At 56.9% G+C, this 57671-nt stretch carries 57 protein-coding genes and 3 tRNA genes (1 of these 60 running past the window's edge); 32 read left to right on the forward strand and 28 right to left on the reverse strand.

Annotated features, from left to right (window positions below; all coding sequences use genetic code 11):
• Both Q7U76_07550 and Q7U76_07555 read left to right on the forward strand, forming a co-directional pair.
• Window positions 1-255, forward strand: a 255-nt coding sequence (locus Q7U76_07550) for a hypothetical protein (GenBank protein ID MDO8356228.1), incomplete at its 5' end; no start/stop codon positions are given.
• Window positions 256-490: 235 nt separating this feature from the next.
• Complete coding sequence (locus Q7U76_07555; protein MDO8356229.1) at window positions 491-1054, forward strand: OmpH family outer membrane protein; 564 nt, start codon at window positions 491-493, stop codon at window positions 1052-1054.
• A 58-nt stretch (window positions 1055-1112) separates the two neighbouring features.
• Here the strand turns inward: Q7U76_07555 and Q7U76_07560 are convergent, their stop codons facing one another.
• On the reverse strand, window positions 1113-1481 hold the full coding sequence (locus tag Q7U76_07560) for a rhodanese-like domain-containing protein (GenBank protein ID MDO8356230.1): 369 nt from the start codon (window positions 1479-1481) through the stop codon (window positions 1113-1115).
• Between the two features lie 27 nt (window positions 1482-1508).
• Complete coding sequence (locus Q7U76_07565; protein MDO8356231.1) at window positions 1509-2588, reverse strand: PA0069 family radical SAM protein; 1080 nt, start codon at window positions 2586-2588, stop codon at window positions 1509-1511.
• 68 nt (window positions 2589-2656) lie between these two features.
• Here Q7U76_07565 and serS point away from each other — a divergent pair, with 68 nt between their 5' ends.
• From serS to Q7U76_07595, 6 genes are all read left to right on the forward strand, one after another.
• On the forward strand, window positions 2657-3943 hold the full coding sequence (gene serS / locus Q7U76_07570) for a serine--tRNA ligase (GenBank protein ID MDO8356232.1): 1287 nt from the start codon (window positions 2657-2659) through the stop codon (window positions 3941-3943).
• Between the two features lie 39 nt (window positions 3944-3982).
• Window positions 3983-4072: transfer RNA gene (locus tag Q7U76_07575), tRNA-Ser, on the forward strand.
• 407 nt (window positions 4073-4479) lie between these two features.
• Window positions 4480-4680: a hypothetical protein gene (locus Q7U76_07580; GenBank protein MDO8356233.1), complete on the forward strand. Its 201-nt coding sequence runs from the start codon at window positions 4480-4482 to the stop codon at window positions 4678-4680.
• Window positions 4681-4718: 38 nt separating this feature from the next.
• Window positions 4719-5060 carry a hypothetical protein gene (locus tag Q7U76_07585; protein ID MDO8356234.1) on the forward strand — a complete coding sequence of 114 codons (342 nt, stop codon included), beginning with the start codon at window positions 4719-4721 and terminating at the stop codon, window positions 5058-5060.
• A gap of 160 nt (window positions 5061-5220) precedes the next feature.
• Window positions 5221-5313 (forward strand) — tRNA-Ser (locus Q7U76_07590).
• Window positions 5314-5416: 103 nt separating this feature from the next.
• A tRNA-Phe gene (locus Q7U76_07595) sits at window positions 5417-5492 on the forward strand.
• Between the two features lie 70 nt (window positions 5493-5562).
• On the opposite strand, the gene Q7U76_07600 is transcribed toward Q7U76_07595, so the two are convergent.
• Together Q7U76_07600 and Q7U76_07605 are read right to left on the reverse strand one after the other, a co-directional pair.
• A complete protein-coding gene (locus Q7U76_07600) occupies window positions 5563-6369 on the reverse strand; it encodes an RNA methyltransferase (protein MDO8356235.1) in 807 nt (268 codons plus the stop codon).
• Between the two features lie 29 nt (window positions 6370-6398).
• On the reverse strand, window positions 6399-6740 hold the full coding sequence (locus tag Q7U76_07605) for a hypothetical protein (GenBank protein MDO8356236.1): 342 nt from the start codon (window positions 6738-6740) through the stop codon (window positions 6399-6401).
• 173 nt (window positions 6741-6913) lie between these two features.
• Here Q7U76_07605 and Q7U76_07610 point away from each other — a divergent pair, with 173 nt between their 5' ends.
• Window positions 6914-7375: a helix-turn-helix transcriptional regulator gene (locus Q7U76_07610; protein ID MDO8356237.1), complete on the forward strand. Its 462-nt coding sequence runs from the start codon at window positions 6914-6916 to the stop codon at window positions 7373-7375.
• A 133-nt stretch (window positions 7376-7508) separates the two neighbouring features.
• Here the strand turns inward: Q7U76_07610 and Q7U76_07615 are convergent, their stop codons facing one another.
• A complete protein-coding gene (locus tag Q7U76_07615) occupies window positions 7509-8702 on the reverse strand; it encodes a class I SAM-dependent rRNA methyltransferase (protein ID MDO8356238.1) in 1194 nt (397 codons plus the stop codon).
• 144 nt (window positions 8703-8846) lie between these two features.
• Here Q7U76_07615 and Q7U76_07620 point away from each other — a divergent pair, with 144 nt between their 5' ends.
• The 5 genes from Q7U76_07620 (at window position 8847) to Q7U76_07640 (ending at window position 14876) form a co-directional block, all read left to right on the forward strand.
• A complete protein-coding gene (locus Q7U76_07620; GenBank protein MDO8356239.1) occupies window positions 8847-10502 on the forward strand; it encodes a thiamine pyrophosphate-binding protein in 1656 nt (551 codons plus the stop codon).
• Window positions 10503-10754: 252 nt separating this feature from the next.
• Complete coding sequence (locus Q7U76_07625) at window positions 10755-11999, forward strand: glycosyl transferase (protein ID MDO8356240.1); 1245 nt, start codon at window positions 10755-10757, stop codon at window positions 11997-11999.
• Complete coding sequence (locus tag Q7U76_07630; GenBank protein ID MDO8356241.1) at window positions 11996-13330, forward strand: glycosyltransferase; 1335 nt, start codon at window positions 11996-11998, stop codon at window positions 13328-13330. The genes Q7U76_07625 and Q7U76_07630 overlap by 4 nt, the downstream gene beginning before the upstream one ends.
• Window positions 13323-14030: a hypothetical protein gene (locus Q7U76_07635; protein MDO8356242.1), complete on the forward strand. Its 708-nt coding sequence runs from the start codon at window positions 13323-13325 to the stop codon at window positions 14028-14030. The genes Q7U76_07630 and Q7U76_07635 overlap by 8 nt, the downstream gene beginning before the upstream one ends.
• Window positions 14031-14042: 12 nt before the next feature.
• The gene (locus tag Q7U76_07640; GenBank protein MDO8356243.1) at window positions 14043-14876 is read left to right on the forward strand and encodes an HAD-IIB family hydrolase; all 834 of its coding nucleotides are present in this window, start codon (window positions 14043-14045) and stop codon (window positions 14874-14876) included.
• 36 nt (window positions 14877-14912) lie between these two features.
• Here the strand turns inward: Q7U76_07640 and Q7U76_07645 are convergent, their stop codons facing one another.
• From Q7U76_07645 to Q7U76_07685, 9 genes are all read right to left on the reverse strand, one after another.
• Window positions 14913-15107 (reverse strand): hypothetical protein, encoded by a 195-nt coding sequence (locus tag Q7U76_07645; GenBank protein ID MDO8356244.1) that lies wholly within the window; start codon window positions 15105-15107, stop codon window positions 14913-14915.
• A 350-nt stretch (window positions 15108-15457) separates the two neighbouring features.
• Entirely contained in the window at window positions 15458-16552 is a 1095-nt protein-coding gene (locus Q7U76_07650) for an ABC transporter ATP-binding protein (protein MDO8356245.1), read from the reverse strand.
• Window positions 16537-17211 carry a molybdate ABC transporter permease subunit gene (modB, locus tag Q7U76_07655; GenBank protein MDO8356246.1) on the reverse strand — a complete coding sequence of 225 codons (675 nt, stop codon included), beginning with the start codon at window positions 17209-17211 and terminating at the stop codon, window positions 16537-16539. The genes Q7U76_07650 and modB overlap by 16 nt, the downstream gene beginning before the upstream one ends.
• Before the next feature lie 33 nt (window positions 17212-17244).
• Window positions 17245-17580 carry a hypothetical protein gene (locus tag Q7U76_07660; protein MDO8356247.1) on the reverse strand — a complete coding sequence of 112 codons (336 nt, stop codon included), beginning with the start codon at window positions 17578-17580 and terminating at the stop codon, window positions 17245-17247.
• Window positions 17558-18334 carry a molybdate ABC transporter substrate-binding protein gene (modA, locus tag Q7U76_07665; protein ID MDO8356248.1) on the reverse strand — a complete coding sequence of 259 codons (777 nt, stop codon included), beginning with the start codon at window positions 18332-18334 and terminating at the stop codon, window positions 17558-17560. The genes Q7U76_07660 and modA (Q7U76_07665) overlap by 23 nt, the downstream gene beginning before the upstream one ends.
• A gap of 31 nt (window positions 18335-18365) precedes the next feature.
• Window positions 18366-20147: a porin gene (locus Q7U76_07670; protein MDO8356249.1), complete on the reverse strand. Its 1782-nt coding sequence runs from the start codon at window positions 20145-20147 to the stop codon at window positions 18366-18368.
• A 90-nt stretch (window positions 20148-20237) separates the two neighbouring features.
• Window positions 20238-20879: a hypothetical protein gene (locus Q7U76_07675; GenBank protein ID MDO8356250.1), complete on the reverse strand. Its 642-nt coding sequence runs from the start codon at window positions 20877-20879 to the stop codon at window positions 20238-20240.
• Window positions 20880-20980: 101 nt separating this feature from the next.
• Window positions 20981-21784 carry a molybdate ABC transporter substrate-binding protein gene (gene modA / locus Q7U76_07680; protein MDO8356251.1) on the reverse strand — a complete coding sequence of 268 codons (804 nt, stop codon included), beginning with the start codon at window positions 21782-21784 and terminating at the stop codon, window positions 20981-20983.
• Between the two features lie 26 nt (window positions 21785-21810).
• Complete coding sequence (locus Q7U76_07685; protein MDO8356252.1) at window positions 21811-22986, reverse strand: substrate-binding domain-containing protein; 1176 nt, start codon at window positions 22984-22986, stop codon at window positions 21811-21813.
• 219 nt (window positions 22987-23205) lie between these two features.
• Between Q7U76_07685 and Q7U76_07690 the strand changes: the two genes are divergently transcribed.
• The 12 genes from Q7U76_07690 to Q7U76_07745 all read left to right on the forward strand — a co-directional run bounded on the left by Q7U76_07690 (window position 23206) and on the right by Q7U76_07745 (window position 35055).
• The gene (locus Q7U76_07690) at window positions 23206-24255 is read left to right on the forward strand and encodes a hypothetical protein (GenBank protein MDO8356253.1); all 1050 of its coding nucleotides are present in this window, start codon (window positions 23206-23208) and stop codon (window positions 24253-24255) included.
• 33 nt (window positions 24256-24288) lie between these two features.
• Entirely contained in the window at window positions 24289-24471 is a 183-nt protein-coding gene (locus Q7U76_07695; protein MDO8356254.1) for a DUF2292 domain-containing protein, read from the forward strand.
• Between the two features lie 149 nt (window positions 24472-24620).
• Complete coding sequence (locus Q7U76_07700) at window positions 24621-26261, forward strand: hypothetical protein (protein MDO8356255.1); 1641 nt, start codon at window positions 24621-24623, stop codon at window positions 26259-26261.
• 35 nt (window positions 26262-26296) lie between these two features.
• Complete coding sequence (gene modA / locus Q7U76_07705) at window positions 26297-27112, forward strand: molybdate ABC transporter substrate-binding protein (protein ID MDO8356256.1); 816 nt, start codon at window positions 26297-26299, stop codon at window positions 27110-27112.
• Window positions 27112-27846, forward strand: coding sequence for a hypothetical protein (locus Q7U76_07710; GenBank protein ID MDO8356257.1), 735 nt, complete (start codon window positions 27112-27114; stop codon window positions 27844-27846). The genes modA (Q7U76_07705) and Q7U76_07710 overlap by 1 nt, the downstream gene beginning before the upstream one ends.
• Before the next feature lie 26 nt (window positions 27847-27872).
• A complete protein-coding gene (locus Q7U76_07715) occupies window positions 27873-28841 on the forward strand; it encodes an aliphatic sulfonate ABC transporter substrate-binding protein (GenBank protein ID MDO8356258.1) in 969 nt (322 codons plus the stop codon).
• 7 nt (window positions 28842-28848) lie between these two features.
• Window positions 28849-29649 (forward strand): ABC transporter ATP-binding protein, encoded by an 801-nt coding sequence (locus Q7U76_07720; GenBank protein MDO8356259.1) that lies wholly within the window; start codon window positions 28849-28851, stop codon window positions 29647-29649.
• A complete protein-coding gene (locus Q7U76_07725) occupies window positions 29646-30416 on the forward strand; it encodes an ABC transporter permease (GenBank protein MDO8356260.1) in 771 nt (256 codons plus the stop codon). The genes Q7U76_07720 and Q7U76_07725 overlap by 4 nt, the downstream gene beginning before the upstream one ends.
• A gap of 71 nt (window positions 30417-30487) precedes the next feature.
• A complete protein-coding gene (locus Q7U76_07730; GenBank protein ID MDO8356261.1) occupies window positions 30488-32047 on the forward strand; it encodes an ATP-binding protein in 1560 nt (519 codons plus the stop codon).
• A gap of 45 nt (window positions 32048-32092) precedes the next feature.
• Window positions 32093-33445: a sigma-54 dependent transcriptional regulator gene (locus Q7U76_07735; protein ID MDO8356262.1), complete on the forward strand. Its 1353-nt coding sequence runs from the start codon at window positions 32093-32095 to the stop codon at window positions 33443-33445.
• A gap of 281 nt (window positions 33446-33726) precedes the next feature.
• Entirely contained in the window at window positions 33727-34341 is a 615-nt protein-coding gene (locus Q7U76_07740; GenBank protein ID MDO8356263.1) for a pyridoxamine 5'-phosphate oxidase family protein, read from the forward strand.
• Window positions 34342-34452: 111 nt separating this feature from the next.
• On the forward strand, window positions 34453-35055 hold the full coding sequence (locus Q7U76_07745; GenBank protein ID MDO8356264.1) for an acetate uptake transporter: 603 nt from the start codon (window positions 34453-34455) through the stop codon (window positions 35053-35055).
• 186 nt (window positions 35056-35241) lie between these two features.
• Here the strand turns inward: Q7U76_07745 and Q7U76_07750 are convergent, their stop codons facing one another.
• A complete protein-coding gene (locus Q7U76_07750; protein MDO8356265.1) occupies window positions 35242-37662 on the reverse strand; it encodes a Tex family protein in 2421 nt (806 codons plus the stop codon).
• A 427-nt stretch (window positions 37663-38089) separates the two neighbouring features.
• Here Q7U76_07750 and Q7U76_07755 point away from each other — a divergent pair, with 427 nt between their 5' ends.
• Genes Q7U76_07755 through Q7U76_07765 form a run of 3 tightly spaced genes read left to right on the forward strand, consistent with a single transcriptional unit; the run spans window position 38090 to window position 41623 of the window.
• Entirely contained in the window at window positions 38090-39562 is a 1473-nt protein-coding gene (locus Q7U76_07755; GenBank protein ID MDO8356266.1) for a CUAEP/CCAEP-tail radical SAM protein, read from the forward strand.
• A 36-nt stretch (window positions 39563-39598) separates the two neighbouring features.
• Entirely contained in the window at window positions 39599-40321 is a 723-nt protein-coding gene (locus Q7U76_07760; protein ID MDO8356267.1) for a DUF169 domain-containing protein, read from the forward strand.
• 9 nt (window positions 40322-40330) lie between these two features.
• On the forward strand, window positions 40331-41623 hold the full coding sequence (locus Q7U76_07765; protein ID MDO8356268.1) for an ATP-grasp domain-containing protein: 1293 nt from the start codon (window positions 40331-40333) through the stop codon (window positions 41621-41623).
• A gap of 38 nt (window positions 41624-41661) precedes the next feature.
• Here the strand turns inward: Q7U76_07765 and Q7U76_07770 are convergent, their stop codons facing one another.
• Complete coding sequence (locus Q7U76_07770; GenBank protein ID MDO8356269.1) at window positions 41662-42096, reverse strand: hypothetical protein; 435 nt, start codon at window positions 42094-42096, stop codon at window positions 41662-41664.
• A gap of 147 nt (window positions 42097-42243) precedes the next feature.
• Complete coding sequence (locus tag Q7U76_07775) at window positions 42244-43380, reverse strand: acyltransferase (GenBank protein MDO8356270.1); 1137 nt, start codon at window positions 43378-43380, stop codon at window positions 42244-42246.
• A gap of 107 nt (window positions 43381-43487) precedes the next feature.
• On the opposite strand from Q7U76_07775, the gene Q7U76_07780 reads away from it, so the two are divergent.
• Entirely contained in the window at window positions 43488-44387 is a 900-nt protein-coding gene (locus tag Q7U76_07780) for a DnaJ domain-containing protein (GenBank protein ID MDO8356271.1), read from the forward strand.
• Window positions 44388-44489: 102 nt separating this feature from the next.
• Here Q7U76_07780 and trmL read toward each other — a convergent pair whose 3' ends face one another.
• Window positions 44490-44960 (reverse strand): tRNA (uridine(34)/cytosine(34)/5-carboxymethylaminomethyluridine(34)-2'-O)-methyltransferase TrmL, encoded by a 471-nt coding sequence (gene trmL, locus Q7U76_07785; GenBank protein MDO8356272.1) that lies wholly within the window; start codon window positions 44958-44960, stop codon window positions 44490-44492.
• Window positions 44961-45182: 222 nt separating this feature from the next.
• Here trmL and Q7U76_07790 point away from each other — a divergent pair, with 222 nt between their 5' ends.
• Window positions 45183-46868 (forward strand): tetratricopeptide repeat protein, encoded by a 1686-nt coding sequence (locus Q7U76_07790; GenBank protein ID MDO8356273.1) that lies wholly within the window; start codon window positions 45183-45185, stop codon window positions 46866-46868.
• Window positions 46869-46937: 69 nt separating this feature from the next.
• Here the strand turns inward: Q7U76_07790 and Q7U76_07795 are convergent, their stop codons facing one another.
• From Q7U76_07795 to Q7U76_07820, 6 genes are all read right to left on the reverse strand, one after another.
• The gene (locus tag Q7U76_07795) at window positions 46938-47873 is read right to left on the reverse strand and encodes a tetratricopeptide repeat protein (GenBank protein ID MDO8356274.1); all 936 of its coding nucleotides are present in this window, start codon (window positions 47871-47873) and stop codon (window positions 46938-46940) included.
• Window positions 47874-47877: 4 nt separating this feature from the next.
• A complete protein-coding gene (locus Q7U76_07800) occupies window positions 47878-48561 on the reverse strand; it encodes an OmpA family protein (GenBank protein MDO8356275.1) in 684 nt (227 codons plus the stop codon).
• A gap of 75 nt (window positions 48562-48636) precedes the next feature.
• Window positions 48637-49047, reverse strand: coding sequence for a hypothetical protein (locus tag Q7U76_07805; GenBank protein MDO8356276.1), 411 nt, complete (start codon window positions 49045-49047; stop codon window positions 48637-48639).
• A gap of 177 nt (window positions 49048-49224) precedes the next feature.
• Window positions 49225-50169, reverse strand: a complete 945-nt coding sequence (locus tag Q7U76_07810; protein MDO8356277.1) for a hypothetical protein — start codon at window positions 50167-50169, stop codon at window positions 49225-49227.
• 377 nt (window positions 50170-50546) lie between these two features.
• On the reverse strand, window positions 50547-51824 hold the full coding sequence (locus tag Q7U76_07815) for a CotH kinase family protein (GenBank protein ID MDO8356278.1): 1278 nt from the start codon (window positions 51822-51824) through the stop codon (window positions 50547-50549).
• Between the two features lie 340 nt (window positions 51825-52164).
• A complete protein-coding gene (locus Q7U76_07820; GenBank protein MDO8356279.1) occupies window positions 52165-52419 on the reverse strand; it encodes a hypothetical protein in 255 nt (84 codons plus the stop codon).
• A 262-nt stretch (window positions 52420-52681) separates the two neighbouring features.
• Between Q7U76_07820 and Q7U76_07825 the strand changes: the two genes are divergently transcribed.
• Window positions 52682-54379, forward strand: a complete 1698-nt coding sequence (locus Q7U76_07825) for a tetratricopeptide repeat protein (GenBank protein MDO8356280.1) — start codon at window positions 52682-52684, stop codon at window positions 54377-54379.
• Window positions 54380-54438: 59 nt separating this feature from the next.
• Here the strand turns inward: Q7U76_07825 and Q7U76_07830 are convergent, their stop codons facing one another.
• The 4 genes in view from Q7U76_07830 to sdhB are tightly spaced (at most 18 nt apart) and all read right to left on the reverse strand, a layout consistent with a single transcriptional unit that may run on beyond the window.
• Window positions 54439-54792 carry a PilZ domain-containing protein gene (locus tag Q7U76_07830; protein MDO8356281.1) on the reverse strand — a complete coding sequence of 118 codons (354 nt, stop codon included), beginning with the start codon at window positions 54790-54792 and terminating at the stop codon, window positions 54439-54441.
• A gap of 18 nt (window positions 54793-54810) precedes the next feature.
• The gene (locus Q7U76_07835; GenBank protein ID MDO8356282.1) at window positions 54811-56262 is read right to left on the reverse strand and encodes an RtcB family protein; all 1452 of its coding nucleotides are present in this window, start codon (window positions 56260-56262) and stop codon (window positions 54811-54813) included.
• The gene (locus Q7U76_07840; GenBank protein ID MDO8356283.1) at window positions 56259-56693 is read right to left on the reverse strand and encodes an archease; all 435 of its coding nucleotides are present in this window, start codon (window positions 56691-56693) and stop codon (window positions 56259-56261) included. The genes Q7U76_07835 and Q7U76_07840 overlap by 4 nt, the downstream gene beginning before the upstream one ends.
• 5 nt (window positions 56694-56698) lie before the next feature.
• On the reverse strand, window positions 56699-57671 hold the 3' portion of the coding sequence (sdhB, locus tag Q7U76_07845; GenBank protein MDO8356284.1) for a succinate dehydrogenase iron-sulfur subunit. The gene runs 2 nt beyond the window's last position; only the last 973 of its 975 coding nucleotides appear in the window; the start codon is cut by the window's right edge — 1 of its three bases falls inside, at window position 57671; the stop codon is at window positions 56699-56701.

Below are 57671 nucleotides of genomic sequence, written 5' to 3' on the forward strand. Positions count from 1 at the left end.
GGTATCATCCCCATCGGCAGCCTGGTGATGTTGAACACGAGTGAGCTGGCCGTCGTGCTCAAGCCAGCCGTCGATAAAGCGAACGCCGAACGGCCGTTCGTCAAGGTCATTACCGATCCGCAGGGGGACCCCGTCGAGCACGGGCGGGAGATCGACCTCACCGAGAAAGATGAGATCGGAGATTTCCGCCACAATATTATTCGTTTGATCGACAACACGGAGTATAAGTTCGATACCAGCCGCTACTTCGTATAGCAGGATGTTGAAAAAGTCCGCCTGCCAGTAAACGGTAAATGGTGAACGAGGAAAGACTTTTCATTTCAGCGTTCCCCGCTCATCGTTCTGAGTTCGGCCCGTCACTCGCTACGGCCTTGTTGGACGAACTTTTTGAACATCCTGCCTCCGCCGATCTCTTGACAGCGCCTCCCCCCCCAGTTATTCTCGCAACCGTTCTATTGATCGCAGTTTTCACCAACAAGGAGCGCGCGTTATGCATACAACGGGAATTCTCTTGGGGCGGATCACCCTCCCCCTGGTCGCCGCAGGCATGTTGCTACTCGGATCTCTCCCTACAGCACAAGCCGCCGAGGCCTTTAAAATGGGCGTCGTCGATCCTCAGTCAGTTCTAGAGAAGTCAAAAGCGGGCAGAAAGGCCTTGGACGGGCTCAAGGAATATGTCTCCACCAGGCAGAAGTTGTTGTCACGGGATGAAGAAGATTTGCGCAACACCGAGAAGACGCTCAAGGAACAAATCGCGAAGCTCAGCGACGCTGAAAAGAAAGAGAAAGAGACCCAGTTCCGCGCAAAGATCCAGGACTATCAAAAACGTGCGCAGGAATTTAATCAGGAGTTACAGGGCAAGCAGAAAGAATTGGTCGATGACTATATGAAGAAAATTGCCTCGGCCACACAGACCGTGGCGGAAAAAGGCGGATTTTCTATCGTCGTCGATAAGGGCAGCGAACAAACGGTCAAGATCGTAATCTACAACAAGGACACCATCGACTTGACCGACCAGGTGATCAAAGAGTTCGATCGCACCAACAGCAAATAAACCCCTCGGCCAGCAGTGCGAGCAATGAGGATGGGACCTCGGCCTCTCTGAGGTCCCATCAATGCTCCATCGGATAACCCCCATCCCGCCAAGCTTTGATGCCCCCATCCATCGATACAACATTCGTGTAGCCCATCTGCTGAAGCACATCCGCGGCTAAGACAGACCGGTAGCCGCCCCCGCAATACAGCACAATAGCCTCATGTTTATTGGGAATGAGCGATTCGATATCGCGCTCGATAATTCCTTTTCCCAAATGCCGGGCGCCTGTTGCATGATCCTTCGCAAATTCGAGGTCCTCACGCACATCGAGAAAATGCAGCGCTTCACCCCGATCGAGCCTGGCCTTCGCCTGTTCGATCGTACATTCCTTCACTCGCCCTCGTGCCGCATCCACTAGCTTGAGAAAGCCTGGATTATGTTGCATCCTCACTCCCTTCCCTTCCCTGCCCTGCTAAAATAAGGCTGTTTGTTCGATCCCTGGCCTGCGAAAGGTCGTGGGAGCCGTGTCGTCGCTCAATGCCGGAAAGCCCGTTTTACGTTTGGCCACAGTAAACAATTGTTCGATCATCGCCCAATAGGGACCTGCGCCACGATGGCGTTCAAAGAAGGCCCCCTCACTCATTGCACCACCGCGCACCTCCCGAATTCGATTCATAATCTTGGCGATCCGATCGGGAAATGCCGCCGCCATACGCTCCAGGAACACCGGCTCGACAGGACCGGACAGACGCAATAACGTCGCCATCGCCTCCATCGCCCCAGCCTGCTTCGCTCGGGCCAACAGATCAGGGATATCCTCATCGTTGAGACCAGGAATGAGCGGAGACAGTGAGATGCCGGTGAGAATGCCGGCGTTCGCCAAAGTTGCCATCGCTTCAAAGCGTTTCCGGCTAGAAGGTGCATGAGGTTCGACCCTGCGCGCAACCTCATCGTCGGAAAACGGGATACTGAAATACACACGAACCGACGCGACCTCATGCAACCGACGCAGCAGATCCAAATCACGCAGCACCAGCACTCCTTTTGTAATGATCGCGACCGGATTCCGATACTCAGCACAGACCTCCAGACAGGCCCGCGTCAACTCCAATGACGCCTCCAAAGGTTGATAACAATCGGTGTTCCCCGAGAACAGAATCAATTCGCCCTTCCAGGAAGGTTTCTCGAACGTCCGGCGGAGCAAGGCCGCGGCCTCACGTTTGACAATAATCTTGAACTCGAAGTCCGTCCCGGCGCCGAATCCCCAATACTCATGTGTCGGCCTGGCATAGCAATAGGCGCACGCATGAAAACAACCACGATAGGGATTGAGACTCCATCGGAACGGCAAATCAGGACTGTCGTTCCGGCTGAGAATGTCACGGGTCGCATCCTCAAACATTTGCAGCGAGACATGGGACGCAGGCTCCAAGAGATCCCGGTGTTGTGAGTCAAATGGATTAGGGGGGTTCATCACCGTGCGCATCGGGGTATGGTCCTCGATTTCCCTACGCCTGTCAACGGGACGAGCCATGCCAGCCTGGACAGCCATCACGCTCCAATTGATTGACTACGCCCTACCCCGATGTTAGATTCCAGCGCTTTCAGGAACAGACGGCCATGTACGACCTACGCTATTTACGCGACAACTTAGACAGCACCAGGGAACAGCTCGGCCTCCGCGGAGCCGACGTCCCATGGGATAATCTGCGCACGCTGATCGAGCAACGCCGCGCCTTGACCACCCAAGTCGAGCAGCTTCGCTCTGAACTGAAAAAGGGATCCGAGGACGTTGCCAAGCTGAAAAGGGAGAAACAACCGGCAGATGCTGCCATGGCCGCCATGAAAGCGGTTGGCGAGCGGATCAAGGCGATTGAGGACGAACTACGTAGCGCCGAAGAGGCTCTGGCCGATCTGAATCTCCGTATCCCGAATCTCCCCCATGCCTCGGTGCCGGCAGGCAAAAACGAGAGTAGCAACGTGGAGGCCAGACGGTGGGGAACCCCACCCACCCTGACCGCACCGGCCAAGAGCCATTGGGATCTCGGCGAAGCCCTCGGCATTCTGGATTTCGACCGGGCCGCAAAAATCGCTGGGGCACGGTTTGCGGTCCTCACGGGGGCCGGTGCGCGACTCGAACGGGCCCTTATTAACTATATGTTGGACCTCCACACGACAGCACACGGCTATCGGGAGGTCCTGCCGCCGCTCCTCGTCAATCGAACGAGCATGACCGCGACCGGACAGCTACCCAAGTTTGAAGATGACCTGTTTCGCTTGCGCGACGAAGACTATTTCTTGATCCCAACGGCAGAAGTGCCGGTGACGAACCTCCACCGTGACGAGATACTTGCCGAGGCCAGCCTGCCAATCCGGTATACAGCCTATACCCCCTGCTTTCGTCGCGAGGCAGGCTCCTATGGAAAAGATACCAGAGGGCTCATTCGCCTCCACCAATTCAACAAAGTCGAGTTGGTCGTGTTTGCGAAACCGGAACAGTCGTATGAGGAATTGGAACGCTTGACCGGCCATGCCGAAGCGATCTTGCAAGGACTGGGACTTCACTACCGGGTGATCACGCTCTGCACCGGCGATATGGGGTTCTCTGCGGCAAAGACCTACGACATCGAAGTCTGGCTGCCGGCGCAAAACCATTTTCGAGAAATCTCATCCTGCAGCAACTTCGAAGGGTTTCAAGCCAGGCGCGGCGGCATTCGATATAAAGGCCCCGCCGGGAAAAAAGATGCGAAGACAGAGTTCGTCCATACCCTCAACGGGTCGGGACTTGCCGTCGGACGTACACTCGTGGCCATTCTCGAAAACTACCAGCAGCCCGATGGAAGCATCACGATTCCGGACGTCCTGCGTCCCTACATGGGGGGGCTTGAGCGGATTCACAACGAATAGGGTAGAATCCAAACGTCCTAAGCGTACAGAGGTTGAGTTGGAGGGGTGACGGAGCGGCCGAACGTGCCAGTCTTGAAAACTGGAGACCTCGCAAGGGGTCCGCGAGTTCAAATCTCGCCCCCTCCGCCAACGCCGAAAATAGATTCATGCCTTCTGGTAGTCGTCCTCTCGATTTCCTGATATCCCTTCCAGAACAGAACGAAGTGCTCGCTTCCCCCTCTGAGACAACAACCTCGACCCACGTTTCCAATCACCCCAATACGTATCACGCATATTCAGACAGCACGTTCAACGAGGCATTTAGCCATAGCCTAAGTCCTGCCACGGAAGCACATAATGCCAGCAAGCATACTATTGTCGTAAGCGCTTAATAGTTAACAGCAATTCTCAATCCGCAACATCCTGACAGTTTCTTGAAATCCCCCCCCATTAGTCCTACCCCACCTACCTCTACGGTATTTTCAAAAGTGCAGCCCTATCGCAATATCACGCGCATAGCGCGCCTCAACGGGCATCACTTCTTGAAGGAGAGATCGATGCACAAACAGATCGGGAAGATTGGGGCCATTCGTCGAGAGCTAGACGGGACAGCCTGCCCCTGCTGCGGTGGGCATAAGTATCAACTCGTGCTTCGGGGGAACATGCAGCCGCAATCTGGAGGACTCTTTGCCCGCTGCGCGCAATGTCAGCGCCCTCGAGGACTCAATGAAGGCCTCGGTCGAATTCTCTGGATGTAAAGAGCCGCCTCATCACCTCAATACAGAAGGAAGACACCATGCACGTCCTCTCTTCACCGATTCAATACTTACAGCAGCACAGAGCGCGCACAAAACAGAAACGAACCGCATTACATATGTTGACGCTCAGTGGCGCCATCCGGCCCAGCCATGTCGAGATCCGATACGCGACCCCCCTGGCAGGCAGGACCGCCTCCCGCACGCAACCGACTGCGAGCGGGCATCCATTGACCCACCCGATCCCTCTACAGTCATGGGACCACAACATCACACTCAATGTGAACCAGACATGGCAATGGGCACGCAGCCTCTCATCTACACTCGTCCAGCTCGCCAAAAAACCCATCGTCCTTCAATGGACCAAACAGGTAGACATGTAAACCGTCGCCATTCTCGTCGATAATTTTTCTGGATCCATCTCGCGAATTACTTGTACCTCCCATAGGGCCTGAGGTAAGATCACGGCTCGCGTGCTGGTTGTCCTACGGTCATCAATCACGTCATCGATGATTGGGAACCCCGCAAAGAGCTGCGACGAGTGGAGAGGTGGCCGAGTGGCCGAAGGCAACGGTTTGCTAAACCGTCGTAGGGGCAAAACCCTTACCGAGGGTTCAAATCCCTCCCTCTCCGCCACAGCCCACCGCAACAGTGCGCGCGCAGAGAATGGGCAGCCAGACAACTTGATTTTTCTCAGCCGATCCTGTAACAGTGCCCTGCTTGTCTTGCCATGTTCCGTGCCGAGGTAGCTCAGTTGGTAGAGCACAGCCCTGAAAAGGCTGGTGTCGACAGTTCAATTCTGTCCCTCGGCACCACTAATCACTTCCCATTATATATTGATGACTGACTAGCCGAGACCATCCGTGCGTACGAATGGTCGTTGGATCATTCCACTTGGGGAAGACGCCCGAGATAGAACGTGGCAATGGCTACTGTCGCCGCAACATTTAAGGATTCCACGTCGCGACTGAGCGGGATGGTAAATCGAGTAGTGGCATGCGTGCGGATCTGAGCTGATAAACCACGGCTTTCATTGCCAACGGCAAATACACATTTCCGTGGCACATGCCGAATCTCATCAATTGGAACAGTTCCCTCACCTGCCACTTCTGCAGTGAAAATCTGGCAGCCCTGCTGAATCAGCCCTGACACATCCTTGATGAAAAATATCGGCAGCGCAAGCAACACCCCGCTCGTGGCGCGAACCACCTTGGAATGATACACATCGGCAGAATCCGGCGTGAGCCACAGGGCACTCACGTTGAGACCAGCGGCTGTTCGAATAATCGCTCCAACATTGGCAGGATCTTGTAGCTGCTCTCCGAAAATTCCCAGGACAGTCCTCTGACTCAGAATCGTTCCTTCATTCCATATCGGCTGTCGTACCAGGGCGAGAATGCCTTGCGGCTCGTCGACATCGGACAGTTTCGAGAATTGGAAGTCAGGACAGGAATACTGCGGCTTCGAGACAGCCAATCGAACCAATCGGTCACCCTGCCCTTCCTTGAGCAGGTAACCGTGAGACGTCACGATTGTCAGGATCTGGCTCGGATACCGGGTGAGGAGATCCCGCACAGCGTGGGCGCCTTCGACCACGAAGGCGCCTTCCTGTGCTCGCACACGTCTATCGAGGAGAAGTTCGCGGATGTGCGCCCCTTGCGAGCGCGTCAGGAGGGGAAGTGAGTCAGCCACGCTTATACGTCACACTGGACACAATCGGTTCAGCGACGTTTCCGCCCAGATGCGGCCTCGGCAGCCCGAATCCGTTGAGCCCGTACTTTCGCCCGCTTGAGCGCAGTCAGCTTCCCGCTGGTCCGATCCTGCTCATGCTGAAGCTTGTCGAACTGAGACTGGAGGTGGAGCTTCTCTCGCTTGTGTAGCGTGGCGCATTCTTCTTGAGAAAGATGGATCCAATCGCCACAGGTCTTGGCCCGCTTAATCCGTTGTTCCAACGACTCACGCAACTGCTTGGAACGCATGCTCAAGAGCGATTTCAACGCCTCCTTACGCCGCTGGACTTCTTCTTCCTCTGCGATAATTCCGCGAATATCTGTTCCTAACATGACACGCCTCCTCGCTGAATCTGGAATAAACTTGGAGACGCATTATACCTGATTTCACCACGCATCTTCCACTGGAAGAAAATGCTCATAAGTCTTTGTTATTGAGGGGGTATCAAGCCACAAGTTCTAAGAGCGAGGTTGCAGAGAGAGATGCAATTCAGTATCATCGCACCATGGCACTCGGACAACAAATTCAAGCTTGGCGGGTCTCAAGAGGCCTCTCAGTAGAGGCTTTGGCAGCGGCATCCCATATCCAGACTTACCAATTAGAGGAAATTGAAGCAGAGCAAATTGATCCTTCCGCTTCAACCCTCGAAGCACTCGCGGCTGCCCTGAAAATTCCTCCGGCTTGGCTCTTTAGCCATCCGACTTCCTTTCGCACCTTGTTTGAGGATCCGGAAGAGCACGAGAATCCCATCCCCACAGGCCCCGATCCTGTCACAGAACGAATACTCGCGGGATCGCGCATGGATCGTTCGCTCTACGTCCTGCTGACGGCGATCATGCAAAGCGGCGAACCGAAATTGCTCCGTGCGGCGGAAGTGAATTTACGAAGCCTCGTCAAGCAAGCCAAACAGGCGACGATCCCCTGGCAGAACCGACCGTCTGGCCACTTCGAACCGCCGAGCGATTAGTTATTCGTGCGCGACGCGCGGGAAATGCAGGACGAGCGAGACAGGTTGACGACTGAAGTGTTGAGAAATTTGAACTCCTACCTTTAGTCTTCGGACTTCGGCCTTCGAGTCGCGCATGTCCCGCTTGTCTCGCTCAGAGTACTTGCAGGATGAAACACTTCAAGTAACGCGTCTCCGGCATCGTAGCGAAAATGGGATGGTCGCTCGCCTGCCCACGCTGTTCAAGCAGACGGACCTGCCTCTTCGCGTCTCGTGCAGCCAGACGAATGCCCGTCCACAATTCCTGTTCAGTGACATGGTGTGAGCAGGAACTCGTGACCAGAAATCCTTCCGGCTTCGTGAGCCGCATCCCAAGCAAATTGACATCTTTGTATCCTGCCAAGGCACGAGGCACGGCCTGTTTACTGCGAGCAAAGGCCGGTGGATCGAGCAACACGAGGTCGTACCGGCGCCCAGCCCGTTCGAGCTGTCGCATCTCCACAAACGCATCCGCCGGTCGATAGACACAACGAGTATCCACCTTGTTCAAGACCGCATGGTTGCGCGCAAGTGCCAGAGCCTCCTCGCTGACATCCAATCCTTCGACCGACTTCGCTCCTGCGAGCGCGGCATGAATGCCAAAGGCTCCTGTATGGGCAAATACCTCCAGCACCTCTGCACCCGACGCGAATTGCGCTGCCACCAATCGGTTTTCCCGTTGATCGCAGAACCAACCGGTTTTCTGCCCTCGTTCGATGTCGACAAGAAATCGAGCCGGCCCCTCGTGGATATCGACGATCGTGGCGCCACCCCCTCGAAGGAAACCTCGCTCCACCGACAATCCCTCCAACGTACGGCTCTTGGCATCGTTACGCAGATACACCCGAGTTGCTCCGGACTCCTGGCACAAGAGGTCGGCGAGTAGATCTTTCCGACTGTCCATACCAGAGGACAAGGTCTGCATGACTAAGACATCGTCATAGCGATCGACAATCAAGCCAGGCAACCGATCCGCCTCTCCATAGATGAGGCGATAGGCATTGGTGCCGGTGACGATCTTCTGCCGCAACCTGACCGCCTGTGCAATCCGCGCCTTCCAAAACTGTTCGGTGATGGGTTCGTCTTCGAATGTCAGGATCCGCACGCGGATCTTGGACTCTGGGTTGTAAAGGCCTCTGGCATAGAATCGTCCATTCGGCGAGATGACATCGACCACATCGCCTGAAACCAGCTCACCGCTGACCCCCTCGACATAACCGGCATAGATCCAAAGATGCCCAGGCTCCTCGACCGCACGTGTGCGAGAGAGCCGAACCTGCCCGCGTGGATTATCATCATGTGTAGTCATACTGTACTTATCCAATGGCGCGAACCGCACGTCAAGTCCTTCCTCACGTATCTGCTTGCTTGACGGCTGCCGCGCGCTGTGGTTTGCTGCAGATGTGTGTAACACAGAGCCTATTTCCCCCTCCCTAAACCGGGAAGCCCCACGATGACACGAATACCGACCATCGGTTCCGCCGTGATTGATCGGCTTCATCAACTGGGAGTCCGTCATATCTTTGGAATCCCCGGTGATTATGTCCTGAGCCTCTACCAATTGATCGAAGCCTCACCGATCCGCCACGTCGGCACAACCCGCGAAGATAGCGCAGGCTTTGCAGCCGACGCCTATGCCCGTATCAATGGCATCGGAGCCGTCTGCGTCACCTATTGTGTCGGAGGGCTGAATTGCGTGAATGCGATCGCCTGCGCCTATGCTGAACGGTCGCCGGTCGTGTTACTCACCGGATCGCCCGGACTTTCAGAGCGAGTTCGCACACCCTACATGCACCACATGGTACGGGATTTCTCGACGCAACGGGAGGTGTTCGAGAAAATCACGGTGGCTGCGGTCTCATTGGATGATCCCGCAACCGCCGAACGAGAGATGGATCGAGCCTTTGCCGCCCTGTTGCGCTATCGCCGCCCCATCTATATCGAAATCCCTCGAGACCTCGTCCATACGCCTCTTGCACATCCCTTGCGGCCCCTCTGCCTCGACGACGAACCAAGCGATGCCGCCGCACTGGACGAAGCCCTCGCCGAAGTCCGTGCCATGTTGGCCTCGGCCAAGCGCCCTGCGATCTTGGCCGGCGCGGAAATCGGACGATTCGGCCTGCAAGACGAACTGACGCGTCTGGTTGAGCGGCTCAATGTCCCCATCGCCTCGACCCTGTTGGGAAAATCTGTCATTCGTGAAGACCACCCGCTCTACGTCGGTGTGTATGGCGGCCTGATCGCGCGTGACGAAGTCCAACAATACATCAATGAATCCGACTGCCTCCTGATCCTGGGATCGATCTTATCCGACGTTGAGGATCTCAATGCCGATTCGCCCTTGCTGACAGAAGGCCGCACGATTCATGCGACCGCCGACCGGGTGGCCATCAAACACCATCGCTACGATGCGATCCGGTTTCAAGACTTCGTGCGAGCCCTGGTCACCAATCCCCTTCCTTCGTTTTCTTCACGCCCCCTGCCCGCACCCCCAGCCGTGCCACAAGGCATCCTTGCACCGAACGCTCCTGTAACCTTGAACGGCCTCTTTCGCCACCTCGATAGTCTGCTGGATGAAAAGACCCTCGTGATCGCTGACGTCGGGGAATCGCTCTTTGCTGCAGCCGATCTCCATGTCCATCGACGATTTGAGTTTCTCTCTCCCGCCTATTACACCTCAATGGGATTTGCCGTTCCGGCAGCCGTCGGCGCGTCGTTTGCCGATCCCACGCTCCGACCGATCGTGCTAGTGGGAGACGGCGCATTTCAAATGACCGGAACAGAGCTCTCGACCGCCGTACGATATGGTCAAACGCCGATCGTTATTATTCTGAACAATCGAGGCTACTCCACTGAACGGGAAATTCTCGAAGGCCCCTTTAACGATGTCCACGAATGGCACTACGATCGAATCTGCGACATGGTCGGAGGCGGAGTCGGCACGAGGATCACAACCCAAGGGGAATTTGAGCGAGAGCTCACCGCCGCCTTAGCAGATTCCCGCCAACTGCACGTCCTGAATGTGCTGCTCAATCCAGCCGATCGCTCAGCAGGCATGATCAGACTGGCCCATCGCCTTGCCAAACGACTTTCCACCGATCGCCCATAGCGGGTGACATCCAGACATTCTCCACCTTGGAGGTGAAGGGTTTTTCCACCATCCTCTTCACTCCCTCGCTCCTTCGTAACATGAACTGCCAGCACTTAGGGCTTTCCCTAGTGGCACGCCCCCTGCACAAGTGTTCTAATACCACGAGCAACGCTGCGGTGAATGCAGTGCGCGGCTTCAACAACCTCTCCTGATTTCTCTGCCTAATCTTTGCCAAGCCCGTGGCAGGCGACTCACTCATTGGAGGACTACATGTCTGACTTCTACCAAAACGGTGTCGTCACGGTGCTGCACCGCCTCGGACAACCGAACGTCGATCAACTCGAACGGGAGTTAGCGCGGTATGGGCGCGTCAACCCCATCGCCTTAGTTCTCCCATCCCTCTATGCAGAATTGGGGCGCCCCGCATTGAAAGCCATTGTGGAGACCCTCAAAACGGTGTCGTATCTGAACGAAATCGTCATCTCGTTAGATCGCGCCTCAGCCTTGGAGTTTCGCCTGGCCAAACAATTCTTTTCCGAACTCCCTCAACGGGTACGTCTCATCTGGAATGACGGCGAGCGCATCCAAGCCATCCTCAAGCTCTTAGTCGATCACAACCTCGATATCGGCCTGCAGGGCAAAGGTCGAGGCTGCTGGACAGCCTTCGGCTACATATTGGCCCGAAACCAAAGTCAGGTCATCGCCCTGCACGACTGCGATATCACCAGCTACAACCGGGAATATCTCGCGCGCCTCTGCTACCCCATCGCCAATCCGAACCTCGGCTATGAATTCTGCAAAGGCTACTACAGCCGCGTCACCGATCGGCTGCATGGGCGAGTCACACGCTTATTCTTCACCCCCATGATCAGAAGCCTGCAACAGCTCGTAGGGCCCCACGCCCTCCTCACCTTTCTCGACAGCTTTCGCTACCCGCTGGCCGGTGAGTTCGCCATGGTGCGGGACCTGGCCTGGACGAATAGAATTCCAGGAGACTGGGGTCTCGAAATCGGTGTTCTTTCAGAGGTCTATCGGAACTGTGCTTTGCGCCGCATTTGCCAAGCTGATATTGCGGATGCCTATGACCATAAACACCAAGAGCTCTCGAATCACGACCCCGATGCCGGCCTCCTCAAGATGTGCGTCGATATCACGAAATCGCTCTTTAGAAACCTCGCGAGCGAAGGCGTGATCTTATCCGACGGGGTTCTCAAAACCTTGCGGGCAACCTATTTGCAAGCGGCCCAGGAAGCGATTAGTCGCTACGAAAACGATGCGGCTATCAACAGCCTCACGTTCGACCGGCACCAGGAGCGGACGGCCGTCGAGGTGTTCTTGAAAGGCATAAAGCTGGCCACGGAGGGTTTTCTCGACGATCCGCTGGGCGTTCCCATGATTTCAAACTGGAGCCGCGTGACCCATGCTGTACCAGACATTTTCGATCGCCTGGTCGAGGCCGTCGAAGCGGATCATGCCTGGGATCCCACATCTGAACCGGTAGCCACGCCGTCATGAACACCGAACTCACACCACTTACGGCACCGACGGAAGCTCGCATTCACGATATTGGCTCGGCAGAGATTCTCGTCGGGATTCCGAGCTACAACAACGCGGACACGGTCGGCCACGTCGTGCGGGCCGTGAGCGTGGGGCTCGCCAAACACTTCCCTGGCCGCCGGGCCGTCCTGGTCAATTCAGACGGGGGCTCTTCGGATGACACGACAGCCATCGTCACCCGCACCGCCGTCGACTTCCAACATCTGTTCATCGGCGAGCAGCAAAGCATCCTGCATCGGATCATTACTCCCTACCATGGCATTCCCGGAAAAGGCAGTGCCTTCCGAACGATCTTCGAGATTGCACGGCGATTGAAGGCCAGGGCCTGCGCGGTGGTCGACGCAGATCTCCGCAGCATTTCACCGGAATGGATCGAACTGTTACTCCGCCCGATCATGGAAGAGGGATACGACTATGTCGCCCCCTACTATCTGCGCCACAAATATGACGGCACGATTACAAATAGTATCGCCTACCCGCTCACCAGAGCTCTCTACGGGCAACGAATCCGCCAGCCTATCGGCGGGGAGTTCGGCTTTTCCGGTGCACTCGCGGCCCATTACCTCGACCAACATGTCTGGGAATCGGAGGTGGCGCGGTTCGGCATCGATATCTGGATGACGACTGAGGCCATTGCCAGCGGTGCACGGGTCTGCCAAAGCTTCCTCGGCGCAAAAATCCATAATCCGAAGGATCCTGCTGCCGACCTGTCTGCCATGTTAATGCAAGTAGTGGGAGCACTCTTTGCCGCAATGGAACGGCATGAAGGCCTGTGGTCACAGCAGGAGGGATCGCAGCCGGTTCCACTCTTTGGGTTCCCCTACGAGGTCGGAGTCGAACCGGTCCATGTCAATGTAGAGCGGATGGTGTCGCACTATCGACAGGGCCTCACCGATCTTGAACCCATCTGGCGGCAAATCCTGGCAAACGACACATTCACGCAGTTGCGCGACCTCCAGGGAGCATCCAGCACCGACTGTCGAATCACCGATGAGTTGTGGGTCCAGGTCGTCTACGATGCGGCCATCGCCTATCACAAGCAAGTCATGCCGCGCGAGCACCTCCTAAAAGCCCTCACCCCCCTGTACTTAGGTCGAACCGCTTCGTTCGTCCATGCCACCCAAGGCCTGACGTCTACGGAGGCAGAACAGAAGATCGAAGCCTTGTGCCAGACGTTCGAACGTATGAAACCCTATCTGGTTGAGCGTTGGCAACCGCTGGCACTACAACCCGCAGTGCCGGCGCTGTTGCACCACACGACGACCGACGCAGGAGGTGATCATGAATGACTTCATTAACCAGGCGCTTCTAGGGCCGCTGGAACTGCTCGGACGCCAGATGCTGACCGTGCTCCCCAATGTGCTCGCCATGGGCATTATCCTGCTCGGTGGCTTCTTCACCGCATGGGCGTTCGGTTCCTTCGCTGAACGACTGTTTCGCGTGATCGGATTCGACCATCTCTGTGATCGGTTGGGGATGAATGCGGCGCTTCTACGGGGAGGAGTCAAAACCGATCCTTCTCGCCTCGTCGGCCGCAGCATCTATTGGATGGTGCTCCTGCTGGCTGCGATTGGGGCGTTGGGAGCCTTGAACCTGACTCCGATCAACCAGTTCGCCCAGTCACTGCTGGCTTATGTGCCTCATCTGGTAACGGCAGCGGTGATTCTTCTGGCCGGGTACTTTCTCTCGAACTTTGCCTCTCAGGCTGTTCTCATCGCCGCCGTCAATGCCGGACTGCCTCCCGCGAGACTCATCGCAGCCTGTTCCCGCTGGGGGCTCCAAATCCTCGCAGGCGCCATGGCACTGGAACAACTTGGCATTGCTGAGCATATCGTGGTCGTAGGATTCGGCATTACCTGGGGAGGAATCGTACTGGCCGGCGCGATCGCATTTGGACTCGGCTCCGCCGATCTCGCGAAAGGGTTCTTAGAACGACGGCTGGTGGCCCGATCAAAATCCAGCACAGGCGATGATCTCCATCACTTATAACAGCACAAGATCATGCCCAATTTGATCGTCTTTACAGACTTGGATGGTTCGCTCCTCGATGGCACAACCTACTCCTACGAGACGGCCATACCAGCCCTCAGGGCGCTCCGTGAGCACGACATCCCACTTGTACTGGTGTCGAGTAAAACGCGCGCGGAAATGGAGCCGCTTCGCCAACGGCTCGGCCATCATGATCCCTTCATTGTCGAAAACGGCGGCGCTGTGTTTGTGCCACATGGCCTCTTCGATTTTCCCTTGGAACGGATGCGAACCAGATCTCCATACCAAGTCATCGAGTTGGGCCTTCCGTATCACATGCTGCGGGATGTCCTGAAGCAAATCGAAGATGCGATTGAAACGCCGCTACAAGGCTTTGGCGACCTGTCGATAGAAGCCATTATGCAGGCGACCGGGCTCCCCTATGCCGACGCCGTCCTCGCCAAACAGCGGGAATACGACGAGCCCTACCTCCTACAAGGCCCGCAGACCCTCATCGAAGAAGTCTGCCGGCAAATTGTGACCAGGGGACTTCGATGGACAAAGGGGGGGCGGCTCTTTCATCTGATGGGAGAGAACGATAAGGGAGCGGCTGCGTCCGTGCTCCTTCGCTGCTACCAGCGCCAACAACGATTGAACGGAGAGACGGACCGGATTGAAACGATCGGGATCGGGGACAGCATCAACGATGCTCCCCTGCTCGCCATGGTGGATTACCCGATTCTTGTCCAAAAACCAGACGGATCCTATGACCCTGACATACACCTGTCTAGGATGATCCGCGCGCCCGGCATCGGGCCGGTAGGATGGAATGAAGCGGTCCTCGATATCTTGGCTCAGGTCACCTGAGAGATCGCCTGCCGCCACGCACGAGAATACGATCTCTCAGCCGGGCTTCTTCGTCGCAAACACCGTGGCGTCGCAGGCCAGATACTTGATCTGCTTCATGGGAATGATGAGCACTTCCTTCGCTGAATCGACCTCTAACACTTCCATATCGTCACTGATGGTATGACGAATCGCATCCTTCACCAGCAACTCCTGATTGTCGACAAACACAATTTTCACCCAATATTGCACAGTACGGCTCCTTCGTTACGAGGTCACTCCAATTCTACCGAACGTATCGCTACCGGCTCCACCGAGGAGAGCAATGTTCTTCGAACAGTCCCCGCTCCAGCACAGCTAACCCTGCGATTGTCGTGAGCCATATATGAAAGTGAGGTCAACGCAGGCAGGACCTGCGCTGATCAACGCGATTCTCTTGGGCGATTATACTGATCGCCTTGCCAGCGGGCAACTTGCACGTACCGACAGTCATCACGTGAAGAACTGAACTGAACTGAACTGATCGCTCATGCTGAGGATATCCACGCTATGCGAGCGGGAGGACCATCCAAACCATCTCGCCCATTTCTTCATCATTCTACTCAGGCAAGCGATCGTGGGACAAGATGCACAGCACCAGCCTTGATCGCCGCGATGACGGAGGCGCCAGACACCAGGCGCAAGTCCTCTACCGCCCCGCGCGTGATGGTTGCCGTGAGGGGGAAACCACAGTCGATCGTGACCTGCACCATCACGCCTTGCGGGGCAATATCGGTCACACGCCCCAGGAGATGATTACGGGCACTGGTCATCCCGCTCCCCGCAGGCTCCACCACCACATCTTCGGCACGGATACAGACATAGACGGTTGCACCGATGGCATTACTACTCAGACCTTTCAGCCTCGTTCCGTTGACAGCCACCGTGGATAACCCGTCCGCCTGTTCGATCACCTCGCCTTGTACGACCGTCTCCACACCGACGATGCGCGCCACCTCCGCATTGGCCGGACGACTGAATACCTCATGAGGCTTCCCGACTTGATGGACCAGCCCCTTACCCATCACCGCCATCACATCGCCCAACGTGAGCGCCTCCGACCAGTCGTGGGTCACAATGATCGAGGGCAGCGCTAATTGTTTCAGCAAGCTTCTAAGTTCCCCTCTCAGTTGAAGTCGGGTTGGCGCATCCAATGCCGACAAGGGTTCGTCGAGCAAGAGCAGTTGCGGCCTCGGCGCGACTGCTCTTGCCAACGCGACCCGCTGCTGTTGGCCACCGGACAATTCTCGCGGTTTCGCCGCTTCCAACCCCTGCAACTGGAACAATTCCACCACCTCCGCAACTCTCTTGTTCCTCTCAGGGGAGGAGAAGGCCCCCAACCCATACGCAATATTTCCTGCCACGGAGTAGGTGGGGAAGAGCGCATAGTCTTGCGGCATGTACCCAATCTGTCGATCTTGCGGCGAGACCCTGATTCCCGATTTTGTATCTAACCAGGTCCGCGACAAAAACTGGATTCTCCCCTCTTCCGGCCATTCGAGTCCCGCAACGGACCGGAGAATGGTCGTTTTGCCTGACCCCGACGGACCGAACAGGATCAAGACGGTCGAGGCCTCGATCTCGTAGCGGAGATGGGCCTGAATAGGCGCCCGCCCGGAAAATGTCTTGGTCATGTCGATGGTCATTTCTGCGGCCATACTGCCCACACCTTTCGATTCATCGCATAGACCAGGAGCAACACCCCATAGGAAACCGCGAGCAGCAACAGCGCCGTCTTGGCGGCTCCAGCGTAATTGAGCGCTTGTACTTCATCGTAAATATCGATCGAAACCGTTCGCGTTTCACCCTCAATGTTGCCCCCCACCATCAACACGACACCGAATTCTCCCAATGTATGAGCGAAACTCAATACCGCGCCGGTGACAAGTCCTGCCATGGAGAGCGGGACAATGAGCTTAAAGAACGTGGCGACTTTGGACACACCCAACGTCCAGGAGGCTTCGATCAAGCGGCGATCGACTTGCTCAAAGGCAGCAGCAAATGGTTGGACGGCAAACGGCAAACTGTAGAGGATCGACGCAAGGAGCAGACCTTCGAAGCTAAAGGGAAGCGGGTGCCCGACGAGATCGCTGTAGAATCGACCGACCGGGCTGTGGGGACCGATGGCGACCAGAATATAAAAACCCAATACCGTCGGAGGAAGCACGAGCGGCAGCGCGACCACCGACTCGACAATGAATTTCCAGCGCCACTTTGAAAAGGTAAGCCAATAGGCGATGGGCAATCCGACCACCAGCAAAACGCCGGACGTCAAGCCGGCCAATTTGAATGTGACCCAGATGGCTGTCCAATTCACAAGACTGCCTGCAATCCTTTCACGAGCGCCACCTCACCCACCTTTGCATCGAAACTGTATTCCCCAACGCCGGCCACTGACTTCCCCTTCTGCGCCTTCGACACTGGACATGCTGCCGTATCCCTGCACTTCCCCATCTTTGAGAACGGTATAGCCGGAGGGACATTTCTTTTCGATGAGCTTCAACGCGTCTCTTCGATGCGGTGATCCCATCGGACCGCCCCGGTCTTCCTTGAACAGGTATGTCACGACTCCGCCGGTATCGGTTTCATGCGTGAGCAACACCGCCTCGGAACAGCCGAAACTGGTAACCAGCAGGGCCAACCAGATCACCTTCATCCATGGCTTAACTGGGTAGCGTAAACCCATAGCGCTTCATGACCTCCTGTCCGTGAGGGCCTTTGATGAATTCAAGAAACTGTTTCGCGCCTTCTGGGTTTTTTGACTGCTTCAAGATCACGGCTCCTTGTTCCAGAGGTGGATGCGCAACCGCCGGAACCTCCCAGTATGTCCCTCGCGTTTGCATCGTCGGCGCAAGTGCCAGGGACAGCGCGATAATCCCGATGTCGCAGGCGCCGGATTCGATGAACTGCGCCGCTTGCGAGATGTTCTCTCCAAGAATGAGCCTGTCTTTGACCTGGTCATAAACCTTGAAGTGTTCCATCGCAGCAACCGCGGCACGTCCATAGGGGGCATGTTTGGGATTGGCAATGGCGATCTTCTTGATCGTCGGATCACGCAAGACTTCCAGCCCCTTGGAAAGATCCAGGCGCAACCCATTGCCGGACCACAATACGATTCGCCCAACCGCGTAGGGGTAGAGCGAGCCAGGTAAGGTGAGACCTGCCTCTTCCAGTTTCTTGGGGTAGCCGATGTCGGCTGAAAAGTAGAGGTCGAACGGCGCGCCATTCTGAATTTGCGCATAGAAATTGCCCGAGGATCCGAGCGTCAGCTTCACATGGTTGCCGGTCGTCTGTTCGAATTCAGTCACGATTTCTTTAAAGGCAAAACTCAAATCTGACGCCGCGGCAATAATGACCTCCGCTGCAGACACGCTCGGAGCAAGGCAGGCCAACAGTAGACCACAGGCCAGAAACATCGACAGGCAATATTTCAATTTCATCACCACCTCATTCCACTGATGCGTTGAACGATTAGAAAAATATTTGATACTGCAACCGGATCGCATTTTCGATCAGCGTCCCTGCATGCGCATCCAGGGGCACGGAACCGGACGGACAGTTGGCCGGGCAAGCCCCTGTCGCCGGCAACGGGGCGCTCCGCCCGATCGCAAAACCACCCTGGCCCATGGCGATATTGCTATAGGTCAGCATGATTTGATGGTCATAGGTCCCACTGAGGAACCAATTCAGCGAGAAGTCGACTTCCTTAATCAAATCGCCTCCCGAATTGGTATCGGGATCCCACCAGGCATAGCGGGCGGCAAATTCCAGTTTTCGTGGAATCAGGTAATAACCGGATTGAACGTACCAGCCTGTCGTGTTGCCAAACTGCCCAGGAGCATAGGTGGTACAAGGGCCACCGACTCCATTCGTCACCATACAAGGGAGGCCCTTGGTATGCCGTGTCACGTTCCTGAACCAATATTCCGCTTGCAAGGAAAAGCCACGATACTTGAAGGCATAATCCAGCGTCCAGGTTGAAAAGTCGACCACGCCCTGTCCGAGAATACGTGCGTTCCCGTTTTGAGCCAGTGCGCGGCGAACGGTTAAATTTGCCAGATCGATCCCCACAAACGCATTACCTGTACTGGTATCGATCGCCGGATTATAGGCATACCCTCCACCGACAGCCATCTGCGGAGTCTCCGAATAGGCCAAATCGCCTTCACCGTAACCTGCCCGGCCCAGGATATTCGCCTGGAGTCTCGCCACGTACATCAACTGATTAACATTGCTTCGAACATTTGCGTTGAGGCTGCGCTGATTGACGGGGCATCCTGCTGGTGACGGAAAGGGATTCCCGCCCGTTTGTCCGCCCGGGCAGCCGACGGTCGGCTCTTCGCTCGTAAATTGCGCGAAGCGGTTTACCAACGGGCCGGCACCATTAAACACGCCGAAGTAATAATTGACCGGATACACTTCTTCGTCGTTCATAATCGTGATGCCCACATCTCGACGATTGATGCCGTTCGCCGTAAAGGCATCCATTGCGAGAGCGCGGCTCGCAAACTGCATCGAAGCCGTCGAATTGATCTGCGACCGATTGAAGTAGACCTTGTACTGGCCGAGTTGCACGTTCAACCAGGGGATATGGGTGCTGGTCACATTCATATCGAACACAGAAAGAGCTCCCGGCGCCTGGGCGTTCTCCGAAGTCTCGCCGGCAAGTTGGATGTAATATTTGAAATCCGGGCTAAAGAGGTGCCCCATGAAATAGAGCCGCGCAGTCCTCAAATTAAATGAGGATGCGTCACCGATAGAGCGATTGGCCCGGTAATCGCCGAACACACCGAGCAGTTCCGGAAAGTTTTTTGAATCGCCGGACTCGCGGTAGGCCTCATTTCTGGAGCGCTGTGTGAACCGCGTCGCGAACCGTGCCCGTATCTTCAAGAGAAAGGCATTGTCGTTCATGGAAAAGTTAAAGCCCCGGTCATACCAGGCCTTGAAGCTCGGCTGGAGCAGATAGATTCGCTCCTGCGACTCTCTGACGACCGCGTCATATTCTTCCTGCGTGATGGTGCCCTGTTTGACGGCTCGCTCCAGGAGCAGTTTGGTCGCCGGATCCATACTCTCGACAAAGACATACTTCCCATCCTTCTCCACCAGTTTTCCCGCATCAGCCGCGAAGACCGGGAGTGGCCCGAACCACGCAAGGCAAACCAACCACAGAGCGAATCCGACAATCTTGCTCCACCGTGGTACAGCAACTGAGGCAACAGATGATCCCCCGATGCCTCTGAATGACTGCCACATGTCACCACTCTTCATAAATCCCTCGTCCACAAGTACGTTTAACGCCTAAGAATGAGCGTCACCAAAATAGAGGCTCATGCGAATGGGTGATTAAGGCGACGAGGCTGTTTTCAGGAACTCCCGAAAATCCACTCCTCGCCGGTCGGTCGTCTTGGGGTCGTGCACATAGAATCGACCAGGCTCGAAATACAGGAGGTAGGTGTTCGCCGGAGTCCAGGGGGTTGGATAGTTGTAATCGTAGGGATCGGACTTCGTGACCGGCTGCTGAACATGAAAGTAATCAATGGTCAGATGGAGCAGGCGATCCTGTATGGCCACCCATCCGCCCGTGACATCGCGCCGGTACCGGGGGTTCATACCAGGAGCAAAGAGTTCGAAGTAGACCCGCTCTTCGGGCCCCACCTTCTGCAGGGCAGCGGCAAGTTGCGGGGCCAACAGCTGTAATTCGTCTTCCCTGAATAATTTCTTTGGTGGATCCTCTTCGGCATACCAGCGAAGCGGCAGACGCTGCTGTTCACGCAGAGAAAACCCGCGGAAAATGGCGACAATCTGTTCAGGGGCAATCTGGACTGGATGCCGATATCCTGCCGACGTGACTTCCCGCTGCAGCAGCACGGCGACCCGTTGATCCTCATGCACCACCGTCGTGGTGTAGGGAATGCGGGCACAACCTGAACCAATCACAACGAGAAGGGCAACCACCATGGCTGCCGACTGCCTCCGGACATACATGCCGAACCTCCTACCGATTTACGCCACCACGATACAAAAATGATTGACTGGTATTCTTGACGTATGGAGCAAAAAAATATTGCGCCCGTTACTTCCCTTATTTATTTGGGCAACCCATAACCCAAGCCTTTCAAGATGCTTCGGGCTTCCGGAGACTGGGAAAACGCGAGGAACTCTTCGCACAGTGGACGATTGGGGCAGTACCGCTCCATCGCCAGAGAATGGACGATCGGACGGATGGCCTGCTCAGGCGCCACGGCGACGATGCGAACTCGCTCCCTCTTCTCATAGGCATCCGGGCCGAAGACAATGCCGACATCCGCTTGTCCGTTGAGGACGTGATCCAACACACCCCGCGAATCCGTCGCTACATCCAACCGGCCTTTCATAGGCTCCGCAATTCCCAAGGCATTAAAAAGTTCGTGAGTCTTCTGTCCAACCACGGTCAGCAACGGATCTGCGACAGCTACTCGTATCCGAGTATCCTGAGCAAGAGCCTCGAACGACGGCGGCGCATCGACAAGCGATTCAGGCACGACCATCACGAGCGAGACCGTCGCGTATGGCCGGCGCGTCTGTGGCAGCACATAATATTTCTGCTCCATGCGAGTGATCAGCTCATCGCCACCCGGTGCAATGATGTGAATGGGGCCGGACCCAATGAAATATCGTCCCGAGGGATGATTCTCCATCGCGGCGATTGTGCGACGCAGATCCAAGCCAGAATCGAAATAGAGTCGTACCTTCACATTCTGATGAACCGCCTCAAAGGCCCTGGCAAGGGCTTCAAGCGGCGGGGCCAGACTCGGAGAGGCGGCGATGACTAGGGGTTCCAACGCCAATGCCCCCTGTGCCAGGGCACCATTGAAAATGATCCAACACAACAAAGGTCGGCACATACGCATCGCGATTATCTTGAGTCGAGGATCAATCATGTTTGCAGTGCGTGAACCTTTCCGGTTTCCCTCGTGTCGTATCCACCCAGCGCTTCGATTTCGTTCCGAAATGGCCGGCTGGCGATGGTCTCAAACAGATGGGCCAGCGTTGGATGAGACTTGAGATAGGCTTTGGGAACCACGAGGTCGTAGCGCGCGGCTTGAAGTGGCACAAAATCGAGGCCAAAAAGTTGTGCGGCAGACCGGATCCCGATCCCGACGTCAGCCTGCTGGCCGGCGATGGCCCGGGCAACTTCAAAGTGAGACGATACCCTGCTCTCGTACCCGCGTATCTGCGTTGGATCGATCCCCGCCGCGCGTAGCCGTTGATCGAGCATGAGCCTGGCTCCCGCCCCCTCTTCTCGATTCACGAGGGTCACCAGAGGGTCCACCAAGTCAGCGGCAGCACGGATGGACTTGGGATTGCCAGGACGGACGAGGAAGCCCTCTTCCCAGGTTGCGAAGGTGACGACATCGTAATTTGTACCCTTCAGCGCCTGTCGGAGGAACGGCAGATTGGATTCCCCGGTCGTCGGATCGAGGAGATGAAGACCGGCTACGTGCACCTCGCCCTCCTGCAAGGCTCGCAGGGCCGCCATACTCCCCATGGTCCAACCCACGACGGAGGTAAGATCCTTTCCCCGCCGCAAATGCGCGCCGGCAAGAAAGATCGCAGGATCACAGCCAGCGACAGAAATCTCCTGTTCGATCGCCTGACGATCGCGTGACAAGTTCACTCGCACCATTGAGCCCGACGTCTGCCCATGCACATCCGCTGCATATCCATCGGCAGGCACACTATAGGAAAGAACGTCGCCCAATTCCGTGACAGGGCGCACAACCATGCGAGTTCCTACCCTCGCGACCTTCACGCGAACCGTCGAGACCTTTTCATCGGGCTGGGGAAAATGACCGATCAGCTTCCCTTCAATAACATCCTGCGCCTCCACAAGACTGAAGAGATCTTCCACTCGACAGCCCAATGCCGCTGCCAGGCGAAGCGCAACCGCCGTGGTGGGCAGATAAAGATGGGACTCGATGGCAGAAACGGCCTGCCTGGTGATCCCGGATTTTCCGGCAAGTTCACCTTGCGAAAAGCTCCGTGAGACACGGATATCTTTTAGATGATTCGCGAAATGTTCGATTGATTCGGCTCGATGTGCCTGCGCCATAGTGGCAGGCTTATAGCAATCATAGATTACTAATAGCAAGTATAAAATGTATCATAATTGATATTTATTGATTTTTTTATTCAAAATAACCAATTCGAATCAATAGCCATTGCAGAGTATTCCTCCCGCATATGCCTATACATAATATATTGTTGACAATTTAGATTCATTTAGTTTATACTATACATATCATTCATGACCGGAATAATAGGAATTGACATGCGCCTTACATTATTTCACCAGCTTCAATACCGGAACATCTTCCTAACATCGCTCGCGTTCCTCTTCTTCACGGCGACCGCCATCCCTTCACAGTCTTCTGCGCTAGATTGGGTCCCGACCGATGAGGAGATCAAGAAATATCGCCAGAGCTGGAATCCGCTTTCCCACGGACCAGTTCTCCTCCAGGCTGTCGACACCCAACCGAAGGGACAACTTTCCATCCGCGAATTTATCTTCTCGCAAATCGGCGAAAGTAGCTTCGGCAATCGCCTGAGCGGTCCGACCGACAGCAAGAACGGACCGGTGCATCTCTATCAAGTGTCCCCTTCTATCAATACGGCCTATGGACTGACCAATCACATCGAACTAGGCGCCGCCATTTCGATGAATTCATTCTGGGCAAACCAGAACGGGCAGAGGACGAGCTCGACGGGATTCGGGGACACCTCGCTCATCATGAAATACCGGCCCATCATCCAAGATCCTGGAGGCTGGCGCCCGTCCGTGACCCATTACACGCAAGTCGTACTCCCCACCAGCCGTTGGGCCGATGCCGAGAAGCCACCAGGGGGGTTCTCGCCGCTCGGCCGACTACCCAGTACGCGGTTCGGGGAATATGGACTGACCCAAGGCTTGATGACGCGAAAAAACTTCGAACCGATTCGCATCAGCGCAGCCGTGTTCTATACCTATGCCGCACCGGGAGAGAGCGGCGGCAGGAACGCCTACACCGGGGACGTAGTCAACACACGCTTGATCTTCGAACACATCCTGGATGACAAGAGCGGGTTCGGGTACAACATCGAAGTCAGCACCCTGCACGGACTCACCTGGCGGGCGGATGGACATGAAGTCAACGCAGGGCAGAAAAACGGATTTACGATCATCGGCGTGGAACCGGCGCTGCAATGGAACTTTTCGCAAAACTGGCTGGTCGCCGTCGGCTGCCAGTTTACGGTGGCAGGCCAGAACGCCATCAACGCCATCTATCCGAATCTGTCCGTCTTCTGGTTCTGGGATAAGAGCGGCAAAATCGTCATGCGCTAGCAGTCTCACACAAGATCGATCAGGACCATCATCATGGGAAGCACAGAACGATCAGATCGGCAGGACCCTCAGGCAATCGAGCAGGCCATTCGCCTCGCCCTGAGAGGCCTTCGCTTTGGGTCCATCGAGATCATCGTGCATGACTCCAAAGTCGTGCAGATCGAGCGCAAGGAAAAGATGCGCCTTGAGGGCGAAGGCCCAACCGCCACACGCTGAGAATACGATGATACGTCAGAACTGTTGTCCCAGTTAAAGGAGAATGACCGGCCGTCCAGATGACTGGAGGCCCAAGACCGACTTGTTCAATCGTAAAATTGAGAACTGACCGGACCACCGGAAGTTCACATGTCACGGAGGGTAGCGACATGAGAATTTCCGGTGTGTTTTTTATCACGGTTACAGCCTTTGCGCTCTTTGCAGGCCCGACACCACGAGCACAGGCCGTCGAGGAAGGCCAACTCGTAAAGAAAGAAGGCAAGTGGGAATACTACTCCGGCGAAGACCCCGGACTGAAGTATCTCTACCTCAAAGGAATCATTACCCAAGAGGAGTACGACAAGGGCTTGAAGGTGATCGAGACGAAAGAACGTATCTCCAAGCCGAACTTCAATATCGACGTCAACAACGGATTGAACATCCGTGTCGGAGAAAAATTTTTCTTGAAGCTCCGCCTGCTCACCCAGGTGCGCTACACCCACAGTTCTTACAATTCAATCTGGGGGTCGGTCGGAGACTCAAGAAACCCTGAGATCCTCGGAGGCCAGGTCGAATATCGAGCGGTGAAAAAACAGAGCGATTCGAATCTCTTTTCGGTCCCTCGCGCTCGCCTTCAATTTCTGGGATACGCCTTTGATCCAGACTTCCGCTACAATTTCTCCCTGGCACTCGATCAGACATCCTGGGATCAGGAAGGCGGCAGTGGCAGAGCTAGACTTCTCGATGCCTATGTCGCCTCCTGGCATATCCCCTGGGCAACGGTCCAACTCGGCCAACAACGGGTCTGGTTCAATCGAGCCCAGATCAGTTCGATCGCCACGTCCACCTTCGCGGACAATATGATTGTCCAGCGGGCATTTTCCGCCAACCAGATCGACAGCCGCGATATTGGGATCAGCATCCTCAGCGACGAAGACCAGTACAAATTCAACTATGCGATTGGTATCTGGGGGGGAGTCGGACCGAATCTGACTCGTGAAGGCACCTCCGTCAGTCAACGAGTGCTGCCCCCCAGCGGGTCACCTGGGGCACAGCCCTCAGGAACGACTCGGACCTACAACTATGACACCCGCACCCTGACCGGCGAGATGCTGTACACGTTTCGCGGGCTCTACAAGATTGCAGGCAATCCTGGATACGGACAGGGAGACATCCTGAATTCTCGCACCCTGCAATCAGCCATTGCCTTCGGTTATGCCTACAATCCAGCCCAAAACTACCTGAGTGCCATTCGATCAGACATTGTAGACCGAGGGTATCGTCAGAGTGTCACCAAAGCCATGAACGGCAGACTCCTCGCCGGGGGCATCTACGACTTCCAGACCTATGAAACGGATTTCATCGCGAAGTACCAGGGCTGGTCTCTCCAGTCTGAAGGATACTTCCGCCACCAAAGGGTGCGAAGCAGGGACAGTGGATCCACACCATTTGATTTAGCAACAATCCCCATCGCATCGATCACCGGCCCCCCCGTTGATCTGGGGCAAGCCTGGGGCTGGTATGCCCAGGTCGGGAAATATGTCATCCCCAGGAAGCTCGAACTCGCCGTCCGCTACGGGGTAATGGATCCTTCGACCAAGCAGAAGGACGATCTGACAAAGGAGTTCGGCGCCGCCATCAACTACAGCTTCGACGGCACATACAATAACCGGCTCGTCATCGACTACTCGAATATCACCATGGGAAGCGGCGGGCGTGCACCGGATCGGTTTCCGTTTGAGAGCACACCGGGATTTGGCCGCGATCTCATCGAAAACCGGGTCAACGTGCAGTACCAATTCTATTTCTAGGACGCACGAATTATTTAACCGTCAGGAGAACAATCGTGAAACACCAATGGTTCAGGTCCTTACTCTTCTTCGGAATCGCGACGGCATCGCTCTGGGTCACCCCACCCGTGCAGGCACAACCGGAGCCCCTCACCGTCGCAGCCGCCAACAGCCTCAGCGATGTGTTTCGTAAAGTACTGCCGCTTTTCGAGGCCCAGCACAAAGATATCAACGTGCGGGTTATCTACGGCCCCTCGCAAACGCTCCGTAATCAGATTGAACAGGGCGCACCAGTGGACATCTTCCTGCCGTCGCTGTTTGAGGAAATTGAACAGCTCGAACAGAAAGGGCTGATCATTCAAGGAACTAAACGGGCCTATGCCGGCACGTCGCTGGTCTTGATCACCAGCACGACCCACCCCGCCCCCATCGGCTCCGTCCAAGATCTGCAGACCGTCCCGATCCGACGGATCGCCGTCGGGGATCCCAAATCCTCGTCGGTAGGGAAAGTGGCGGCGCAGTTTATCAAATATAACAAGCTCGATGCCCAACTGAAGTCTCATTACGTCTTCGGCGAGCATTCCCGTGCCGTGCTCGATCTAGTCGCCAACGGCGAAGCTGAGGTCGGCGTCCTCTATCGGACAGACGTCGTCGAGAATGCGAAGGTCCGCATTCTCGATACAGCCCAGGCCGGTTCCCATACTCCTATCCGCTATGGAGTTGCCGCGACCTGGACCGCCAAGAACCTTTCAGGCGCGGGAGACTTCATCACATTTTTACTGACACCGGAAATACAAACCCTCTTGCAAGAGCACGGGTTCGATCGTGCAATACCACAGGCAGGGACCGCTCAAGGAAAGGAAGGACAATAATGAATCGCCTCCCAAAAACTATGCCGCAACCGTCTGCATGGCCGCTTCGAGCCCTGTTGCTCATCGCCGGAATATCCATCATTACCGGTTGCGCGAACAAGCCCGTCCCACAATCGAAATCCATCTATGAGTCGGGGCTGAGCACGGTTCGATTGGAACAGGACCCCGACTCGATTTCCAATTCTCACCCCGCCACGCTGACCGCCACCGAAGTGGGCACATTGCTTCGAGGAGTTCGCGCATGGGAACGGCGGAACGTCATTCACCGGCTGTTTGCCGGTGAAGCTGATCGAACCAGAGCGTTCCGGAACGAAGAGATTGCCGTATTGGCGCCGCCTCTAGCAAAGGCGTTGGCCCAGGCCGCTCCGACAGAGCGTGTGTACTTCCACTTGAGTCATGCCACCGATCAGGGGGATGAGGAAACCACCACAGGCTGGATCTCCATCCGGGGACCGATTCTGCACCTGACCATCAGCGGCGTGCACGACCGGCACAGCCCTGGTCCCGATATCAGCAAGTACGACCGGCAACTGCCGAACATTCCTGAAGCCTCGGTATTGCACGATGTCACATACGAGCCGGAGGAATTCCTGGCTAAATCGGCTTCGAAGGCACGTTTCTGGGCACCGGATCAGCGTGAAGAGTTAGAGATCCGGTATCGAGAGGCGCTTTCGGCCATGCCGATTCAGCCGGGACTGGATCCTGGACGAACATTCAAGCCGTCCCAACCTTGAACGAACCAACTGCAATAAGGATGATCATGAAGATACTCGTTGTGCTGTTTCTAGGAGTCTGGACGCTCATTACCCCGCCCTCTCACGCCATCGCAGGGGACACGATCCGCGTCGGGCATTTCCCCAACATGACCCATGTCCAAGGCTTGGTGGCCCATCATCTCTCTCGCTCCGGCCGGGGATGGTTTGAACAACGGCTGGGAAGCGACGTCAAGATCGAGTGGTATGTCTACAATGCTGGACCAAGCGCCATGGAAGCGATCCTGGCGGACTCCATTGACCTTACCTACGTGGGCCCTAGTCCTGCATTGAACGCCTACGCCAAATCCAACGGCGAAGAAGTCCGGATTATCGCCGGCGCCGCCGCCGGGGGCGCAGCCCTCGTCATTCAGCAGGATTCGCCCCTCAAGCAACCAGCCGATTTCCGCGGGAAAACCATCGCCACCCCGCAACTCGGCAACACCCAGGACATTGCCTGCCGCGCCTGGCTGGCGTCCGGAGGTTTAACGATCACCCAAACCGGCGGGGATGCGTTCATCGTTCCGACCCCGAACCCTGATCAGCTCTCGTTATTTCAACAGAAGAAACTGGACGCCGTGTGGACAGCCGAACCATGGGTCTCGCGGCTGGAGCGGGAGGCGGGCGGCAAAGTCCTCGTGGAACAATCGAAAGAGAGCATCACCGTCCTGGTCTCAAGCGTGAAATTTCTCAAGACCAAGCGTGAGCTGGCGAAGAGGTTCGCTCAAGCTCACCGGGAACTGACCGACTGGATTCTCTCGCATCCGGAAGAAGCCAAGAAGATGGTTCAGCAAGAACTGGCAGCCGAAACACAGGCCAAAGTCTCAGCCGAGTTGATCGCACACGCTTGGCCCAGGATTGGGTTGACCACGGAGGCCTCTCCTACGGAGTACCAACAATTTGTCGCACAGGCCCAACGCGCAGGTTTTATGCGAAAAACGCCTGACTTGTCGCGGCTCATTGAACGGGTGAATTGAAATGGGTATGTCCGAAACGGCCCAAACACATACCCTATCCCCCAAACTCGTCCTCGAACATGTCTCGAAGTGGTTCAAGACCAGTTCGCTGCACGTGCATGCGCTCGATGACGTGACACTCCGCATCACTGAAGGAGAGTTCGTCTGTCTCGTCGGCCCCAGCGGCTGCGGAAAATCGACCCTGCTCAATATCATCGCCGGCCTCGACCGACCCGATCAGGGGCTGGTTCAAGCCGATGGTCAGAGCATCACAGGGCCGGGGCCCCATCGTCTCGTGATGTTTCAAGAAGCCGCGCTCTTCCCCTGGCTGACGGTTCTGGGCAATGTGCTGTTCGGGTTACAGCTGAGAAACGGGCTCACCGCCGCCGCGCGACGAGAAACCGCCGAGTATTATCTGGAACTCGTAGGCTTGAAGCGGTTCATGCATGCCAATGTGCACGAGCTATCGGGCGGCATGAAACAGCGGGTGGCCTTGGCCAGAGCGCTGGCTCCGAATCCCAGCATGCTCTTGATGGACGAACCCTTCGGCGCGCTGGATGCCCTGACGCGGGAGCAGTTGTATGGAGACATTCAACGTATCTGGAGCCAGCATCGGAAAACGATCGTCTTCGTCACGCACAACGTGCGCGAGGCCGTCTGCTTGGGAGACCGCGTGATATTGTTCTCGCCGAACCCTGGACGGATTCGCGAGGAATTCGCCATTCCCCTCCCTCGTCCACGCGACATCAACAGCGTGGATCTAGCCCGCTATGCGACGGAGATCACCCGCGTATTGAAAGGCTATGTCCAGACCGAGGTGGCTGGATGATCGCACGGTGGCTGACTGCATCCCTGTTCTTCGTGTTCCTCGTGGTGGCATGGCATCTGGTCGTGGAGGCACACATCTGGTCTCCCGTCTTGCTGCCCTCGCCCCTTAGCGTCTTTGAGTACCTTCGGTCCGCGGTTGAAGACGGCACGCTCCGGGAGGCTACGGTCGTCACCGTACGGCGGCTCCTCATCGGCTATGGATTGGGAATCCTCGCCGGGCTTCCCTTGGGATTACTCACCGCATCATCTCGCTGGTGCCAGGACACGATCGGCATCCTCGCGCTGGGACTCCAAACCCTCCCCAGCGTCTGCTGGGTGCCGCTGGCCCTGCTCTGGTTCGGCCAAACGGAATCCGCCATGCTGTTCGTCGTGGTAATGGGAACCCTCTGGTCATTGATCATTGCGACCGACAACGGAGTGCGGACCGTTCCCCCCATTTACGCCAGGGCCGCACGCAGCATGGGGTCGACGGGACTCCATACCTGGACGCATGTGATCCTGCCGGCGGCGCTTCCATTTTTGTTGAGCGGCATGAAGCAGGGCTGGGCCTTCGCCTGGCGTTCCCTCATGGCCGCCGAGATTTTCGTCACGATTCTGACCGGCTTCGGTCTCGGCCACTTGCTGCATTACGGTCGTGAATTGAGTGCCATGGACCAAGTGATCGGCGTCATGCTCGTGGTCGTCATCATCGACCTCGCGGTCGATACAACACTCTTTGCCCCCATAGAGCGATTTCTCCATCGCCGTTGGGGCACCGAACGGGCTTGAGTCACGCCCCGCATGATTCGACTCCGCCGTGGCAGGCTGACACTTCTCCGGCCGCTGTGCTAGGCTGCGCCATGCCTGCCAGTTGGCTCAGTCGCCTCTCCATCGGCCAAAAGCTTGCCATCTCGTTTGGCCTGATCGTCATTCTATTGATCGGCAGCTTCTCCGCGACGCTTGTGTATCTCTCACGCGTGAATAGTTACGTCGATCGGCATCAACGGATCACGATCCCGGGCGTCGTCACGGCATCGGAGATGCTCCGCAACCTCTTCGACATGCAGACCCATATGCACCATCTCCTCGAACATCTGGACACCGCGACCCAAGCCATCAGCCTGAAGACCATCGCAGACATCGAGCACCGAACGCTCACCGCACTGGACACCTATCAAGCGACCCACGCCGCGCGAACACACCCCGTCTTGTATGGCATGCTCCAACAGCATGGACGGGGCAACCTGGCCGACGAGGAAAATCTCACGATCGTCGCCATTGCCGATGGTATGAGCGCTCTCCGCGCTCAGCGTGAAGACATCGAGACCGCTGCTAGCCGGCACACGAAAAATCCCGCAGACACAGAATTCCTCTATGAACAGACCGCGGCCAGGATCGCAGATGCCATCGCCTCGCTCATTGAAGTTCACCGCAAAATCGATGTGGAGATGAAAATCGAGGGGGATCGCCTCGTCGAGCAGGCACGGCTCATCGTCTTCGGAGTGGTCGGCCTGTTGGGGCTTCTCGTCCTGTCGATCTACCTCATGATGAAACAACTCGTGGCCAACCCTCTCAAACGCTTAGCCGCCACGGCAGACCGTGTCGCCCACCATGACCTCGCGGCGCAGTTTGAGCCCTGGCCCACGCAGGATGAGGTCGGGATCCTGGCCAACTCCCTGACGGCCATGCTGGCGAATCTCCGCGAGCGGGGCACCGCCCTGATGCGCAAGACCAAGGAACTCGAAGCCTTCACCTACTCTATTGCACATGACCTCAAAGGACCTCTTCGCGAAATCGAAGGGTTCTCCTCGCTCCTGGAAAAGCGATTTCAAGAAGCCGGAGACCCGCAAGTCCAGCACCACATCGACGTGATCCGTCGATCCGCCCTGCGCCTCACGCACATGATCGATGCCCTGCTCAAGTATTCACGACTGGAACAACAAGATTTCCCACGCACCCGCTTCAATGTGCTGGAGATGATCAACAGCCTGCTCGTCGACCGGCAGAGCCAGTTCACCGGCATCGCACCTCGGATCACCATCAATCTCCCCTTCGCCGACCTGTATGGCGAACCGGTCAGCATCCGGCAGGCCCTGGTCAATCTCCTCGACAATGCCATCAAGTTCTCCCGTTTCTCTCCGGCTCCAAGCATCAACATCGGAGGACAGCAGACGCCGACCGAACGTAGGCTCTGGATACAGGACAATGGTATCGGTTTCGACACCGACCAGGAACAAAAGCTCTTCGGTCTTTTCGAGCGATTACACAATGCCCAGGATTACGAAGGCACCGGCGTCGGCCTGGCCATTGTGAAAATGGTCATGGAGAAACATGGAGGCCGTGCCTGGGCCGAATCATCCCCTGGCACAGGCAGCACATTTTCTCTGGCATTTCCGAATAACCAGGAAGCGATCAGTTAGGATTAAGACCTGACAGCTGAGAGCTGACCGCTGAAGGCTAAAGCAATGCGCATACTCATCATCGACGACGAAGAATACGTTCGCTTAGTACTCGAGCAGGCGCTCCGCGAGGAAGGCTGCGAGGTGACCGCCGTCACGCATGGGACAGCAGGCATCGAGGCGCTTCAAACCGGCACCTTCGAATGCGTCATCACCGATCTTCGCATGCCTGGCCTCGACGGGCGAGGCGTCTTAAAGTGGGTCCGCGAGCATCAGCCAGACCTGGACGTCCTGATGCTGACCGGCCACGGCGACGTCAAAGACGCGGTCGAGGCGATCAAACAGGGGGCCTGGGATTTTTTAGTCAAGGACACGCCCTTCGACGCCGCAGCGGTCAACGCCGCATTAGCCAGGCTGAAAACCGTACGTGCCCTCCGCAAAGAAAACCTGGCGGCCCGCCATGGAGGCTTCACGCGCGATGTCATCGTCGAAGGACCCAGCCAAGCCTGGCAAACACTCAAAACCAAGATCGCGCAGGTGGCCCCCTCCAATGCAGCTATCCTCATTCAAGGGGAAACCGGTTCAGGCAAAGAAATCGCGGCGCGGCTGCTCCACGATTTGAGTCGGCGAGCCAGCGGACCCTTCATCGCCATCAACTGCGGCGCCATAAGCCGTGAACTCCTGGAAAGCGAACTCTTCGGACACGAAAAGGGCTCGTTTACCGGCGCAACTGCTGCAAAACCAGGGCTCATCGCCGCCGCCGAAGGGGGCACACTCTTTCTGGATGAACTGGGGGAAATGCCCGGTCCGATGCAGGTGAGCCTATTGCGGTTCCTGGATCGTGGCGAATACCGCCCCGTCGGCAGCACGCGGACGCTCCAGGCCAACGTCCGCGTCGTCGGAGCCACGAACCAGGACATCCAGGAGCTCGTCCACCAAGGCCGCTTCAGGGACGACCTGCTCTACCGCATCAACACCGTCACCCTCCGCGTGCCTCCACTCCGCGAGAGGAAGGAGGACCTGCCAACACTTGCCGAACATATACTTTCCACGTTACGTATCCCGGGAACCACCAAACGAACCCTCTCACCCGAAGCCCTACAAACGCTGGCCGCCCACAGTTGGCCCGGCAACGTGCGTGAACTGCGCAACGTGCTTGAAGGAATCGTGCTGATGAGCAACAGTATAGGTCCGATCGGCCAAGAAGAAGTCGTCGCCCTGTTGCCGAAAACCCGAACCACGTTGCACCCGGGAGATCAGACGCAGCTCTCACTGGACGAGATCGAACGGCTCCACATCCAGCGTGTCCTCGACGCCACCGGTGGAAACAAGACCCAGGCGGCCAAAACGCTCGCCATCGACTACAAGACGTTACTCACAAAGCTCAAAAAATATCGTCTCGTTTCTGACGAAAGTTAGAACGTCGGCCTGTCCGTATAACCGCCTATTCCTCATCCTGCACAAACCTCATACAAGGCTCCCTTCAATCCGTCGTCAGTCGATGTACCGCTACGATACTCGCACCGCCCCCCTAGCGATTGAAGCTGCCCTGTAGATTCGCAGACCCTGCCTGCAGCATGAGACCTTTTCAGCGCCTCAGTTCGGCATCCTCTCTAGCGCATTCGACAAACCGGCCTTTCGTGATGGACAATGGGGCCAGACGCTATGCCAATTGACAATCTGTGACCAGGAGTGTGCCCATGAAACGCCCGGCCTCGCCAGCAGAACAGCAGGCACAGCAACGATTCGGCAGCAATGCCCGCGCGGCAGCGTTTTATGCCAATCAGATGCTGGACTATCTGAATCCCCTGATGCAGCAGTTCATCGCGCGGCAGGAAATGATCTTCATCGCCACGGCCGATGCGGCGGGCCATTGCGATTGCTCCTTTCGCGCCGGCACGCCGGGATTCGTGCAGGTGCTCGATCAGAAGACCGTCGCCTACCCGGAATATCGGGGCAACGGCGTCCTGGCCAGCGTGGGGAATATTCTAGAAAACCCGCAGATCGGGATGATCTTTCTCGACTATTATCAGAGCACGGTGGGGTTACACGTGAATGGAGCCGCCAGGGTCCTCAGCCCCGATGACCTCACGACCATCCCCCATCTTCCAGCCAGCATGGTCGAAGCCTCTCGAATGAAGGGAGGCCGCCGTCCGGAAGCCTGGATCATCATCGACGTCGAAGAAGCGTATATCCACTGCTCCAAACATGTGCCCCTCATGAAGCGACAGGATAAACAGATCGCCTGGGGGACAGACGACGAGTCTGTGAAAGGCGGAGATTTCTTCAAAACGAAACCGGCTCCCCGACTGTAACGCCGAAACATATCCCCCCTTTTATGGGCCTTGCTTTTTTCACCCCTGCTCTTGCATGCTCCCACTTCCTGACGGTCACAGCACTACGACGACAATAAACAAGGAGTCTTCATGTCCGATGAATTGCACTCGCGCCGAATCGATGTCTTAGCCATTGGCCTGTTCGGACTGGCGGTCGGCGCCCTCACCCTGGGCGTTGCACAGTTGGGAGGGATTCCGGCTCGAGATCACGTGGGTACGTTAGTCATCGCCCTGATCTTCGGCGGCATCGTGCAAATTCTCGCCGGAATTACCGACATCCGTTACCACGAGCAACTCGGCGGGACGGCACTCACGATGTACGGTTTCTTCTGGACCACCGTCTGCACGGCCAAGCTGGTCAGTGCGAGCACTAATTTTCAGATCGACATGGTGCTCTTCGCCCCGATCAACTTGGTCTATTTCTTCTTTTCAGCCGTCATGGTGTACCTAACCGCCTACCGGAATACGACGCTCTGCGCCCTGCACCTCGTCATCACCGCGACGTTCTTGCTCACCTTCCTGGCCCGCCTCGATCAAATCAGCGAATTCCTCCCTGGCGTCTTCCACATTCTCGTCGGAACCATGGCGTTCTACCACGCGGTCGCCAGCCTCACGACTGCCTTCACCGGCCACCCCCTGCTCCCGCTGGGGCCACCACTCTTGCACCATCGGCCGGCGCCAGCACGCCGCTAGCAGAGAAATTCGTTGTTCGTATCCCGTGGGGAGCGGAGCTGACAGCTAATAGCGTATAGCGAATGGCAAGCGCGCAAGGTAGGGATGGTACCATGTCACAGAAAATAGGATGGTCTCCGTTCGGGCTATCGGCCATCAGCCATATGCTCTTTTCTTCGAACGAGCAACCAACGAAACTGCCGCCTGCTACTTCTGCTGCTTGGCACGAGCAAGCGCCAGCGCCATAGCCATCGTCCCGGCCGGCTGCGGCTGGCGTTCCGAAGCATGCTGAGGTGCGGACGGACGCCGGTCACGTTGGTCGCGTACGGCTCCCGTAGAGGCCTCGGCTGGCACGCGGCTTGAAGCCGAAGCCATACCTGGCACATCGTCGAGGCGCATAGTCAAGCTGATGCGCTGGCGCTTCACGTCGACTTCCAGCACCTTCACCTTCACAATCTGGCCAGGCTTCACGATCTCATGGGGGTCTTTGATGAACTTGTTGGCCAGCGCCGATACGTGCACGAGACCGTCCTGATGCACCCCGATGTCGACGAAGGCGCCGAAGGCCGCGACGTTCGTCACGACGCCTTCGAGGACCATGCCGGGGTGCAGGTCGGTCAGCGACTCGATGCCCTCCTGGAATGTGGCCGTTTTAAATTCCGGGCGCGGATCGCGGCCCGGTTTTTCTAACTCGGTCAAAATGTCGCGCACCGTCGGCACCCCGAATTTCTCATCGGTAAAGTCGGCGGGAGATAATCCCTTCAGCACCGCCGGCTGACCCATCACGTCCATCATGCCTTTGCCGATGCGCGCGAGAATGCGCTCGACCACCGGATAGGCTTCCGGGTGGACCGAGGAGCGATCCAGCGGATTGTCGCCGTCATTGATGCGCAGAAAACCGGCGGCCTGCTCGAACGTCTTGTCGCCCAGACGCGGTACCTTGCGGATCGTGGTACGGTTCACAAAAGGGCCGTTCGCATCGCGGTACTCGACGATATTCTTCGCCAGCACCTTATTCAAACCCGACACCCGCTCAAGCAACGGAGCCGAAGCCGTATTGACGTCCACACCGACAGCGTTCACGCAATCTTCGACGGTGGCATCCAGTGATCGTGCCAACGCCTTTTGGTTCACATCGTGCTGATATTGACCGACGCCGATGGCCTTGGGATCGATCTTCACCAGCTCTGCCAGCGGGTCTTGCAGACGACGGGCAATGGAAACGGCCCCGCGCAGACTGACATCCAATTCGGGAAACTCAGCCGCGGCAAAGGCCGACGCTGAATAGACCGATGCGCCGGCTTCGCTGACTACGATCTTGGCTACTTTCTGCTCCGGCTTGTGCGCTACAACTAATTTGATGACCTCGATGGCCAGCTTGTCGGTCTCCCGACTGCCCGTACCATTGCCGATCGAAATCAGTTCGACGCCATGTTGCACAACCAGCCGTGCGAGAGTCGCCAGCGATCCCTGCCAGTCATTGCGCGGCTGGAGCGGATACACGGTCGTGGTCTCCAGCAACTTGCCGGTCGCATCCACCACCGCCACTTTGCAACCGGTGCGGATACCGGGATCGAGGCCGAGCACGGCCTTCGGTCCCGCCGGCGCCGCCAGCAATAACTCGTGCAGATTGCGGCCAAAAATCTTGATCGCCTCGGCTTCCGCCGCTTCGCGTAATTGCACCAGCAACTCCACCGTGAGATGCAAGAGCACCTTCACACGCCAGGTCCAATCGCAGACACCCATCAGCCACTTATCCGCGCGACGGCCACGGTCTTCGATGCCGACATGCGCCGCAATGGTGGCGATGCAGGGATGCGGCACGACCGTTTCCAATGCCTCGCCCAGGCCCAAATCAATCTTCAAGACGCCCAACGCGCGGCCCCGGAATAGCGCCAGCGCGCGATGCGATGGGATGGTGCGAATGGTCTCGGAATAGGCGTAGTAATCGCGGAACTTTTCTTCCTCCGCCATTTCCTGGCCCTTCATCACGGTGGACGTGACGACGCCCTGGTCCCAGAGGCGGGTCCGCAACTTGGCGAGCAACTCGGCGGTCTCGGCAAACCGCTCGACCAGAATGTCCCGCGCACCTTCAAGCGCAGATTTGGCGTCCGGCACGTTGATGGCTTCGACGCCCTCAGCCGCAGGCTTCACATTCAAATACTTCGCGGCCTCCAGCTCAGGATCGAGCGTCGGATCGGCAAACAGGCCATCGGCCAATGGCTCCAATCCTGCTTCGCGCGCAATCTGCGCCCGCGTGCGGCGCTTAGGCTTGTAGGGCAAATAGAGGTCTTCCAATGTTTGTTTGGTCGCAGCGGCTTCAATGGTGCCACGAAGCAGATCTGTGAGCTTCCCCTGCTCCTCGATCGAGGCCAGAATCGCGGTACGGCGCAGCTCCAATTCGCGCAGATACAGGAGCCGTTCCTCCAACGTGCGCAAATGGGTATCGTCCAGGTTGCCGGTCACCTCCTTGCGATAGCGCGCGATAAACGGCACGGTCGAACCCTCGTCGAGCAGGGCTACCGCGGCCGCCACTTGATGCGGTCCGACACCAAGTTCCTTGGCGATGAGTGGAATAATCTTGAGCTGCGCCGCATCTGAAACTGGCTGGGTCGTTAGAGAAACCATCTACGTCTGTGACCGATCTTTCCGAACGCGCTACCGCACCAAATGTTGGTCACTCGGAGACAGCGCCTTCTGGTTATATATGTGTGTGCGTTGGAGATCTTGATTGGTGGAACTCGACCGCGCCTCCCGACTTCGAGACGCTGACCAAGGTAGAGGCACCATGGCCGCGGACCACCAGACAGTCACAATCAAACCTGCACGGGCATCAGTCTAGCAGGAGGCACGGCCACTGTAAAACCCATGCACCAGCTCACGACGACACCTGCGAGAATCATGCGCATGACGCATCTCGTGGTCACGCCGCTTCGAGTGAATCCTGTCGCATTACGCCAACTCTTCCCGGTATGTTACCTGTGACAGACCAACGGATTGCACGCAGGAACTCGCCATGGAACGGCTGACCGAATCTACAGACACACCATCAGCCCTGCGACAGCCCGGCACAATCCTCCTCATCTCTTGTTATGAACTCGGGCACCAACCCATCGGTATCGCTCAGCCGATGGGATTTCTCGAACAGGCCGGATTTGCGCCGACCGGGCTCGACATCGCGATTGATGACCTGGATGAAGCGGCCCTCCGGCTAGCACACTTTGTCGGCATCTCAGTGCCCATGCATACAGCGCTCCGGCTGGGCGTGCGGGTCGCCGAATTGATCCGGACGATGAATCCCACCTGCCACATCTGTTTCTACGGGCTGTATGCCTCAATCAATACGGACTATTTGCTCCAGAAACTGGCCGACTCTGTCGTGGGGGGAGAATATGAGCTTCCTCTACGGTCACTCATCGAGACACTCGATCGGAATCAGACCATCAGCCTCCTCGAAGGAGTGAGTTCTCGACACCAAGTGGTCAGCCCCTCGCTGCAGCGTGGATATGCCTCAACGGTTCCGTACCCCATCCCAAGTCGCAGAGGGCTCCCGATGTTGGACCGGTATGCCCGGCTCGAAGAGCAGGGTGCCGAACGGCTGGTCGGATACGTCGAGGCCAGCCGCGGATGTCTCCATCGCTGTCTTCATTGCCCAATCGTGCCGGTCTATGACGGACGCTTCGTGCTCGTCCCGGAATCCGTCGTCCTGGAAGACATCAGGCGCCAGGTGCAAGCAGGCGCCACCCATATCACGTTTGGCGATCCGGATTTCTTAAACGGCCCAGGGCATTCACTGAGTATCGTTCGCGCCATGCACGGAGAGTTCCCACGCCTGACGTTCGATTTCACCGCAAAAATCGAGCATCTTTTGAAGCGCCGTGCCCTGATGCCGGACTTGCGCGCGCAGGGATGCCTGTTCGTTATCTCTGCCGTGGAATCGTTTAGCGACTCTGTGCTGAATCTCCTACAGAAGGGACATACAGGCGCTGACGTGATTGCGGCACTCGGCATGCTGCGTGAAGTCGGCATCGCCCTTCGCCCCTCGCTCGTGGCCTTTACCCCCTGGACCAGCTTGGACGATTACCTCTACATGTTAGACATGGTGGAAACAGAGGACCTGATCGATGCGACCGATCCGGTACAACTGAGCATTCGCCTCTTGGTTCCTCCAGGATCGGCGCTGCTCAACCAATCTGACATTCGACGGTTTCTCGGTGCGCTCGATCAGGCCGGCTTTCAATATCCCTGGACACATCCGGACGAGCGGATGGATCGGCTGCATCAGGCGGTAAGTGGGATCGTGGAGGCCAGTGCGAAGGACGAGACAGACGCAATGCTGACCTTTGATCGCATTCGTACGGCGGCCCATGAGATGGCCGGACGTCGAGTTGAGCCCTCGACTCGTCCAATGCCTGCCAGGCCCGATCGCCCGAAACCGCCTCGTCTCACGGAGTCCTGGTTCTGCTGCGCTGAACCAACGACCCGACAATTCAAGCCGCTCCTGACAAAGGGGCATGGAGAGATCTAGAATGTTGGTGGCGTCACATCTATAGGGGGATGAATCGTGCAAGCTGAACTGATGACACAAGGCACCAAGATCCAGGAACTATTGGGGTTGAAGCAACCGGCAGTGGCAATTGCGTTTCGAGACACAGTCCCGGCGGATATTCCACAGGTCACCACCCCGGCGCCGGCAGGATGCGGCTATTGGAAGCTCGCCGCGGAAGGCCAGACCTTCTATACCGAAGCCTCGGATCACTATACCTGCCCGGTCGGTGCCCATACCCACGGGGTAGAACTCCCGCCGCAGGTCGCGACTGAGCTCAACGGACTCGTCCAGACCATGGTAGGGATGCAGTACCTCACGATGGCCGATATTCCAATGATCCCACGCCGACAGGGAGCCTTTCGCGTGGCCCTCTACGCGCCGGTGACAAAGGCAACCTTCGCCCCAGACCTGGTACTGATCCGGGGAACCGTCAGGCAACTGATGCTCCTGGCAGAGGCAGCGCAGTCCGCCGGTATCGCAGGTGGAAACGCCACCATGGGACGGCCGACCTGCGCCGTCATTCCGGAAACACTGCAATCGGGACAGACGGCCAGCAGTTTTGGCTGCATCGGCAACCGCGTCTACACTGGGCTCGGGGATGACGAAGGCTATTATACGATCCCAGGCGCAAAACTGGCCGACGTGGTAGATAAACTGTCGATCATCGCCGAGGCGAATCGGCAGTTGGAAGCCTTTCACCGAAGCCGCGCAGGAACAGCCGCCCCTATCGCCGGCTAAACAGATATCATGCCGAGACTGCTCTTCCTTCTGCCGGCCACGACCTACCGGGCAGAGGCATTCCTCGAAGCGGCCCGCCTGGTGCCCGTCTCAGTGACCGTGGGCATGGAGCGGGTTCCCGAAGGCTTTCCGATCGCCTCTGGCGACGTCTTGCTGCTCGACCTGTATCATCCAGAAGCAGCCACACACACCGTCGTCGAATTCGCCAGACAGCACCCGATCGATGCGGTGATCGGCGTCGACGACAGAACCGCCGTCGTTGCCGCAGTTATCGCAGAAGCCCTGGGGCTCCCCCACAATTCTATTGCCTCCGTCACTGCCACCAGCAATAAGCGCGAGATGCGGGAGCGACTATCCAGGCAGGGCATTCCCGTGCCCCACCACCGCGTCTACCCCCTCAATGGTGATCCACGGGCGCTCGCAAAACAGGTTGACTATCCCTGCGTCCTGAAACCGTTGATCCTCTCCGCCAGTTGTGGGGTCATTCGTGCGAACGATGAGGAAGAGTTTTGTATGGCCTTCCACCGTGTCGGCGCACTCCTCACCAACTTGGGGTGGGTTGCGCGCGACGAGCAGGCCCGTTGGATCCTCGCCGAGGATTTTGTACCTGGATGCGAAGTGGCATTGGAGGGGTTACTCACGAACGGCACATTGCAACCGTTGGCGCTCTTCGACAAACCCGACCCGCTCGATGGCCCTTTTTTCGAAGAGACGATCTATGTGACCCCTTCGCGCCTTCCGGCTGAGATCCAGCAACAGATTTTCGACTGTGCGGCGCGAACGGCGCAGGCGTTGGGACTACGGGAAGGGCCGGTGCATGGAGAGTTTCGTGTGAATACCGACGGCGTGTGGGTTATTGAGATGGCGGCGCGGGCAATCGGTGGCCGCTGTTCCAGTATGCTGGATTTCGCCTCCGGCATGTCACTCGAAGAACTGATCATCCGTCACGCGCTGCGGATGCCGCTACCGCCTTTGACCAGACAGGAACATGCGACGGGAGTTATGATGCTTCCTATTCCATACGGTGGCAAGCTGAGCGACGTGCGGGGACAAACTGAAGCGAGAGCCATACCAGGGATTGTCGAACTGACGATCACCGCACAGTCTGGCGATGAACTCGTCCCGCTTCCTGAGGGAACGCGATATCTGGGATTTCTGCTGGCACGAGGCAAGACCCCGGAGGAGGTTGAGCAGTCGCTACGGAATGCACACCGCCGATTGACGGTCGTCATCTCGGCTTCACCGTTGGCGCAGAACGAGTCGCCGCCACCAACGCCGCAATCCCGAGCTATGCGTTTCTGACGACGGCTCCGCCACCCGCCCAGGCAGCCGGTTGGTCGCTAGCTCGGCTTCTTCTTGGCCTCCGCGGTCGTGCTCCGCGACCATTCTTCCAGGCTCTTGCCCTGGGCCGCCACATCCGCCATGCCGGTCATATCATGCACCCATGCGCCCTGCACGAGCTCACCATCGTCAACGATGCTTTTTTTGATGGCCTCGAACTCTTTGTCAAACCGTTCGGGAGCTTGCTCAAGGATGCGCCGGATCTTCCACTTCGTCACGGGTTTGCCGTCCGCATCCAAATCACACCCGTAATGGACGAGATCCACCTTGCCGGTCTCAAGCATCTTGGCCAACATGCGATAGGTCACGCCTGAGCTGGATTGAACCAGCGCGGCCTTATAGAGACGCTCGCATTTGGTCGGATCCACTTCTAACGATGTCAGATCTTCGATCACCTTGGCTGCAACATCAGGGGCTGTCTCGACTTCTCCCATTGTAGTTCTCCTCCGTACAGGGGTTGAGCCTCGTGGCCAATCACACCCGTGACCCTAGCAGACTCCTCTTGAACAGAGCAAGGCAACCGCAGGCGACGGCCTACGATCGGTCAGCAGGCTAGAACGCATACGCCGTTCAGCAACCATTCATTCCCGGAAGATCGGACAGAGGCTCTGAGACATCCCGCTCCACCGGGTGGAGCACCTCTTGAACGCAAGCGCCCGCCGCTCAATGAGGTGCCAAGACAGGACCGCGAGTGAGAGGGTGATGCAGGCGGAGATGAGGAACAACAGCAAAACCGAAACTCCAGGAATCAAGACTACAACCGACTGCTGAACGGGAAAGGCATAGATATAGACGCCATAGGAATAGTCGCCGACACGATTGTAGGTCCTGACAGGTCCGGCAGGAATGTAGGCCAGATACAACACCGAATAGGCAATGGTCAGCAGATAGACGACAAAGAATAGGCGGGGGCCGACCAAAGCCGATGCCAGCAGTCCAATCGCACAGAAACAGAAACACCCATGAGAAAGCGCGATCCGTTCTTTCAGAAGAAAGCAGGCGGCACCGGAGAAAAACATAAAGAACAGTGAGACGAATTGGTCGGCGGGAAGACCCTCGATGTGGCGCACGAGCACGAACAGCCCTGCCGCAAGGGTCGCGGACACAATCGCTGTTGAAAATGCTCTGTCGCCGATGTTCTGAATTCGCCGACAGACCAGCCAGACCACCAGGACGATGGCATACATGCGGATCTCATAGGGCAGAGACCACAGAGACCCATTGACGGCGCTTTTGAACGGGTTGTCCATAAAGACTCCCGGCAGGTTGTACCAGACACCGCTGACGAGGGTGGCGCATTTTAACAAGTACCCATAGGTCCCAGCATCCGTGAGATAGGCGGAGAGAGGCCATGAGGTCAAGAAGGGACCGAGCCCGAACACGGTCAGGAGCAACATGACCAGCAGAGCCGGAAAGACTCTCAAGAATCTGGCCCAGAGAAATTCGCGCGCATTCTGCCTCGTCAATAGGCTGCCCGTGACGAGAAAGCCGCTCGTCACGAAAAACACGTCAACCGCAATCGTGCCCATGGTCATGCCAAGACTGTCTCGGAACGGCTCGGCAGCCCCAGTCCCGATCGCCAAGGCAAAACTGTGGGTAACCAGCACGGCAAACGCCGCCACGATACGAAGCAGGTTGAAATTATTGTCACGGCCTTGCGAATAGTTAGACAATGTCACCGGATAGAGCCTCACACCTGTACGATATCCTGCCAGCATCGCAGCATTCGGCCAAGCGATTTCACCGCAGGCTCACCTTACTGGGTTCGGGCTAGATCTCAGACTATGACTCCGTTACACTCCGTCACCTTGAACAGGAGCGATCGATGCCGGAAGAGCGACTTGTCAACTACTACACATTGCTGGAACTGCTCCCCACCGCAACGGAGACGGAGATCAAGAAGGCATGGCTTGAACAGATCCAGGTCTGGCATCCGGATCGATTTGGCCATGCGCCGGCCTTACATCGGAAAGCGGAAGCCAGAACCCAACTGATCAACCAGGCCTATCAAACGCTCAGCGATCAGGCCGCACGCGCCAACTACGATGCCAAGACGCAAGCCTCGGCCTCCCAAAAGCCGGCAACACGCCCCGCTCCAACGGCAAGCTCCTCTTCCGGATCGTACAGCTCTACCCCACCACGCGCGCAACAGACCTCACGATCCGACCAAGGTCCACGCGGGCCACAATCACTGATCATGCTGCTGTCTCAGCAAGGTCAACCGAAACTCATGGTGCCGGCCATTCATCTCTACGTCGACCCTCGCGAGTTCCAGCCCTACGACTTTCATGGCTTCGTGCGTATCGCCGGAACCATGCGAGAGACCTTACCAGTCAGCGGCTATGCCATTGCTGAAGTCCCAGAACTGCTCTGCATCAAACGCATCGGCGTCGAAGAACTCTATACCGTCTTCTCCAACCCTTCGCACAACCGCACACCGTTTCTCCGTGAGCTCGAACAGGTCCTCGCCTTCCCAGCTCGCTTCCTCGTCATCGAAGGCATGCTCCAGCATCGCAAAGCCGGAGGGCGACTCAACCAATACCATAAGATTGGGTTGATGGATTTTCTGGACGCCCTCACCGCCAGGTATGGCATCCAGGTGATCTACACGGACACACGGGAGGAGGCGGAAGAACGTATTGCCAACCTCGCAGCCACACACTATGCTTATTATTTTGCCGAGCAGCAGGGATTCGGACGGTGCCTGAAAGAAGAAGAGCTCTAGGAGCGAGATTGAAGAGCACATAGCATATGGCGTATGGCCGATAGCCGGGGCAAGACAGGCAGAATTTTCTTTGTTTTGCTATAAGCCATACGCCATTCGCTATCAGCTCTTCGCCTCGATTCCAAATCCCACCTGCCGCCAGGCTTCGTACACCACGACCGCCACTGCATTGGAAAGGTTGAGGCTCCGGTTCCCTGGAACCATCGGTACGCGGATACGCTGATCCTCGACAACCGAACCGAGAATCTCAGCCGGTAGCCCGCGGCTTTCCGGACCGAAGACAAAGGCATCGCCGGCGCGAAAGGCAACCAAGTCATACTGCTGCGTACCCTTGGTCGAAACCGCAAATAAGCGGCATGTCTTCAATTGCTCGACACAGTCCGCCCAGTTTTCATGAACCGTAAGCGTGGCAAATTCGTGATAGTCCAGCCCCGCTCGCAATAATTGCTTATCCTCCAGGGTAAAACCCAGCGGCCTCACGAGATGCAGCCTCGCGCCCGTATTGGCACAGAGCCGGATGATGTTACCGGTGTTCGGGGGAATTTCCGGTTGATAGAGAATAACGTCAAACATGGGGCCAGAGTGTAGCACGGCCACAGAGATTGTCACGATGCCGGATCACCGAGCGACGAAAGACAGACTCCAGGGCACAGTCACTTTTACCCTCATATTTTTTCTTGGTATAGTACTGATCGACTAAGAGACCTCTCCACATTCATGGATAGATCGTTGCCATCCCACATGCACAAGACTGACATCCAGCCAGGATCTCACCCCGTCGCAACACTCCTTGCAATGCCGCTGGCGCTAGCATTGACGACGAGCTCATTGTTGTTTGCTGAGGATTTTCCACCGTCGTCGGAGCAGCAGATCGCCGAACACGCGAGAACGGTGTGGGAAGGTGGCACGACGAGCGCGGCACTCGAGATCCTCGACCGGGGCATTCACGAACACCCTGCCGCGCTCACGCTCCGAAAATTACGCGGTGATATCCTCGCCACATCTCGAGGCCCACAGGAAGCGGTTGAAGCCTATGAGACCGTCCTCGCCAAGACACCGACCGCATTGGATGTCCGATGGGCCAAGTGGAGCATCTTGACGCGGTCAGGGCAGAGTGAGGAGTCCATCGCCGAATTAATACGCATTGCAGAAGTCGACGTGCTGAATCCTTTGGTCCATTTGCGGCTCGCACAAGAACTCCGGAAGCTGGATCGCCTTGAGCAATCGCTCGAATCGTATAAGAAAGCCGTGGCACTCGTTCCCGATATGCTCGGCTGGCGTTTGACGTTGGCCCGCGCGCGGTTTGACGTATTGGACTATGACGGCGCAGAGGCGGACGTGCAATATGTGCTGCACAAGGTCCCTCCCGGTTCTCCGCTCGAGCTCCCGGCCAGGAATCTGCTCTCACAAATCCGTGGCACCTCCATCGATCGAGGCCGCCGTTTCGATCCGGTGCTTACCAAAGACATGACCGGCGCCCAGCGCAAGGAATGGGCTTCTATCCGCGCAGAGGCATGGAGACTCTTTTCGACAGGCCAATTTCAGGAGGCCGAGCCGATCTACCGAAGGCTGCTCGCCCTGAATCCCAACGATCCCTTAGCCAATCATCAACTCGGCCTGACTCTGATGCAGCTTGGCCGGTGCAAGGATGCGCTGACGGTATTTGGAAAGGTCTCCAACCTCGATCCCAGCGAAGAAGACTATGTGGATACGGTCTTTCGAATGGGTCAATGTCTCGTCGAGCTGGAGCAATGGGAAAATGCATTCGTCCATTTTCAGACTCTTTACGACGCAGCCATCGAGTTTGAACAGGCCAACAAGAACGTGCAGCTTCCAGCGGACACCCGTGTCCTCGATAAGAAAAAAATTTCCCGGTGGCTCGAGAAGGTGCGGCCCCATGTTCCGGAGTTGGCCAAGCTGGCGGATCACGAAGCGGCAGACCGCGCCGTAGCCGTGGAGCCTGCACCTTCCACCGTCTCTCCGGAGGAAGAACTCTATGCGAGAGCCGCCGCACGATTTCAACCGCAACAACCGCTGGACACCGGGGGGTCGCTCATGGGGAGAGATGCCGACTTCAGTTGGTTTCGCTTCGTCATCCCGGCCGGGAAAATCGTGCGGGACGATTTTCCCACCGGCGCTCATGAGTTTATTCCGCTGAGCCCTGGCGATAGCTTTCCCACCACACAACAAGACATCTACCTGGTGTTTGGGCTGGTCTCGGCTTCATTCGATGCCGTGCCTCTCACCGCACGCTGTGTGGCGGAAACATCCGAGATGACGGAAACTCAACGCGCCCTCGCACAAGACCGTGTCATGACGACCATGAACGACCAATCCGGCTATTTCATGTTGCCCCCGCCAAAAACAGGATGGACCGCGGGCCTCTACCACTGTGGGTTATTCACGGGAGAACGGACGACCGCCGATACCCTGGTGGATGAAGTGCGGTTCCGTATCGTGGCCTTGGCCCCACCATTGTGAGACCCACGGCCGCACGGATGCGCAGGCAGAAACCCTACGTCCGGCATGCAGGAGCCCCACGACATCGCGTTACGGTGTGAGTTGCTGCAGTTGAAGCGTGATTCGGCTGCGGAGGTCTGACTGATCGCGTGTCTGGGGCAAGAGGACAAGAGCCTGCTGGTAGGCGGCCGCGGCAGCGGTTGTCTCTCCACCCGCCAAGAGGGTCTCGGCATACTCGATATGCAACGCCGGGTCCGCGGTCTGCAAACCGATCGCGGCTCGATACTCGGCAATGGCTCCAGGCAGGTCGCCTTGTTGTTTGAGCGCCACAGCCAGGTTTCGGCGGGCCCGTACATAGCCAGGTTCGCCGGCCAATGCGGTCCGATACTCCGCGATGGCCTGCGCGATGTCACCACCGGCGTAATAAATATTGCCCAGACTCGTGTGCGCGCCGCTATGGCGAGGGTTCTGTTTCACGACGAGTTCCAGGTGACGCTTGGCCCATAGGTCATCGCCGGTCTTGCGAAACGCTAATGCGATATTGAAACGGGCAAGCAGATGTTCAGGATTGGATCGTAACACCGCACTGAACGCACGAATAGCGCCGTCGTGTTCGCCACGTTGCCCGTACAGAACACCCAACCGAAATTGACCGTTGATATGGTTCGGAACAAGTTCGGCGACCGTTTCGAATTCTGCGAGGGCCCCATCCACATCGTAGGCCTCTTCGAGAGCCACCCCCAAGAGGTAATGGGCCTCGGCATGACGGGGCTGAAGCGCGATGGCCCGGCGAAATGCCTCGATCCCGGCGCGGAGATCGCCACTGGCCCTCAATGCCTGCCCCTTGCGAAGCCACGACAACGTCATGTCCTGTGGCGTCTGGTTAGTCAGCGGAGCGGGTGGTTGAGCGACAAGGAGACTCTTCTCATGCGCATCGACGAGGGAGGGGCAGGAGAGTCCCGCTATCAAATAGGCACCAAGAAAACAGACCCCGGATAAACGCCGCAGCACAGGTCTCTGCCCCATACCGTTACTTCGGGGTAATCATGATTTCGACACGCCGGTTTCGCCGTCGCCCCTCCTCGGAGTCGTTGCTACTGATGGGACGGCTCTCGCCAAACCACTCCAGCCGCAGGCTCTCAGGGGCCACACCGTTGCTCCGGAGTATCTGCGAGGCGTTCGCCGCTCTGGCCTGAGACAGCGCCATGTTGTCAGAAAATTTTGAGCGGAGGCGCTCGCGGATAGACGCATTGTCCGTATAACCCTGGATGACGATTTCAAGCCCCTTTTCCCCAGCTAAAATACGGCCGAGCCTGCTCAGCACATTGACCCCGTCAGCTTTGATCTGATCGTCTCCCGAGTCGAAGAGCACACGATCGGTCAATCGAATGCGGATAAACTCACGCGATGCCGCGCCTGGTACGGGCGTACCGACGGCTGCGGCAGATGAAGACAACCCCACGCCATCGGAGTTGGTGCCCGCCTGGTCGGTCGTGACAGAAGGACTTGCCAGAGTGACCTCACCACGTTCGACGGAAATATTGCCGCTGTCGATTTCCGGTTTGAGCCGCCCGTAAATTTCCTCCCACATGGTCGTGAACTGCTTGCCATGACTGCCAGACGGGGCGGTTGACGGAGCGGCACAGCCGACAACAAAGAGTACGGAGCCCATGAGGAGCGCCATACGACCAATGTGAGCATATCGTATCATCATAGAATTCATCCTCGATCATTAAAGAAAGGACCCCAGGAGACTACCTCAGTTCAAGGAAGAAGAAAAGGGGATCGGTCATGTTTTGACCTTCGATCGGAACAACTGGTCCTCCGATCGTGCCAGCCATTTCAACAAATCGTCATACCCCTGGTCGGTAATCCCCTCAACCCGCCAGCCAGTAGATGCTCTATGCGAATAAGTATCCGCCGCTCTGACAACGGCTTCCAGAAACCACAGATCCTCCCAGGACACCTTCATGGTGAACCCAAGATGTTCGTGACATCCTTCAGATTCAAACTCGACCCCTTCGACACACCATTCCAACTCCTTCAACTTTTCGAGTGAAATGCGGTACATGTCCGGATCGATACAATGATGGAGGGCCTTGACGTACAGCACGATGTCATGGAGCCGTTGATGCCGTTCAGCACTCACAACCAACTCAGCCGGCTGAGGAGGGTTCGAGTTGTTCTTGCCCTCGGTCATCGATTCACCTCCAAACCTCCTCACGGCTACAGCGGCATTACGCAGTTACTTCCCGCGCAATACTATCCGGCCTCGACATGCAGCCACAACGTCGACTCGCTAGGGCTTACCATGAAATGGTGCGCCGTGAGATTCTAGTGCGGAAACAGGTACGGTCTCGATGAAAGGCCCCGCATACTAACGGTATCTAACGCTGTAATGCCCTGAGAATATTTCGTCAGGAGCCAGCCGTTTCAAGCCCCATTCGGGGTGATTGAAGGCATCCGTGGCGCACGTCATCGGTTCGATGGCACAGGCACGCCGCGGAGCCTCGGCAATGGCATCGCCGGTGTAGACCACGACAGCCGAAAACGAGCGATCCATGACGATCTCAATGACGCGACCGTTTTCCCCATGGCGCAGGGAGACCGTGGCCATTCCCTCCGCATCGCGTTCGAGATGGACATAACAATGATTGAACCGGCGATTGCCGATCGGGCGATAGTTACGATAATCCCATTCTGTTCCCGCCGCAGAAACGATGGTGCCGGTCGGTGCGAGCCGTTCATTAAATTCCAGATACCCTGCACCAGGAATCTTCGCTTCGGCCTCATCGATACGCGACGTGCCTACGGTAAAATAGGGGTGAAACCCGACCCCGATAGGCGCCGCCTGACGCCCCACGTTCTGCACGACAAATGTACAAGACAAACCCTGACAATCCAACGTATAGGTGACACGAATGTTGAGTGAAAATGGGTAGCCTCGACGGCCATACGACTCAGCATCAAGGCAGATTTCGAAGGAGGCGCAGCCCAACTCAACCTGGGTCGTCTTCCACGGCAGGGTCCGGACAAACCCGTGGATCGCATTCGGCCCTTCTTTGTCGTTCCTATCGAGTTGCAACGCCTGTCCGTCGAAGGAATAGCGTCCCTCAGCGACGCGCCCAGGAAATGGGATTAATACATCTCCCTGACCGCCCTTCTTGTTCCTACCGCCTGAATAGCCCCAGAGAATGTCGGTCTCGCCCCCGTCGGCTTCCACCGTAAAGTACCGCCGCAATGAAGCACCCCAGGGCGACAGCACGGCTCGCTGATTATCGAAAGACAGGGAGATTTCACTATCAGGCGTGGGGTCGATCATCGTAAAGCCAAACTACGCATTCTATTCGGCAACTGGCATGGGAAATAAGTATACCATCCCAGGAACACGGAACCTCATGACAATCTGAGCGCTCAATGATGAACAAAGAACGGCTCTTCTAGCTCGCGAAATGTTTCACAGGATTAGAGAAAGACAAACCAAACAGGGTAAATGGCTTGTATGGCTAACATACGGCGTGAGAGGTAGGCTTTCAGTGAGAGAGGCGTGCCGCTTCACAAACCATCAGGACAGAACACGCCGGCCGGCAAGCGGGGCTACCCTGCTACCCCACAAATGGTCTTTCCTGCCCCGGATGTAACAGCCTCTCGAAAGTGTACAGATGACGTACGGGGGGAACATGCTTCCAACCAAGGCGACTACCGTGAGAACTCAGCATCCATCCATGCGATACGATCCCTCAACCAATCTTTCATGTAGGCTACTTCACCGGCATACGTACCCGGCGCTATGGGACTAGGCCATACAAAAATCCTCAGAATATCCCAGGTCTCAAAATTCCTCTCCTGCACTTTACTCAAATAGAGTGATTGACGATCGATATAGGTGAACACGTCATTAAGCTGTCCCGTGGCTTTAAGTTGCGCCCATTTCACCTTGACCTGCGCCTCAAAGGCCGGATCTTGAAACATCCGATCGAACCATGGGGCTCCCCGAATGCGCCAACCATTTGTCTCTGCGCCACGGCCCTCGGCATTTCCAATGGCAATATCAAAATCCCACACCGGGCCAAAGGTCAACTTACCATCACGCTTTTTATATAAAAATGTACTGCGACGAAGATCTCCGTCAACATTCTTGACCAGTTCATTAATCAAGTAATAGTTGATCGCCGAGTCCACGTCGAGATAGGCCGCATACCCTACGACAGGATCGGAAAAATCTGCAGAAAAGATTGCGTCCTCAGTCTGTGCAATATACGTCTCAATGTAGGCGCGCTTATCTTCCCAGCCAGCCTCGAGAAGCTTCTCCGGATTCTTCAGGCAAAACGTCATCCCAGACCTTGACGAGTCAAAGCAAAACGCTTCACCCCGCGTTGCATCAACCTCAATCAAATAACCACCTGTAATGAGATTGGCAGCCGTATCCCCGGCTTTCAGTTCCGGAATATTGACCCGATCAGGAGCGATCCGGACATGTTCAGTCAACTGATACACACCTAGGTAGACCCCATTTACTTCCACATCCACGAATTTCGACCTCGGAGTGTACTCCATCCTCACTGAGCGGCTGAGTTGAAAGGTGATATCGTTTCGAAACAGTGTCTTATCCACATAGTTAGCCAGCAACACCCAATGCCTGTTCGCAGGCATTCCGAGTAAAGAGCTGCTCGTGGCTAACTTAATGTGATACGGTTTTTTAGGCAGACCCCAGGTAAAGTTGCCACGACCTTTTATCTCCATGGCTCCCGAAAGCAGTACCTGACCATGCTCATCTCTCAAGATATAGCTGCCTGGCAGATACACCTCTTTGGACGTGACATCGGCACCACTGTCTGTCGAGAGTCTCAGCAGAGGAAGCGCCTGAGCCACTTCACCAGCCGTAGCTTTCTGCGACGTGCTCGCACTTGTCCCATCGCCACCCGAGCCACATCCGGCGAGCAAAGCAACCATCAGCATCGCCCAATAGGCACCCATACGACTCATTTCTTCGACCTTCTAAGTCCGGCGCTCACATTGTGATGCCGAAACGACAGAAACGTTGCGCTAGTGGATCGATTGACGGAGACATACGCCCTCAGACCTGACCAAAACCATTGTCTACGGCGAACCGGCGTCAGGATATAATCACTTTCCAGATTCAGCAATACCGCGAATGAGGGATGCCTATCGGGCCGCTTCGGCGGAAAGCGATGAGGTTCAGATGGCTTAGAGAATAGCCGTCCTTTGATGGACAGAAGTGGAAGAATGCCATGACTGGATCGAAAGAGCTGAAATGACACGAGAGACTGAGAATACTTCACGCACGACCTGACATTTAGCTATTCCGACTGAGCAGTTCAGGAAATTCTCTTTTCCCGGAATGGGTCTTCAAAAATTTGATGAGTTCAGTTCGCAGCATGCTATTCAGCCGTTGCCTTGCTTCCAGGGGCAGACGAAGAAACTCCACCCAGAACTCATGACCCTTGCCCCATTTAATCTTGCCAAGCTCAACGGACAGATCCTGCGAATGCTTGGGAAGCAGCACATTCACACAGAAATCATTACCGAAGAGGGTCTTTCGATCGGACATGACGGAACACCCCATCAACGACAGGTTGGCCAGGATATCCCTGGCGACGAATGGGGCTCCTCCGAGAGGAATGAGGTGACGCTATCACACTGATCTGTCTGGCTGATCTGGTTGTTGTTTGAGCCAAAGGAACAAGATTGAGTACATCGTAGGAGGACGGCCTTCCCCCGCATTCTGCTGGGCACCATCCCTTTGACCATTGCCCCGATATTCGTATACCCTCACTGCATCAGACCCTGAGGAACACAGACCCAACCTCATCATGAAACCAGTCAAAGGTCGCCCCCAAGAGACCCCACAGGCCCATGTCGGTCGAGCGCCGGAGGCCTCAGCCATTCGCGCCTTGCTGAACGAAGGCGCCGCGCATCTGCAAGGAGGCCGACTCCAGGAGGCAGAAGGCTCCTATCGGCGGGCCCTCGACTTAGCCCCGAACCATCCGGACGCATTACACTATCTCGGCCTCTTGCTCTACCGACTCAATCGATTCGACGAGGCCATCACCACCATCTCCCGCGCCATCGAACAGGCTCCCGCCTCGCCACTCTATTCATTTAACCTTGGCGTCGTGGCCCAAAAAGCGGCTCGTCCTGACGAAGCCATCCGCGCCTACCGGCAGGCTGTCACATTGAACCCACGGCATCTTGAAGCCTGGATCAACCTGGGCAATGTGCTCAAAGACCGCGGTGCGCTCCCTGAATCCATTGAGGCCTACCAACAAGCCCTGACCGTCAATCCGTCCCATGCCGACACCCATAACAATCTCGGCGCCGCCTTCAAGGAACAGGGCGAAATGGAACGGGCGCGCACCTCCTATCGTCAGGCTATTCACTTGAAGCCGACCCATGTCGAAGCACTCAACAATCTGGGTCTGGCCTTGATGGAAACCGGATCGCTGGACGAGGCGATTGCGTCATTCACAAGGGCGCTTACGATCATGCCTGGCTATCTGAAGGCCCTCTACAATCTCGGCATCGCCTGGTCCTGGGCAGGAGAACATGAGAAGGCCGTCGATTGCCTCCAACGAGCGGCGACGGCCAAACATGATCATGCCAAGCCCGTGACCGACTCCTTCGTCTATCGCTCACGCATCACCCATGATCTTGAACAAATTCGGTATCTGTTCCAGCGACAACTTCTACATGACGAGCATCGTCCCTACTTTCAGGCGCTCCAACAACTCGACGGCGAATTGCGCCGCCGCCCCGATCCTGGCAATCGAATTCCCATCGCCCCACACACGCTCGCGCCGGTTGCGGCCTCGTTCAATCGGCTCCTGTATCGCGCTCCGAATCCATATCTCCCGGGTGGCGCACTCCATCCCGACTTGAACGTCGAGGCCGTGGAATCTCGCTATCTGGCTCAGCAACCGGAGGTCACCTATATCGACGGGCTGCTGAATCACGAAGCATTAGACGCCCTGCGCCGTTTTTGTTGGGAGTCCACCGTCTGGAAGAAGGATTACGAGAATGGCTATATCGGGGCGTTTCTGGGCGATGGATTCGCCTCGCCCCTGCTCCTCCAAATTGCCGAAGAGCTGCGGTTGAAGTTTCCCCGCATCTTCAAGCAGCACCGGCTCACCCAGGCCTGGGCCTTCAAACATGACAGCACCAGACGCGGACTCAACATCCATGCCGACGCCGCAGCGGTCAATGTGAATTTCTGGATTACGCCCGACGAGGCCAACCTCAATCAGGAGACGGGCGGGTTGGTCGTGTACGACAAGGAAGCGCCACGAGACTGGAATTTTCAGGAATATAACAGCGACAAGAACAAACCGAAGATTCTCGCCTGGCTCAAGCAGATGGGCGCGCAAACGGTGAAGGTCCCCTATCGCACCAATCGCGCAATCGTCTTCAACTCGGACCTCTTCCACGAAACGGACGAGATCGCCTTCAAGGACGAGTACCTCTGCCGGCGGATCAACATCACCTTGCTCTATGGGTTTCGTCGAAACGGCTGATGCCCTGCGCCGTGAATCGCGAGGGGGCTGACGATCGGGCAGCGCATGGCCGAGGGCCCTTACGCCACGTCGGATGTCTCGTCAGCCGGTCGCTGGTAGGGGTGTAGTTCCAACTGCGTCACGGCATGCTGCAAACGAGTCCATTCTTCAGGGATTAAGGACACGAATTCGACTCCGAATCGACCCTCGCGCGTCCACCGCACGACCGCTTCCTGAATGGTGATCGAAGGCTCATCCGGCAGAACATGGACGCGGAGCGTGATCGTGCCTCCCGGATGCACGGCGGTCTTGCAGACCACGCAGCAGCCTCGCTGCGAAAGATCGACCACTTCGCCCTCTCCGCTGACCACTGCGACAGAAGTAAAGGAACTGTGAAACCTGGCGGGGAACCGGGGATGCTGCCGCTTATCCATGCAAATCTCCTTCTGCCGTTACCCCTTTATATTGCCAATCGGTCTTAATTCCGCCACCTTTTTTGTGATTCCCGCCCGATCGACCGACTCCACCACTTCAGAGATGTCTTTGTAGGCCAAGCCTGCCTCCTCCGCGAGGCCCGACATCGACACAGCCTTGACCAGGATGCCGCGCTGTTGCATCTGTTCCTGCAACTCCCTGCCGCGGACCGTTCGCTTCGCTTGCGCGCGGGACATGGTTCTTCCGGCTCCATGCATCGTCGAGCCGAACGTATCGCGCACCGCATGGTCCGTCCCCACGAGCAGATAGGAACCGGTCTCCATCGATCCCCCACAGATGACCGGCTGGCCTGTCTGCCGAAATATATCCGGCAGCTCCGGACTCCCCGGCCCGAATGCTCTGGTTGCGCCTTTTCGATGCACCACGAGCTCCCCTTCCGGATACCGTTCGACCTTGGCGATGTTATGCGCCACGTCGTACACCAGCTCCATGCCCAGAGCCTCGGCGGACCGGCCGAAGACCGTCGCAAAGGCTTCGCGAATCTGATGCGTGATGACCTGGCGGTTGGCAAACGCCGTATTTGCAGCACAGTTCATCGCGGAAAAATACTCCTGCCCCTCGGGAGACCGAAACGGCGCGCAGGCCAGCTGTTGATCCTTCACCGTGATGCCATACCGGCGCATGGACTTTTCAAATACCTTCAGATAGTCGCTCGCCACCTGATGTCCGAACCCGCGTGACCCACAATGCACCATCACCACGATCTGCTCGTGGCCGGTAATCCCAAGCGCCGCAGCCGTGACCGGATCGAATATCCGATCGTTCGAGACCACCTGAACTTCGAGGTAATGATTGCCCGACCCCAAGGTTCCCAGCTGATTGATGCCTCGTTGAAGGGCATGGTCGGTCACGACCGACGCATCGACCCCCTCGATGCAGCCACCTTCTTCCATACGGATGAGATCCCGATGCCACCCATATCCCCGCTCCACACACCACTTGGCCCCATGGGTCATCACGCGACCGAACTCCTCCCGCGAAAGCCGAACGAATCCACTCGCCCCGACGCCGGCTGGTACTTTCCTGAAGAGTTCGGTCATAAGCCTCTCGAGATGCGGCTGCACATCCGCCAACGTTAAGTCTGTTCGAATCAGCCGCATGCCGCAGTTGATATCGTAGCCCACACCGCCTGGAGAGATGATGCCCTCTTGCGCATCGAACGCCGCAACACCCCCGATCGGGAATCCATAGCCCCAATGCCCATCCGGCATACAGAGCGCATACCGTCTGATGCCGGGCAGACAAGCGACATTGGTCACCTGATCGAACACCCCGGAATCCATAGATTGCAGAATATTCCTGGTGGCATAAATCCTGGCAGGCACCAACATGCCGGACTTTTCAGACATGGGGATTTCCCAAATCTCGTCCGTGATCCGATTCACCTTCATCTCGGTGTTCAATTTCATACGTCCAACACCACCAGAGCCTTCCAATGCCCCGCGTCCTGACTCACATGGTACAGATGTTTCGTGATCCCCTTCACATCGGCATGGAGCTCTTGTGTCCGGTAATCCACCGGCGCGCCGATCAACCGTGCTCGCAACAACCAGAGGTCTCCCGCCTGAGCCAACGTGAGCGGGGCCTCTCGGAAGACCACCCCTGCGGCATCTTTCCAATAGACAATCTCCGACAACCAATCGAACAACAGAGCCGAGAGGTCCAGATCGGTCCGTTCAATAGACCGCTCCCATCCGCCCGACACGGTAACAGGGTTTGCCAGGCTTTGAAGGAGAGCCTCTGTTGCACCGCGAAAGACCTCCTCAACCGACGACGCGTCGACTTCGAAGGCGGCATCGGCCAGGGCAATGTTTTCACGCCAGCGAATGGTCCAGGCCATCGAGGTCAGGCTGGAGGTGTGGCGCGTCGCACTCGCCGAATGAGCGCCTGGAGGTGGCTGAGTCCGGGGATCGCATGTCCGAGAGGATTGGGCACTTTCCCTTTGAAGAACATCTTGAGGCCCAGAGGCAAGATGCGCCATACAGCACGCGGTGCGAACCCGACCACTTTAAGCGGCATGATCGCTTCATTCAAACGCCCTTGCTGTTCGACCAGATCGGCAAAGCCAAGGATATGACGGGCACCGCCGGTCGTGGTCATGCCTTGTTCAAGCGAAGCCCGCCGCAACCGGATGATCGCCTCCATCGGTTTGACATCTTTCGGACAGACTTCGACGCAGAAGTTGCAGCGCGTACAGTCCCAAATCCCGTGTTCGCTCTGGAGAGCCGACAGCCTGGCGCGCGTCGCCGACGGGGCCTCGCGTGGGTCGGAGAGAAAGCGATCGGCCTTCGCCAAGGCTGCGGGACCGGCAAAGCCCTTCGACACTTCATACACTGTACAGGCCGCGACGCAGGCGCCACACATGATACAGGCATCGACATTGTGGAACTCCGGATTGGCGTGTCCCCGCGCCTTCATCTGCGCAATCACACCCTCATGAGAATGCCGAGACCCCGGCACCAGCCAGGGATGCACGTCGTGAATCTTCTCCCAGAACGGAGCCATATCCACGACCAGGTCCTTGATCACCGGCAAGTTGCGAAGCGGCGCCACGATGATGTCCCCATGTCGGTCGAGTTCTTTGCGAAGAGAAGTCCGGCAGGCAAGTTTCTCGCGCCCGTTGATCGTCATTGAGCAGGAACCACAAATCGCAGAACGGCAGGAATAACGGAGGGCCAGGCTCCCGTCACATTCGTTCTTGATCCGAATCAATGCATCGAGCACCGTCATCCCACGACCGACATCGAGACGGAACTCTTGAGGATGGGGAGTGGAATCGACTTCGGGGTTGAATCGTTGGATCGTGAAAGTCAGGCGC

The sequence above is a fragment of the Nitrospirota bacterium genome (assembly GCA_030645475.1).
Taxonomy (GTDB): domain Bacteria; phylum Nitrospirota; class Nitrospiria; order Nitrospirales; family Nitrospiraceae; genus Palsa-1315.

What these genes read in the sequence shown, in the direction of transcription:
- Q7U76_07735 (MDO8356262.1), top strand. Translation starts at nt 32,093, where the DNA reads ATGCGCATACTCATCATCGACGACGAAGAATACGTTCGCTTAGTACTC.
- Q7U76_07750 (MDO8356265.1), bottom strand. Translation starts at nt 37,662, where the DNA reads ATGGTTTCTCTAACGACCCAGCCAGTTTCAGATGCGGCGCAGCTCAAG.
- Q7U76_07800 (MDO8356275.1), bottom strand. Translation starts at nt 48,561, where the DNA reads ATGATGATACGATATGCTCACATTGGTCGTATGGCGCTCCTCATGGGC.
- Q7U76_07580 (MDO8356233.1), top strand. Translation starts at nt 4,480, where the DNA reads ATGCACAAACAGATCGGGAAGATTGGGGCCATTCGTCGAGAGCTAGAC.
- Q7U76_07840 (MDO8356283.1), bottom strand. Translation starts at nt 56,693, where the DNA reads ATGGCCTGGACCATTCGCTGGCGTGAAAACATTGCCCTGGCCGATGCC.
- serS (MDO8356232.1), top strand. Translation starts at nt 2,657, where the DNA reads ATGTACGACCTACGCTATTTACGCGACAACTTAGACAGCACCAGGGAA.
- Q7U76_07720 (MDO8356259.1), top strand. Translation starts at nt 28,849, where the DNA reads ATGTCCGAAACGGCCCAAACACATACCCTATCCCCCAAACTCGTCCTC.
- Q7U76_07650 (MDO8356245.1), bottom strand. Translation starts at nt 16,552, where the DNA reads ATGGCCGCAGAAATGACCATCGACATGACCAAGACATTTTCCGGGCGG.
- Q7U76_07700 (MDO8356255.1), top strand. Translation starts at nt 24,621, where the DNA reads ATGAGAATTTCCGGTGTGTTTTTTATCACGGTTACAGCCTTTGCGCTC.
- Q7U76_07830 (MDO8356281.1), bottom strand. Translation starts at nt 54,792, where the DNA reads ATGGATAAGCGGCAGCATCCCCGGTTCCCCGCCAGGTTTCACAGTTCC.
- Q7U76_07565 (MDO8356231.1), bottom strand. Translation starts at nt 2,588, where the DNA reads ATGGCTGTCCAGGCTGGCATGGCTCGTCCCGTTGACAGGCGTAGGGAA.
- Q7U76_07670 (MDO8356249.1), bottom strand. Translation starts at nt 20,147, where the DNA reads ATGTGGCAGTCATTCAGAGGCATCGGGGGATCATCTGTTGCCTCAGTT.
- Q7U76_07795 (MDO8356274.1), bottom strand. Translation starts at nt 47,873, where the DNA reads ATGGGGCAGAGACCTGTGCTGCGGCGTTTATCCGGGGTCTGTTTTCTT.
- Q7U76_07585 (MDO8356234.1), top strand. Translation starts at nt 4,719, where the DNA reads ATGCACGTCCTCTCTTCACCGATTCAATACTTACAGCAGCACAGAGCG.
- Q7U76_07740 (MDO8356263.1), top strand. Translation starts at nt 33,727, where the DNA reads ATGAAACGCCCGGCCTCGCCAGCAGAACAGCAGGCACAGCAACGATTC.
- Q7U76_07610 (MDO8356237.1), top strand. Translation starts at nt 6,914, where the DNA reads ATGGCACTCGGACAACAAATTCAAGCTTGGCGGGTCTCAAGAGGCCTC.
- Q7U76_07615 (MDO8356238.1), bottom strand. Translation starts at nt 8,702, where the DNA reads ATGACTACACATGATGATAATCCACGCGGGCAGGTTCGGCTCTCTCGC.
- Q7U76_07730 (MDO8356261.1), top strand. Translation starts at nt 30,488, where the DNA reads ATGCCTGCCAGTTGGCTCAGTCGCCTCTCCATCGGCCAAAAGCTTGCC.
- Q7U76_07715 (MDO8356258.1), top strand. Translation starts at nt 27,873, where the DNA reads ATGAAGATACTCGTTGTGCTGTTTCTAGGAGTCTGGACGCTCATTACC.
- trmL (MDO8356272.1), bottom strand. Translation starts at nt 44,960, where the DNA reads ATGTTTGACGTTATTCTCTATCAACCGGAAATTCCCCCGAACACCGGT.
- Q7U76_07725 (MDO8356260.1), top strand. Translation starts at nt 29,646, where the DNA reads ATGATCGCACGGTGGCTGACTGCATCCCTGTTCTTCGTGTTCCTCGTG.
- Q7U76_07745 (MDO8356264.1), top strand. Translation starts at nt 34,453, where the DNA reads ATGTCCGATGAATTGCACTCGCGCCGAATCGATGTCTTAGCCATTGGC.
- Q7U76_07835 (MDO8356282.1), bottom strand. Translation starts at nt 56,262, where the DNA reads ATGAAATTGAACACCGAGATGAAGGTGAATCGGATCACGGACGAGATT.
- Q7U76_07710 (MDO8356257.1), top strand. Translation starts at nt 27,112, where the DNA reads ATGAATCGCCTCCCAAAAACTATGCCGCAACCGTCTGCATGGCCGCTT.
- Q7U76_07695 (MDO8356254.1), top strand. Translation starts at nt 24,289, where the DNA reads ATGGGAAGCACAGAACGATCAGATCGGCAGGACCCTCAGGCAATCGAG.
- Q7U76_07685 (MDO8356252.1), bottom strand. Translation starts at nt 22,986, where the DNA reads ATGGCGCAGGCACATCGAGCCGAATCAATCGAACATTTCGCGAATCAT.
- Q7U76_07620 (MDO8356239.1), top strand. Translation starts at nt 8,847, where the DNA reads ATGACACGAATACCGACCATCGGTTCCGCCGTGATTGATCGGCTTCAT.
- Q7U76_07820 (MDO8356279.1), bottom strand. Translation starts at nt 52,419, where the DNA reads ATGTCCGATCGAAAGACCCTCTTCGGTAATGATTTCTGTGTGAATGTG.
- Q7U76_07675 (MDO8356250.1), bottom strand. Translation starts at nt 20,879, where the DNA reads ATGTATGTCCGGAGGCAGTCGGCAGCCATGGTGGTTGCCCTTCTCGTT.
- Q7U76_07765 (MDO8356268.1), top strand. Translation starts at nt 40,331, where the DNA reads ATGCCGAGACTGCTCTTCCTTCTGCCGGCCACGACCTACCGGGCAGAG.
- Q7U76_07660 (MDO8356247.1), bottom strand. Translation starts at nt 17,580, where the DNA reads ATGGGTTTACGCTACCCAGTTAAGCCATGGATGAAGGTGATCTGGTTG.
- modA (MDO8356251.1), bottom strand. Translation starts at nt 21,784, where the DNA reads ATGCGTATGTGCCGACCTTTGTTGTGTTGGATCATTTTCAATGGTGCC.
- Q7U76_07605 (MDO8356236.1), bottom strand. Translation starts at nt 6,740, where the DNA reads ATGTTAGGAACAGATATTCGCGGAATTATCGCAGAGGAAGAAGAAGTC.
- Q7U76_07805 (MDO8356276.1), bottom strand. Translation starts at nt 49,047, where the DNA reads ATGACCGAGGGCAAGAACAACTCGAACCCTCCTCAGCCGGCTGAGTTG.
- Q7U76_07810 (MDO8356277.1), bottom strand. Translation starts at nt 50,169, where the DNA reads ATGATCGACCCCACGCCTGATAGTGAAATCTCCCTGTCTTTCGATAAT.
- Q7U76_07640 (MDO8356243.1), top strand. Translation starts at nt 14,043, where the DNA reads ATGCCCAATTTGATCGTCTTTACAGACTTGGATGGTTCGCTCCTCGAT.
- Q7U76_07690 (MDO8356253.1), top strand. Translation starts at nt 23,206, where the DNA reads ATGCGCCTTACATTATTTCACCAGCTTCAATACCGGAACATCTTCCTA.
- Q7U76_07625 (MDO8356240.1), top strand. Translation starts at nt 10,755, where the DNA reads ATGTCTGACTTCTACCAAAACGGTGTCGTCACGGTGCTGCACCGCCTC.
- Q7U76_07635 (MDO8356242.1), top strand. Translation starts at nt 13,323, where the DNA reads ATGAATGACTTCATTAACCAGGCGCTTCTAGGGCCGCTGGAACTGCTC.
- Q7U76_07815 (MDO8356278.1), bottom strand. Translation starts at nt 51,824, where the DNA reads ATGGGTGCCTATTGGGCGATGCTGATGGTTGCTTTGCTCGCCGGATGT.
- Q7U76_07780 (MDO8356271.1), top strand. Translation starts at nt 43,488, where the DNA reads ATGCCGGAAGAGCGACTTGTCAACTACTACACATTGCTGGAACTGCTC.
- Q7U76_07630 (MDO8356241.1), top strand. Translation starts at nt 11,996, where the DNA reads ATGAACACCGAACTCACACCACTTACGGCACCGACGGAAGCTCGCATT.
- modA (MDO8356248.1), bottom strand. Translation starts at nt 18,334, where the DNA reads ATGAAATTGAAATATTGCCTGTCGATGTTTCTGGCCTGTGGTCTACTG.
- Q7U76_07825 (MDO8356280.1), top strand. Translation starts at nt 52,682, where the DNA reads ATGAAACCAGTCAAAGGTCGCCCCCAAGAGACCCCACAGGCCCATGTC.
- Q7U76_07770 (MDO8356269.1), bottom strand. Translation starts at nt 42,096, where the DNA reads ATGGGAGAAGTCGAGACAGCCCCTGATGTTGCAGCCAAGGTGATCGAA.
- Q7U76_07560 (MDO8356230.1), bottom strand. Translation starts at nt 1,481, where the DNA reads ATGCAACATAATCCAGGCTTTCTCAAGCTAGTGGATGCGGCACGAGGG.
- Q7U76_07790 (MDO8356273.1), top strand. Translation starts at nt 45,183, where the DNA reads ATGCCGCTGGCGCTAGCATTGACGACGAGCTCATTGTTGTTTGCTGAG.
- Q7U76_07775 (MDO8356270.1), bottom strand. Translation starts at nt 43,380, where the DNA reads ATGCTGGCAGGATATCGTACAGGTGTGAGGCTCTATCCGGTGACATTG.
- Q7U76_07555 (MDO8356229.1), top strand. Translation starts at nt 491, where the DNA reads ATGCATACAACGGGAATTCTCTTGGGGCGGATCACCCTCCCCCTGGTC.